Annotated in this window: 54 protein-coding genes, 1 tRNA gene and 2 pseudogenes (2 of these 57 cut by a window edge); 24 read left to right on the forward strand and 33 right to left on the reverse strand. The window is 70.7% G+C overall.

All coding sequences use genetic code 11. The features are described 5' to 3' along the window. From OHS71_RS19010 to OHS71_RS19020, 3 genes are all read left to right on the forward strand, one after another. On the forward strand, positions 1-342 hold the 3' portion of the coding sequence (locus OHS71_RS19010; RefSeq protein WP_328480564.1) for a phage holin family protein. 147 nt of this gene lie to the left of the window's left edge; 342 of the gene's 489 nt are visible here — the last part of the coding sequence; the start codon falls outside the window, past its left edge; the stop codon is at positions 340-342. Continuing rightward, positions 339-1,289, forward strand: coding sequence for an alpha/beta fold hydrolase (locus OHS71_RS19015; protein ID WP_328480565.1), 951 nt, complete (start codon positions 339-341; stop codon positions 1,287-1,289). The genes OHS71_RS19010 and OHS71_RS19015 overlap by 4 nt, the downstream gene beginning before the upstream one ends. Positions 1,290-1,416: 127 nt before the next feature. After that, positions 1,417-1,599 (forward strand): hypothetical protein, encoded by a 183-nt coding sequence (locus tag OHS71_RS19020; protein WP_328480566.1) that lies wholly within the window; start codon positions 1,417-1,419, stop codon positions 1,597-1,599. A gap of 82 nt (positions 1,600-1,681) precedes the next feature. Here OHS71_RS19020 and OHS71_RS19025 read toward each other — a convergent pair whose 3' ends face one another. The 3 genes from OHS71_RS19025 to nth all read right to left on the reverse strand — a co-directional run bounded on the left by OHS71_RS19025 (position 1,682) and on the right by nth (position 5,030). Beyond that, positions 1,682-2,881 carry a MarP family serine protease gene (locus OHS71_RS19025; protein WP_328480567.1) on the reverse strand — a complete coding sequence of 400 codons (1,200 nt, stop codon included), beginning with the start codon at positions 2,879-2,881 and terminating at the stop codon, positions 1,682-1,684. A gap of 120 nt (positions 2,882-3,001) precedes the next feature. Further along, the gene (locus tag OHS71_RS19030) at positions 3,002-3,697 is read right to left on the reverse strand and encodes an NUDIX hydrolase (protein WP_328480568.1); all 696 of its coding nucleotides are present in this window, start codon (positions 3,695-3,697) and stop codon (positions 3,002-3,004) included. Positions 3,698-4,091: 394 nt separating this feature from the next. Next, positions 4,092-5,030 (reverse strand): endonuclease III, encoded by a 939-nt coding sequence (nth, locus tag OHS71_RS19035; RefSeq protein WP_328480569.1) that lies wholly within the window; start codon positions 5,028-5,030, stop codon positions 4,092-4,094. Between the two features lie 328 nt (positions 5,031-5,358). On the opposite strand from nth, the gene OHS71_RS19040 reads away from it, so the two are divergent. Next, the gene (locus tag OHS71_RS19040) at positions 5,359-6,033 is read left to right on the forward strand and encodes a Crp/Fnr family transcriptional regulator (protein ID WP_020129286.1); all 675 of its coding nucleotides are present in this window, start codon (positions 5,359-5,361) and stop codon (positions 6,031-6,033) included. Between the two features lie 188 nt (positions 6,034-6,221). After that, positions 6,222-7,049, forward strand: a complete 828-nt coding sequence (locus OHS71_RS19045) for a nucleotidyltransferase domain-containing protein (RefSeq protein ID WP_328480570.1) — start codon at positions 6,222-6,224, stop codon at positions 7,047-7,049. A gap of 19 nt (positions 7,050-7,068) precedes the next feature. Here OHS71_RS19045 and OHS71_RS41350 read toward each other — a convergent pair. The 5 genes and pseudogenes from OHS71_RS41350 to OHS71_RS19065 all read right to left on the reverse strand — a co-directional run. After that, positions 7,069-7,206, reverse strand: a pseudogene (locus OHS71_RS41350) (MBL fold metallo-hydrolase); the annotation flags it as partial. Between the two features lie 93 nt (positions 7,207-7,299). Further along, positions 7,300-7,899, reverse strand: a pseudogene (locus OHS71_RS19050) (MBL fold metallo-hydrolase); the annotation flags it as partial. After that, positions 7,896-8,828 carry an NUDIX hydrolase gene (locus OHS71_RS19055; RefSeq protein ID WP_328480572.1) on the reverse strand — a complete coding sequence of 311 codons (933 nt, stop codon included), beginning with the start codon at positions 8,826-8,828 and terminating at the stop codon, positions 7,896-7,898. The pseudogene OHS71_RS19050 and the gene OHS71_RS19055, both read right to left, overlap by 4 nt. A 152-nt stretch (positions 8,829-8,980) precedes the next feature. Then, the gene (locus tag OHS71_RS19060) at positions 8,981-9,445 is read right to left on the reverse strand and encodes a RidA family protein (RefSeq protein WP_328480573.1); all 465 of its coding nucleotides are present in this window, start codon (positions 9,443-9,445) and stop codon (positions 8,981-8,983) included. After that, complete coding sequence (locus OHS71_RS19065; protein WP_020129281.1) at positions 9,442-9,600, reverse strand: DUF4177 domain-containing protein; 159 nt, start codon at positions 9,598-9,600, stop codon at positions 9,442-9,444. Before OHS71_RS19065 ends, OHS71_RS19060 begins: the two co-directional genes overlap by 4 nt. 120 nt (positions 9,601-9,720) lie before the next feature. On the opposite strand from OHS71_RS19065, the gene OHS71_RS19070 reads away from it, so the two are divergent. Then, positions 9,721-10,698 (forward strand): ArsA-related P-loop ATPase, encoded by a 978-nt coding sequence (locus tag OHS71_RS19070; RefSeq protein ID WP_328480574.1) that lies wholly within the window; start codon positions 9,721-9,723, stop codon positions 10,696-10,698. Then, positions 10,695-12,125, forward strand: coding sequence for an ArsA family ATPase (locus OHS71_RS19075; protein ID WP_328480575.1), 1,431 nt, complete (start codon positions 10,695-10,697; stop codon positions 12,123-12,125). Before OHS71_RS19070 ends, OHS71_RS19075 begins: the two co-directional genes overlap by 4 nt. A 14-nt stretch (positions 12,126-12,139) precedes the next feature. Here OHS71_RS19075 and wblA read toward each other — a convergent pair whose 3' ends face one another. Then, entirely contained in the window at positions 12,140-12,478 is a 339-nt protein-coding gene (gene wblA, locus OHS71_RS19080; RefSeq protein WP_069768403.1) for a transcriptional regulator WblA, read from the reverse strand. 407 nt (positions 12,479-12,885) lie between these two features. Between wblA and OHS71_RS19085 the strand changes: the two genes are divergently transcribed. Continuing rightward, complete coding sequence (locus OHS71_RS19085) at positions 12,886-15,168, forward strand: transglycosylase domain-containing protein (RefSeq protein WP_328480576.1); 2,283 nt, start codon at positions 12,886-12,888, stop codon at positions 15,166-15,168. Between the two features lie 511 nt (positions 15,169-15,679). Here the strand turns inward: OHS71_RS19085 and OHS71_RS19090 are convergent. Beyond that, on the reverse strand, positions 15,680-16,144 hold the full coding sequence (locus OHS71_RS19090) for a GatB/YqeY domain-containing protein (RefSeq protein WP_328480577.1): 465 nt from the start codon (positions 16,142-16,144) through the stop codon (positions 15,680-15,682). A 94-nt stretch (positions 16,145-16,238) separates the two neighbouring features. Between OHS71_RS19090 and OHS71_RS19095 the strand changes: the two genes are divergently transcribed. From OHS71_RS19095 to OHS71_RS19105, 3 genes are all read left to right on the forward strand, one after another. Then, positions 16,239-17,174, forward strand: coding sequence for a metallophosphoesterase (locus tag OHS71_RS19095; RefSeq protein WP_328480578.1), 936 nt, complete (start codon positions 16,239-16,241; stop codon positions 17,172-17,174). Between the two features lie 133 nt (positions 17,175-17,307). Next, positions 17,308-18,093 carry a Pr6Pr family membrane protein gene (locus tag OHS71_RS19100; RefSeq protein ID WP_328480579.1) on the forward strand — a complete coding sequence of 262 codons (786 nt, stop codon included), beginning with the start codon at positions 17,308-17,310 and terminating at the stop codon, positions 18,091-18,093. Positions 18,094-18,135: 42 nt separating this feature from the next. After that, positions 18,136-18,209 (forward strand) — tRNA-Pro (locus OHS71_RS19105). 74 nt (positions 18,210-18,283) lie between these two features. On the opposite strand, the gene OHS71_RS19110 is transcribed toward OHS71_RS19105, so the two are convergent. Then, positions 18,284-18,811 (reverse strand): tyrosine-type recombinase/integrase, encoded by a 528-nt coding sequence (locus tag OHS71_RS19110; protein WP_328480580.1) that lies wholly within the window; start codon positions 18,809-18,811, stop codon positions 18,284-18,286. On the opposite strand from OHS71_RS19110, the gene OHS71_RS19115 reads away from it, so the two are divergent. After that, complete coding sequence (locus OHS71_RS19115) at positions 18,795-19,055, forward strand: hypothetical protein (protein ID WP_328480581.1); 261 nt, start codon at positions 18,795-18,797, stop codon at positions 19,053-19,055. The two genes, OHS71_RS19110 and OHS71_RS19115, sit on opposite strands and share 17 nt — an antisense overlap. Positions 19,056-19,597: 542 nt before the next feature. Then, positions 19,598-20,212, forward strand: a complete 615-nt coding sequence (locus tag OHS71_RS19120) for a hypothetical protein (protein ID WP_328480582.1) — start codon at positions 19,598-19,600, stop codon at positions 20,210-20,212. A 251-nt stretch (positions 20,213-20,463) separates the two neighbouring features. On the opposite strand, the gene OHS71_RS19125 is transcribed toward OHS71_RS19120, so the two are convergent. The 6 genes from OHS71_RS19125 to OHS71_RS19150 form a co-directional block, all read right to left on the reverse strand. After that, on the reverse strand, positions 20,464-20,634 hold the full coding sequence (locus OHS71_RS19125; protein WP_328480583.1) for a hypothetical protein: 171 nt from the start codon (positions 20,632-20,634) through the stop codon (positions 20,464-20,466). Between the two features lie 36 nt (positions 20,635-20,670). Next, positions 20,671-21,264, reverse strand: a complete 594-nt coding sequence (gene amaP, locus OHS71_RS19130; protein ID WP_328480584.1) for an alkaline shock response membrane anchor protein AmaP — start codon at positions 21,262-21,264, stop codon at positions 20,671-20,673. A gap of 10 nt (positions 21,265-21,274) precedes the next feature. After that, positions 21,275-21,964 (reverse strand): DUF6286 domain-containing protein, encoded by a 690-nt coding sequence (locus tag OHS71_RS19135; RefSeq protein WP_328480585.1) that lies wholly within the window; start codon positions 21,962-21,964, stop codon positions 21,275-21,277. Further along, positions 21,961-22,161 carry a hypothetical protein gene (locus OHS71_RS19140; RefSeq protein WP_328480586.1) on the reverse strand — a complete coding sequence of 67 codons (201 nt, stop codon included), beginning with the start codon at positions 22,159-22,161 and terminating at the stop codon, positions 21,961-21,963. The genes OHS71_RS19135 and OHS71_RS19140 overlap by 4 nt, the downstream gene beginning before the upstream one ends. Positions 22,162-22,403: 242 nt before the next feature. Further along, a complete protein-coding gene (locus OHS71_RS19145) occupies positions 22,404-22,631 on the reverse strand; it encodes a hypothetical protein (protein WP_310433611.1) in 228 nt (75 codons plus the stop codon). A gap of 44 nt (positions 22,632-22,675) precedes the next feature. Then, complete coding sequence (locus OHS71_RS19150; protein ID WP_328480587.1) at positions 22,676-23,110, reverse strand: Asp23/Gls24 family envelope stress response protein; 435 nt, start codon at positions 23,108-23,110, stop codon at positions 22,676-22,678. Between the two features lie 206 nt (positions 23,111-23,316). Here OHS71_RS19150 and OHS71_RS19155 point away from each other — a divergent pair, with 206 nt between their 5' ends. The 5 genes from OHS71_RS19155 (at position 23,317) to OHS71_RS19175 (ending at position 28,008) form a co-directional block, all read left to right on the forward strand. Then, positions 23,317-24,096, forward strand: coding sequence for a hypothetical protein (locus OHS71_RS19155; protein WP_328480588.1), 780 nt, complete (start codon positions 23,317-23,319; stop codon positions 24,094-24,096). Between the two features lie 812 nt (positions 24,097-24,908). Continuing rightward, positions 24,909-25,433, forward strand: a complete 525-nt coding sequence (locus OHS71_RS19160; protein ID WP_328480589.1) for a hypothetical protein — start codon at positions 24,909-24,911, stop codon at positions 25,431-25,433. 319 nt (positions 25,434-25,752) lie between these two features. Beyond that, positions 25,753-26,043, forward strand: a complete 291-nt coding sequence (locus OHS71_RS19165; RefSeq protein WP_328484567.1) for a hypothetical protein — start codon at positions 25,753-25,755, stop codon at positions 26,041-26,043. Between the two features lie 85 nt (positions 26,044-26,128). Further along, positions 26,129-26,554: a PIN domain-containing protein gene (locus tag OHS71_RS19170; protein WP_328480590.1), complete on the forward strand. Its 426-nt coding sequence runs from the start codon at positions 26,129-26,131 to the stop codon at positions 26,552-26,554. 584 nt (positions 26,555-27,138) lie between these two features. Beyond that, positions 27,139-28,008, forward strand: a complete 870-nt coding sequence (locus OHS71_RS19175) for an endonuclease/exonuclease/phosphatase family protein (RefSeq protein ID WP_443047169.1) — start codon at positions 27,139-27,141, stop codon at positions 28,006-28,008. A 442-nt stretch (positions 28,009-28,450) separates the two neighbouring features. Here the strand turns inward: OHS71_RS19175 and OHS71_RS19180 are convergent, their stop codons facing one another. Next, a complete protein-coding gene (locus tag OHS71_RS19180; protein WP_328480592.1) occupies positions 28,451-29,221 on the reverse strand; it encodes a DUF2637 domain-containing protein in 771 nt (256 codons plus the stop codon). Between the two features lie 555 nt (positions 29,222-29,776). Between OHS71_RS19180 and OHS71_RS19185 the strand changes: the two genes are divergently transcribed. Continuing rightward, positions 29,777-30,184 (forward strand): NUDIX hydrolase, encoded by a 408-nt coding sequence (locus OHS71_RS19185; protein ID WP_328480593.1) that lies wholly within the window; start codon positions 29,777-29,779, stop codon positions 30,182-30,184. A gap of 48 nt (positions 30,185-30,232) precedes the next feature. On the opposite strand, the gene OHS71_RS19190 is transcribed toward OHS71_RS19185, so the two are convergent. The 3 genes from OHS71_RS19190 to OHS71_RS19200 form a co-directional block, all read right to left on the reverse strand. Next, positions 30,233-30,526 carry a hypothetical protein gene (locus OHS71_RS19190; protein WP_328480594.1) on the reverse strand — a complete coding sequence of 98 codons (294 nt, stop codon included), beginning with the start codon at positions 30,524-30,526 and terminating at the stop codon, positions 30,233-30,235. A gap of 169 nt (positions 30,527-30,695) precedes the next feature. Further along, positions 30,696-30,884 (reverse strand): acyl-CoA carboxylase subunit epsilon, encoded by a 189-nt coding sequence (locus tag OHS71_RS19195; protein WP_328480595.1) that lies wholly within the window; start codon positions 30,882-30,884, stop codon positions 30,696-30,698. 8 nt (positions 30,885-30,892) lie between these two features. Then, positions 30,893-32,500 carry an acyl-CoA carboxylase subunit beta gene (locus OHS71_RS19200; RefSeq protein WP_328480596.1) on the reverse strand — a complete coding sequence of 536 codons (1,608 nt, stop codon included), beginning with the start codon at positions 32,498-32,500 and terminating at the stop codon, positions 30,893-30,895. A gap of 323 nt (positions 32,501-32,823) precedes the next feature. On the opposite strand from OHS71_RS19200, the gene OHS71_RS19205 reads away from it, so the two are divergent. Then, positions 32,824-33,147: a hypothetical protein gene (locus tag OHS71_RS19205; protein ID WP_328480597.1), complete on the forward strand. Its 324-nt coding sequence runs from the start codon at positions 32,824-32,826 to the stop codon at positions 33,145-33,147. A 349-nt stretch (positions 33,148-33,496) separates the two neighbouring features. On the opposite strand, the gene OHS71_RS19210 is transcribed toward OHS71_RS19205, so the two are convergent. The 3 genes from OHS71_RS19210 to OHS71_RS19220 form a co-directional block, all read right to left on the reverse strand. After that, positions 33,497-33,952: a phospholipase gene (locus OHS71_RS19210; RefSeq protein ID WP_328480598.1), complete on the reverse strand. Its 456-nt coding sequence runs from the start codon at positions 33,950-33,952 to the stop codon at positions 33,497-33,499. A 95-nt stretch (positions 33,953-34,047) separates the two neighbouring features. Continuing rightward, positions 34,048-34,707 (reverse strand): response regulator transcription factor, encoded by a 660-nt coding sequence (locus tag OHS71_RS19215; RefSeq protein WP_328480599.1) that lies wholly within the window; start codon positions 34,705-34,707, stop codon positions 34,048-34,050. After that, entirely contained in the window at positions 34,680-35,969 is a 1,290-nt protein-coding gene (locus OHS71_RS19220; RefSeq protein WP_328480600.1) for a sensor histidine kinase, read from the reverse strand. Before OHS71_RS19220 ends, OHS71_RS19215 begins: the two co-directional genes overlap by 28 nt. A gap of 151 nt (positions 35,970-36,120) precedes the next feature. Here OHS71_RS19220 and OHS71_RS19225 point away from each other — a divergent pair, with 151 nt between their 5' ends. Both OHS71_RS19225 and OHS71_RS19230 read left to right on the forward strand, forming a co-directional pair. Next, positions 36,121-36,636, forward strand: a complete 516-nt coding sequence (locus tag OHS71_RS19225) for a DedA family protein (RefSeq protein ID WP_328480601.1) — start codon at positions 36,121-36,123, stop codon at positions 36,634-36,636. Between the two features lie 177 nt (positions 36,637-36,813). After that, positions 36,814-38,649 (forward strand): AfsR/SARP family transcriptional regulator, encoded by a 1,836-nt coding sequence (locus tag OHS71_RS19230; RefSeq protein ID WP_328480602.1) that lies wholly within the window; start codon positions 36,814-36,816, stop codon positions 38,647-38,649. Between the two features lie 142 nt (positions 38,650-38,791). On the opposite strand, the gene OHS71_RS19235 is transcribed toward OHS71_RS19230, so the two are convergent. After that, positions 38,792-39,430, reverse strand: coding sequence for a sensor domain-containing protein (locus tag OHS71_RS19235; RefSeq protein ID WP_328480603.1), 639 nt, complete (start codon positions 39,428-39,430; stop codon positions 38,792-38,794). Between the two features lie 181 nt (positions 39,431-39,611). On the opposite strand from OHS71_RS19235, the gene OHS71_RS19240 reads away from it, so the two are divergent. Beyond that, positions 39,612-39,866, forward strand: coding sequence for a hypothetical protein (locus tag OHS71_RS19240; RefSeq protein WP_328480604.1), 255 nt, complete (start codon positions 39,612-39,614; stop codon positions 39,864-39,866). 114 nt (positions 39,867-39,980) lie between these two features. Next, complete coding sequence (locus tag OHS71_RS19245; protein WP_328480605.1) at positions 39,981-40,694, forward strand: DUF4097 family beta strand repeat-containing protein; 714 nt, start codon at positions 39,981-39,983, stop codon at positions 40,692-40,694. Here OHS71_RS19245 and OHS71_RS19250 read toward each other — a convergent pair. From OHS71_RS19250 to OHS71_RS19285, 8 genes are all read right to left on the reverse strand, one after another. Then, a complete protein-coding gene (locus OHS71_RS19250) occupies positions 40,645-41,535 on the reverse strand; it encodes a hypothetical protein (RefSeq protein ID WP_328480606.1) in 891 nt (296 codons plus the stop codon). The genes OHS71_RS19245 and OHS71_RS19250 overlap by 50 nt on opposite strands. Positions 41,536-41,735: 200 nt before the next feature. Further along, positions 41,736-42,668, reverse strand: a complete 933-nt coding sequence (locus tag OHS71_RS19255) for a TauD/TfdA family dioxygenase (RefSeq protein WP_328480607.1) — start codon at positions 42,666-42,668, stop codon at positions 41,736-41,738. Further along, a complete protein-coding gene (locus tag OHS71_RS19260; protein WP_328480608.1) occupies positions 42,665-43,576 on the reverse strand; it encodes a 4'-phosphopantetheinyl transferase family protein in 912 nt (303 codons plus the stop codon). The genes OHS71_RS19255 and OHS71_RS19260 overlap by 4 nt, the downstream gene beginning before the upstream one ends. Before the next feature lie 7 nt (positions 43,577-43,583). Beyond that, positions 43,584-44,519 carry a TauD/TfdA family dioxygenase gene (locus tag OHS71_RS19265; RefSeq protein ID WP_328480609.1) on the reverse strand — a complete coding sequence of 312 codons (936 nt, stop codon included), beginning with the start codon at positions 44,517-44,519 and terminating at the stop codon, positions 43,584-43,586. A gap of 30 nt (positions 44,520-44,549) precedes the next feature. Further along, positions 44,550-45,341, reverse strand: a complete 792-nt coding sequence (locus OHS71_RS19270) for a thioesterase II family protein (RefSeq protein ID WP_328480610.1) — start codon at positions 45,339-45,341, stop codon at positions 44,550-44,552. Continuing rightward, positions 45,338-46,621 (reverse strand): MFS transporter, encoded by a 1,284-nt coding sequence (locus OHS71_RS19275; protein WP_328480611.1) that lies wholly within the window; start codon positions 46,619-46,621, stop codon positions 45,338-45,340. Before OHS71_RS19275 ends, OHS71_RS19270 begins: the two co-directional genes overlap by 4 nt. Next, a complete protein-coding gene (locus tag OHS71_RS19280) occupies positions 46,618-47,574 on the reverse strand; it encodes an ornithine carbamoyltransferase (protein WP_328480612.1) in 957 nt (318 codons plus the stop codon). The genes OHS71_RS19275 and OHS71_RS19280 overlap by 4 nt, the downstream gene beginning before the upstream one ends. A gap of 58 nt (positions 47,575-47,632) precedes the next feature. Next, positions 47,633-56,144 carry the 3' portion of a non-ribosomal peptide synthase/polyketide synthase gene (locus tag OHS71_RS19285; RefSeq protein WP_328480613.1) on the reverse strand. The gene runs 11,636 nt beyond the window's last position, so only the last 8,512 of its 20,148 coding nucleotides appear in the window; the start codon falls outside the window, past its right edge; it ends in the stop codon at positions 47,633-47,635.

The raw sequence follows: 56,144 nt of genomic DNA on the forward strand, positions 1-56,144 counted from the left end.
GTGAGCGGCGGGGCGTTCTCGGTGGCGGGTGCCGTCCTGGTCTTCTCCCTTCCGATGCTGAACTTCGCGCTGGCGTACGGCATCCGGACCTGGAGCGACTGGAACCTGGCGGTCTGCTTCCTGCTGTCCTTCGCGGCGAACGTGCTCGTCGCGCTCGTCCTCGCGCTGATCGGCGTGGTCTTCGCGAAGAAGGCGCAGAAGAGCAAGGGCCCGCAGAAGGTCGCCGCCTCCGTGAAGGAGTCGGCGGGCGTCCTGCAGAACGCCAAGCCGCATCCGCGGCCCGAGCTCCCGCAGGACCGGGTCCCGGAGGCCATCGAGGCTGTGACACGCTCGTCGTCATGACGGACCCCGCCATCCCACCGGCCCACCCCGCATCGGTCGTACGCCCGGACGCCGTCTGCGGTGTACGGGTCACCCATCGCGAGGTCGCCGCGAACGGCGCGCGCTTCCACATCGCCGAGCTGGGTGACGGCCCGCTGGTCATGCTCGTCCACGGCTTCCCGCAGTTCTGGTGGACGTGGCGGCACCAGCTGGTCGCCCTGGCCGACGCGGGCTTCCGGGCCGTCGCGATGGACCTGCGGGGCGTGGGCGGCAGCGACCGCACCCCGCGCGGCTACGACCCGGCCAACCTCGCCCTCGACATCACCGGCGTGATCCGCTCCCTGGGCGAGCCGGATGCCGCGCTGGTCGGCCACGACCTGGGCGGCTATCTGGCGTGGACGGCGGCCGTGATGCGGCCCAAGCTCGTCCGCAGGCTGGCCGTCGCGTCGATGCCGCACCCCCGGCGCTGGCGCTCGGCGATGCTCGCCGACGTCCGCCAGACGACCGCGAGTTCCCACATCTGGGGGTTCCAGCGGCCGTGGATCCCCGAGCGGCAGCTCACCGCCGACGACGGTGAACTGGTGGGCCGGCTGATGCGGGAGTGGTCCGGGCCCCGACCGCCGGAGGACGAGGCGGTGGAGACGTACCGGCGCGCCATGTGCATCCCTTCCACCGCGCACTGCGCCGTGGAGCCGTACCGGTGGCTCGTGCGGTCGCTGGGCCGTCCGGACGGCATCCAGTTCTACCGGCGCATGAAACGGCCGGTGCGCGTACCGACGCTGCATCTGCACGGGTCCCTCGATCCGGTGATGCGCACCCGCAGCGCGGCCGGCTCCGGCGAGTACGTCGAAGCGCCGTACCGCTGGCGGCTGTTCGACGGGCTCGGCCACTTCCCGCACGAGGAGGACCCGGTCGCCTTCTCCACGGAACTCGTCAACTGGCTGAAGGATCCCGAACCCGATCGGTGACCGGGTCGTCGCGCCCGGTACCCGGTGCTGAACGTCTGTACTACGAACAGCCAAATGCCCGGCGCATAGGCCAATTGGCCGCTCCGAGGGCGGTTATCGACCTTGGGGCAGGGGCAGACGTCGGGGTATGGGCTGGACGCACGACTACAGTGACGCAGCACGCAACCGCCGCTCGGCCAGTGGCCTGAGCCCCCACCGACGAGGTGGCGACCCGCAACTGCCGGGCTCCGACCTCCGGGTGGGCATTCCGCGCATCCTGCGCCGCCGGGCCCGATGGGTCTCGGTCCGCCTGCGTCATCCGCGAGGCTGACCAGCCGGCAAAAGGCGTCCACAGGAACGCCGGTGGGGCCGGATCGGGTCTTCGGCAGGGCCTCAGGACCTTCGTACGTCCCTCAGAGGGCGCAGCTGTCGCTGTCCACCTGCTGGCCCGCGGTACGCCCCTCGGTGATGTCCTGCCGGATCTCGTCCGCCGTGAGGGCGTAGCCCGTCTCGGCGTCGTCGAGGGACTTCGCGAAGACCACGCCGTACACCTTGCCGTCGGGGGTGAGCAGCGGTCCACCGGAGTTTCCCTGACGGACGGTCGTGAACAGCGAGTACACATCGCGGCGCACGGTGGTGCGGTGGTAGATGTCCGGGCCGTTGGCCGTGATGCGGCCCCGCACACGCGCGGCACGGACGTCGTACGAACCGTTCTCCGGGAACCCCGCGACGATCGCGTCGTCACCGGTCACCGCGTCCTTGGCGGTGAACTGAAGCACGGGCGCGTCGAGATCCGGCACGTCCAGGACGGCGATGTCGCGCTTCCAGTCGTACAGGACGACCGTGGCGTCGTACTTGCGGCCCACACCGCCTATCTGGACGGTGGGTTCGTCGACACCGCCCACGACGTGCGCGTTGGTCATCACACGGCGCTCGCCGAAGACGAACCCGGTGCCTTCCAGGACCTTGCCGCAACTCTCCGCGGTGCCCATCACCTTGACGATGGAGCGCTGCGCCCGCTTGGCCACCGGGCTGTCGGCGAGCGCCGGGTCGGGCGCCCGGACGTCGGTGATCGGCTCGTTGGAGAACGGACTGAAGACCTGCGGGAAGCCGTTCTGCGCGAGGACGGAGGAGAAGTCGGCGAACCAGGTGTCGGCCTGGGCGGGCAGCGCCTCGGACACCCCGTGCAGCACCTTGGAACTGCGGACCTCCTTGCCCAGGGTGGGCAGGGTGGTGCCGGCGAGTGCGGACCCGATCAGCCATGCCACGAGCAGCATCGCCACGACATTGACCAGCGCGCCGCCCGTCGCGTCCAGCGCACGGGCCGGGGACCAGGTGATGTACCGGCGCAGCTTGTTGCCGAGATGGGTGGTGAGGGCCTGGCCGATCGAGGCGCAGACGATCACGACGATGACCGCGACGACGGCGGCCGTGGTGCTCACCTCGGAGTTCTCGGTGAGCGCGTCCCAGATGACGGGCAGCAGGTAGACGGCGACGAGGCCGCCGCCCAGGAACCCGATCACCGACAGGATGCCCACGACGAAGCCCTGGCGGTAGCCGACGACCGCGAACCAGACGGCCGCTACCAACAACAGGATGTCCAGCACGTTCACCGCTTCGCGCCTCGCCTCGTCATCTCACACTCACCACAGGTCGGCCGGAGGTCTGGCCGACCGCGAAGCGGCGATGGGACAGGACGTCCCCGAGGCAGACACAGTACGGTGGACACCCTGTCATGACCGCCAGTCCAGCGGGACCTGCTTCTCACGGTCCCAGGGGCGCTCCCAGCCCGCGAAGTGCAGCAGACGGTCGATCACACCGGCCGTGAAACCCCACACAAGGGCCGATTCGACCAGGAATGCCGGGCCGCGGTGACCGCTGGGGTGCACGGCCACGGCCCGGTTGCCGGGGTCCGTGAGATCCGCCACGGGAACCGTGAAGACGCGGGCGGTCTCACCGGGATCGACGACGCCCACCGGGCTCGGCTCGCGCCACCAGCCCAGGACCGGGGTGACGACGAAGCCGCTGACCGGGATGTACAGCTTGGGCAGCACACCGAAGAGCTGGACCCCCGCCGGATCGAGCCCCGTCTCCTCCTCGGCCTCGCGCAGGGCGGCCCGCAGCGGCCCGTCACCGTGCGGGTCGCCGTCCTCCGGGTCGAGGGCACCGCCCGGGAAGGACGGCTGGCCGGGGTGCGAGCGCAGGGAACTGGCCCGCTCCATGATCAGCAGCTCGGGGCCGCGCTCGCCCTCGCCGAACAGGATCAGGACGGCCGACTGGCGCCCCGTGCCGTTCTCCGGGGGCAGAAAGCGGCTGAGCTGGAGCGGCTGGACCGTCTCCACGGCGTGCACCACCGGGTCCAGCCAGGCGGGCAGGCCCTCCTTGCTGAGCGTCACCGCACCGCCCTGCGTACGACTCGCGCGTGTCATCGCCACACCACCCCCCGTTCTGCCTCGTCCAACGCCCGGGCCCCGGCAGATCGTTCCGCGGGCCGTCCCTCGATCGTGTGTCTCGTACGGGCCGTACGTGCCACGTCCCCAGGCTGCGTCGTACGCGCCGGGTCCGTCGCACGCGCCTGGTCCCTTGGCCGGGTCGTACGCGCCGGATCCCTCGTACGTGCCGGGTCCCTCGTGCGTGCCGCACCTGTGCGCACGGCGATCCGCCCGGCGCCATCCACTCGCCCCGCGCCACCCACCCGCCCAGCACTGCTCATGCGCTCCGCGACCCCCGGACGCCCTGCGCCGGTCCATGCACCCCGTTCCGCCCGCGCACGCCGTTCAGCGCGTGCCCCCCGTCCGGTCCGGGGCGCCGTCGGCCCCTCCGTCATCCGGCCTCCAGCGGCGGGGCCGGCCTGCCGCCCGCGTCCAGGTAGGCCTGGGGCGGGTTCAGGCGCTGGCCGGGGAAGCCGCCCTTCTCGTACTTCAGGAGCTTCTTCGCCTTCTCCGGATCCGTCTCGCCCTCGCCGTACGCCGGGCACACCGGGGCGATGGGGCAGGCGCCGCAGGCCGGTTTACGGGCATGGCAGATACGGCGGCCGTGGAAGATCACGTGGTGCGAGAGCATCGTCCAGTCGCTCTTGGGGAAGAGCGCGCCGACGGCCGCCTCGATCTTGTCCGGCTCGGTCGCCTCGGTCCACCGCCAGCGCCGTACGAGCCGCTGGAAGTGCGTGTCCACGGTGATCCCGGGCCGCCCGAACGCGTTCCCCAGCACCACGAAGGCGGTCTTGCGGCCGACGCCGGGCAGTTTGACCAGGTCCTCGAGCCGGCCGGGGACCACCCCGCCGAACTCCTCCACGAGGGCTTTGGACAGGCCCATCACCGACTTGGTCTTGGCCCGGAAGAAGCCGGTGGGGCGCAGGATCTCCTCGACCTGCTCCGGGTTCGCGGCGGCCAGGTCCTCAGGAGTGGGGTACTTGGCGAAGAGGGCCGGGGTCGTCTGGTTCACCCGGAGGTCGGTCGTCTGGGCGGACAGGACCGTGGCGACCACCAGCTGGAAGGGGTTCTCGAAGTCCAGTTCGGGGTGGGCGTAGGGGTAGATCTCGGCGAGTTCGCGATTGATGCGGCGGGCGCGGCGGACCAGAGCGGTGCGGGACTCGGGCTTCCTGCCGGCGCCCTCGACCACGGCGCCCTTGCTCGCCGCTCTCGCGCCCGCGGCGCCCTTTGTTCCGGCGTCCCTGCTTCCGGCGTCCTTTGTTGCGGCCTTCTTGGCTGCGACCTTCTCGACGGCCGCTTTCTTACCGTCGGCCGCTTTCATCGCAGACATCTCGTTTGTCACCTTTGCCGTTTTCCTACCGCCGCCGGAGTCCTGTTCGCCGACAGCGGAAACGCGACGTACAACCACCCGCCCAGCCCCCTTGGCCTGTGCTCTCACCGGCGAATTGGACACTCGGCCAGCCTAAAGCCCGCCGCCGACATCCGCCCCGGGCCCTGAAGATCAGCCCCCAATTGGACCCCTGCCGCTTACCCCGGGACATGTGTGCGGCATCCTTGTGACAGATCACACTGTTTGGACCTTCCAGCAAAATGGGGAACACGGTCCCCTGGTAAGCGGGGAGCAAGATCCCCTGAGCAGGTCGACAAGGAGAGAACTCGTGGACGACGTTCTGCGGCGCAACCCGCTCTTCGCGGCTCTCGACGACGAGCAGGCCGCGGAACTGCGCGCCTCCATGAGCGAGGTGACCCTGGCCCGTGGCGACTCCCTCTTCCACGAGGGCGATCCGGGCGACCGGCTCTACGTCGTCACCGAAGGCAAGGTCAAGCTCCACCGCACCTCCCCGGACGGCCGGGAGAACATGCTGGCCGTGGTGGGCCCCAGCGAGCTCATCGGAGAGCTGTCGCTCTTCGACCCGGGTCCGCGCACGGCGACCGCCACCGCCCTCACCGAGGTCAAGCTCCTCGGTCTCGGCCACGGCGACCTCCAGCCCTGGCTGAACGCCCGCCCCGAGGTGGCCACCGCGCTGCTGCGCGCCGTCGCCCGGCGCCTGCGCAAGACCAACGACGCCATGTCGGACCTGGTCTTCTCGGACGTCCCCGGTCGCGTGGCCCGCGCCCTGCTGGACCTCTCGCGCCGCTTCGGCGTGCAGTCCGAGGAGGGCATCCACGTCGTGCACGACCTGACGCAGGAGGAGCTGGCCCAGCTCGTCGGCGCGTCGCGCGAGACCGTGAACAAGGCGCTGGCGGACTTCGCCCAGCGCGGGTGGCTGCGCCTGGAGGCGCGGGCGGTCATCCTGCTGGACGTGGAGCGACTGGCCAAGCGGTCGCGCTAGGCGCCGACGACGGTCGAGCGGTGAGGCCGGTCGGTGTGACCGTCCCTGGGGGCCACCGCCCCCAGGCCCCTGCCCTGAGCCCCGGCCTCGGGACTCGGGAGCCTCGCCCCCGGCCGCCGGGCGGCCCGTCGCCCCGTCAGCGGCCGAAAACGGTCCGCCGGACCGCTTACGGGCAGCAGAGTGGCCCCATGGCAGAAACGCTTCTCTCTCGCGGTCTCGATGCTCAGGGCCACATCGCCCGTGAAGGCTCCCTCGCGCGCGTGGGGCACGATTTCCGGCCGGTCGTCGCAGCGGCCCGCAACCGGATCCCGGACCTCTTCGGGTCGCGGATGCACAGCGCGTACCTCTACGGGTCGATCCCGCGCGGCACCGCGCGCGTGGGACGCAGTGATCTGGACCTCCTGGTGGTGCTGCGCGAGGAACCGACCGACGCGGACCGGGCCGCCTGCCGCACGCTCGACGAGGCCCTCGACGAGGACTTCCCGCAGATCGACGGCGGCGGGACTCTGCTGGTCGGCCACGCGCGCGTGCTGAGCGACCTGGAGAGGCACGACCTGGGGTGGTTCCTGGCCTGCCTGTGCACGCCCCTGCTCGGCGAGGATCTCGCCGGGCAGCTCCCCCGCTACCGTCCGGACTCCCTGCTCGCCCGCGAGACCAACGGGGACCTCGCACTGCTCCTGCCGCGCTGGCGCGAGCGCGTCACCTCGGCCGGCGACTCGCAGGAGGCCCTGCGGCCCCTCGTCCGGTTCATGTCCCGCCGCCTCGTGCGCACCGCCTTCACGCTCGTCATGCCCCGCTGGAACGGCTGGACGAGCGACCTGCACGGGATGGCGGAGGCCTTCGGCGCCTACTACCCGCGGCGCGCGGAGCAGCTGCGGGCCGCGGCCGTCCTCGGGTACGAGCCGCGGGGCGACCGCGCCGTCCTCTCGTCCTACGTCGACGACCTCGGCCCCTGGCTCGCCGAGGAGTACGCGCGCGTGCACGGCGTGAAGGCCCCCAGGCCGGAGGGCACCTAGACGCGCCCGGACGGGACTCCTAGATGAGCCCGTGCTCCTTGAGGTACTCCAGCTGCGCCCGCACGGACAGCTCCGCCGCCGGCCACAGGGAGCGGTCGACGTCTGCGTACACACGGGCGACGACCTCGGCCGGGGTGCGGTAGCCGTCCTCGACGGCCGTCTCGACCTGGGCGAGGCGGTGGGCGCGGTGGGCGAGGTAGAACTCCACGGCGCCCTGGGCGTCCTCCAGAACCGGTCCGTGGCCCGGCAGGACGGTGTGGACCCCGTCGTCGACCGTCAGGGACCTGAGCCGCCGCAGGGTGTCCAGGTAGTCGCCCAGGCGGCCGTCCGGGTGGGCGACGACGGTCGTGCCGCGGCCCAGGATCGTGTCGCCGGTCAGCACGGCCCGGTCCGCCGGGAGGTGGAAGCAGAGGGAGTCGGCGGTGTGGCCGGGCGTCGGGACGACCCGCAGCTCCAGGCCCCCCACCGTGATCACGTTCCCGGCGGCCAGGCCCTCCTCGCCCAGCCGCAGTGCCGGATCCAGCGCCCGCACCTTCGTGCCGGTCAGCTCGGCGAAGCGGGCCGCGCCCTCGGCGTGGTCGGGGTGGCCGTGCGTCAGCAGGGTGAGGGCGACGCGCCGGCCGGCCCGCTCCGCGGTGTCGACGACCGCGCGCAGATGCCCGCCGTCCAGCGGGCCCGGGTCGATCACGACGGCCAGGTCGGAGTCGGGCTCCGAGACGATCCAGGTGTTCGTGCCGTCCAGGGTCATCGCGGACGCGTTCGGCGCGAGGACGTTGACCGCGCGCGGGGTGGCCGGGCCGGAGAGGACTCCGCCGCGCGGCTGACCCGGGAGAGCGGCTGCGTCGGTCATGCGAGGGGGCCTTCCGTCGGGCCGACGGCCTCGGCCCCACCGGTCGCGTCGGTCGCCCCGGACGCCCCCGTTCTCCCGATCGGGATGTGTTTGGTGAACTCGTCGTGCCCCGGCCACGACAGCACGACCGCGCCGTCCTCGAGCCGGGCCTCGGCCAGGACGGGGGTCAGGTCGCGGCCGGGGGCCGCCGCGAGCGCCTCGGCGGCCGTGGCGTAGGGAGCGAGCCGGCGCAGCGTCGCGATGGTGGGCGGCATCATCAGCAGCTCGCCCTTGTCGTACGAGGCCGCCGCGTCGGCCGGGCGGATCCACACCGTGCGGTCGGCCTCCGTGGAGGCGTTGCGGGTGCGCTGTCCCTCGGGGAGGGCCGCCACGAAGAACCATGTGTCGTAACGGCGGGACTCGAACTCGGGGGTGATCCAACGCGTCCAGGCGCCGAGGAGGTCGGAGCGCAGGACCAGGCCGCGACGGTCGAGGAACTCGGCGAAGGACAGTTCACGGGCGGCCACCGCGGCCCGGTCTGCCTCCCAGTCGGCGCCCGTGGTGTCACTGACGACCGAGTCGGGCGTCGTCCCCGCGAGCAGGACGCCGGCCTCCTCGTACGTCTCGCGCACGGCCGCGCAGACGATCGCCTGGGCCGCCGTCTCGTCGACGCCTAGCCGATCGGCCCACCACGCGCGCGTGGGGCCCGCCCAGCGGACGTGACGGTCGTCGTCGCGCGGGTCGACGCCGCCACCGGGATAGGCGTACGCGCCTCCGGCAAAGGCCATGGAGGCGCGTCTGCGCAGCATGTGGACGACCGGGCCGCCCTCGGTGTCCTTCAGGAGCATGACGGTGGCCGCCCGCCTGGGGAAGACCGGGACCAGGGTGCCGTCCGCGAGCGCGCGGATGCGTTCCGGCCAGTCCTGGGGGAACCACTGCCCATTCGCCATGGGCGCGAGGCTATCCCGTGGCGCGCGAATGTTCGAGAGGTCGCCGAGGTCAGAGCGCATTCACGGGACACCCGCGGGGCCGCCTCGAAGGGTCCGGGACGGCCGCGGGGTTCGTCTGCGCGGCCTTCCGAAGGCGCGTCCGGGAGGGGCTCCTACGGGACGAGCTCCACCTGGATCTCGACCTCCACGGGCGCGTCCAGCGGCAGCACCGCGACACCCACCGCGCTCCGCGCGTGCACGCCCTTGTCGCCGAGGACCTCGCCCAGCAGTTCGCTCGCGCCGTTGAGGACGGCGGGCTGGCCCGTGAAGTCCGCGGCCGAGGCCACGAAGCCGACTACCTTCACCACGCGCGCGATGCGGTCCAGGTCACCGGCGACCGACTTGACGGCGGCCAGGGCGTTCAGCGCGCAGGTGCGGGCCAGCTCCTTGGCCTCCTCGGGCGTGACCTCGGCGCCGACCTTGCCGGTGATCGGCAGCTTGCCGTCCACCATCGGCAGCTGGCCGGCCGTGTACACGTACGGGCCGGACTGCACGGCCGGCTGGTAGGCCGCGAGGGGCGGCACGACCGCAGGCAGGGTCAGACCCAGCTCCGCGAGCCTCTCCTCGACCGCGCTCACGCCTTCGCCCGCTTCAGGTAGGCGACGAGCTGCTCCGGGTTGTTCGGCCCGGGCACGACCTGGACGAGCTCCCAGCCGTCCTCGCCCCAGGTGTCCAGAATCTGCTTCGTGGCATGGACGAGCAGCGGCACGGTTGCGTATTCCCACTTGGTCATGGGGGCGACTGTATCCGCTGTTGCCGCAGGGCCTCTTCCACAGGCCATGTGGCCGATACCGCCCCCCGTTGTCCACAGTCTCCCGATTGCCTCGGGCGCCGAATGGTTACGCTCGAAGACGTGAGCAGGCTCCAGGTCGTCAGCGGCAAGGGCGGGACCGGTAAGACGACGGTCGCCGCGGCACTAGCGCTCGCCCTCGCCACGGCGGGGAAGCGGACGCTTCTCGTCGAGGTGGAGGGCCGGCAGGGCATCGCCCAGCTCTTCGAGAGGGAGGTGTTGCCCTATGAGGAACGCAAGATCGCCGTCGCCTCGGGGGGCGGTGAGGTGTACGCACTGGCCATCGATCCCGAACTGGCCCTTCTGGACTACCTCCAGATGTTCTACAAGCTGGGAAGCGCCGGACGGGCCCTGAAGAAGCTCGGCGCCATCGACTTCGCCACCACCGTCGCGCCCGGCCTGAGGGACGTACTCCTCACCGGCAAGGCGTGTGAGGCGGTACGACGCAAGGACAAGAACGGGCGGTTCGTCTACGACTACGTCGTGATGGACGCCCCGCCCACCGGACGTATCACCCGCTTCCTGAACGTCAACGACGAGGTCGCCGGGCTGGCCAGGATCGGCCCGATACACAACCAGGCGCAGGCCGTCATGAGGGTGCTGAAGTCCCCGGAGACGGCCGTGCACCTGGTGACGCTGCTCGAGGAGATGCCCGTCCAGGAGACCGCCGACGGTATCGCCGAGTTGCGGGCCGCGAAGCTGCCGGTGGGGCGGGTCATCGTCAACATGGTGCGCCCCGAGGTGTTGGACGAGGACCGGCTGGAACTCGTACGGACCGTGACCCGTTCCTCAGTTGCCCGGTCGTTGTCCGCCGCCGGGCTCGGCGGGGCGCGGCGCGGCGGGCACGCCGAGCGGCTGGTGGAACCGCTCCTCCAGCAGGCCGAGGAGTACGCCGAGCGGCATGCGCTGGAGCACGAGCAGCGCGCGGTCCTCGGACAGCTCGATCTGCCGCTGCACGAACTGCCGTTGCTCGCCGAGGGCATGGACCTCGCGGGTTTGTACCAGCTCGCCACCGAACTGCGGAAGCAAGGGATCGCATGAGTCCGGACCAGGCTCACGACAAGGGAAGCACCCGGCGCCGTCTCTCCCCCGCGCCCGTGCTGGACCTCGATCCGCTGATCGACGACCCGGCGACCCGCATCGTGGTGTGCTGCGGCTCGGGCGGCGTCGGCAAGACGACCACGGCGGCGGCGCTGGGGCTCAGGGCGGCCGAGCGGGGCCGCAAGGTGGTGGTCCTCACCATCGACCCGGCGCGTCGGCTCGCCCAGTCCATGGGCATCGACTCGCTGGACAACACCCCACGCCGCGTCAAGGGCGTCGAGGGGGACGGCGAACTGCACGCCATGATGCTCGACATGAAGCGCACCTTCGACGAGATCGTCGAGGCGCACGCGGACGCCGAGCGGGCTACCGCGATCCTGGGCAACCCGTTCTACCAGTCGCTCTCGGCGGGCTTCGCGGGCACGCAGGAGTACATGGCGATGGAGAAGCTGGGGCAGCTGCGCGCGCGTGACGAGTGGGACCTGATCGTCGTCGACACGCCGCCGTCCCGCTCGGCGCTGGACTTCCTGGACGCGCCGAAGCGGCTCGGGTCGTTCCTGGACGGCAAGCTGATCCGCCTCCTGCTCGCGCCCGCCAAGGTCGGCGGACGCGCGGGGATGAAGTTCCTGAACGTCGGAATGTCGATGATGACCGGCGTGCTGGGCAAGCTGCTCGGCGGGCAGCTGCTGAAGGACGTGCAGACGTTCGTCGCGGCGATGGACTCGATGTTCGGCGGCTTCCGCACCCGCGCGGACGCCACGTACAAGCTGCTCCAGGCGCCCGGCACGGCGTTCCTGGTGGTGGCGGCTCCCGAGCGGGACGCGCTGCGGGAGGCCGCGTACTTCGTGGAGCGGCTGGCCGCCGAGGACATGCCGCTGGCCGGCCTGGTGCTCAACCGCGTGCACGGCAGCGGCGCCGCCCAGCTGTCCGCCGAGCGGGCGCTCGCCGCCGCGGAGAACCTCGACCTCGTCGATGCCGACACCGCAGAAAATCTTGAAGAGACCCGCATTGTGGATCAGGACGGCGGGAAAGCTGGACTTCGTAACTCTCCCGACACGTACGGCAGTTCAGAATCTCCCGCAACCGATCCGGAGCGCGGCGCCCCCACCGACGCGGGCCGGATCACGGCCACCGGCACGGACCGGACAGCGCACGCCGACACGCACACAGGCGCGGACTCCGGCGTGGACGCGGACCGGACCGTGGACGATCTCACCGCAGGCCTGCTGAGGCTGCATGCGGAACGCATGCACCTGCTCTCCCGCGAGCAGCGCACGCGTGACCGCTTCACGGCGCTCCACCCCGAGGTGGCGGTGTCCGAAGTGGCCGCGCTGCCCGGTGACGTGCATGACCTCACTGGACTGCGGGACATCGGGAACCGGCTCGCGGCCAACCGGCCGGAGCTGCCCGAGGCTGCCGACGCCTGAGCCGAGGGTTCCCCTCAGCCCACCGCCGCGTAGTTCTCGTACATCTGGTCGTCGTCGAGCGGCAGGATGCCCGCCCCACGCTCGTACTCCGAACGCGCCGTCTCCAGCAGCCGGCGCCAGGAGGTCACGGTCGGCCGCCTGCGCAGCAGTGCGCGGCGCTCGCGCTCGGTCATGCCTCCCCACACGCCGAACTCGACGCGGTTGTCGAGCGCGTCGGCCAGGCATTCGGTGCGTACCGGGCATCCGGTGCACACCGCCTTGGCCCTGTTCTGCGCTGCTCCCTGAACGAACAGTTCATCCGGATCGGTAGTGCGGCAGGCAGCCTGCGCACTCCAGTCGGTTACCCAGCCCATACCGGCGCCGTCCTCTCCCGAATCGAGGCTCCCCCACGGCGGCAGCGGCATATTCACCGCCGCCAGTTGAGGACGTTACGGAAGGTGGGCACAGCGCAACACCCCCTTCGGGCCCAATCTTGAATGGCCCGAACGGACTATGCGTAAGCGGCAGATCACCCGGGGGAGTGAGCCCGCGACATATGCGACTTTCCCGGTGAACGGGACAGTTCAGTTGAGTCACAACGGACGCCGGGTGACACACGCGGCGGATTCGGACACGTCCCCACCAAAAAAGTCGGGGAACCTCCGGAACGATTCGGGGTCGCCGGACGTATTGATACGTAGTCCTGCTGCTGTGACAGTTGAGAGCAGCTTAGGCCAAGGCATTGACGCGTGTCCGGCGAATGAGAACGTAGGCTGCCCTCATGCCAAAGAAGCGCTCGGGCGGTGGTCTGTCGCCAACGCAGCAGGCCGCAAAGTTCCTCGGTGTCAGTGTGCTCGCGGGAGCCGTGCTGGCAGGTATCGCCCTGCCCGCGGTCGGTGCGCTGGGCCTCGCCGCCAAGGGGTCGGTGGAGTCGTTCGATGAACTCCCGGCCAACCTGAAGACACCGCCGCTGAGCCAGCGCACCACGATCCTCGACGCCGAAGGCGGCCAGATCGCCACGGTCTACTCACGGGACCGCACCGTGGTCGACCTCAAGAACGTCTCGCCGTACATGCAGAAGGCGATCGTCGCGATCGAGGACTCGCGCTTCTACGAGCACGGCGCGGTCGACCTCAAGGGGGTCCTGCGCGCGCTCAACAAGAACGTGCAGAGCAGCGGGGTCTCCCAGGGCGCCTCGACGCTCACCCAGCAGTACGTGAAGAACGTCTTCGTCGAGGAGGCCGGTGACGACCCGACGAAGGTCGCGCAGGCCACCCAGCAGACCATCGGCCGCAAGATCAAGGAGCTGAAGTACGCGATCCAGGTGGAGGAGGAGCTCGGCAAGAAGAAGATCCTCGAGAACTACCTGAACATCACGTTCTTCGGTGAGCAGGCCTACGGCGTCGAGGCCGCCGCCCAGCGCTACTTCTCCACCCACGCCAAGGACCTCACCCTCCCGCAGGCGGCGCTGCTGGCCGGCATCGTCCAGTCACCCAGTCGCTACGACCCGGTCAACGACGAGGCCGAGGCCACCAAGCGCCGCAACACGGTACTGAAGCGCATGGCCGAGGTCGGGGACATCTCCGAGGCCGAGGCCGCGAAGGCACAGCAGGCCCCGCTGGGTCTGAAGGTCAAGCAGCCGAAGAACGGCTGCATCACCGCCGCCAAGGGCGCCAGCTTCTTCTGCAAATACGTGGAGCGCGTCTTCCTCAGCGACCCGGTCTTCGGCAAGACCAAGGAGGAGCGGGCGAAGGTCTGGAACCAGGGCGGCCTGACCATCCGGACGACCCTCCAGCCGCAGGCCCAGAAGTCCGTCCAGGACTCGCTCAAGGATCACGTCTACAAGTCGGACAAGGTCGCCGCGGCCGCCACGCTCGTCGAGCCCGGCACCGGCAAGATCCTCGGCATGGGACAGTCGAAGCCGTACGGCTACGGCAAGAACGAGACCGAGTACAACTACTCCGTCAACTCCTCCATGGGCGGCTCGAACTACGGCTTCCCGACCGGCTCGACCTTCAAGCCCTTCGTGGCCGCGGCCGCGCTGGAGGAGGGGCGCCCGCCGAACCAGAGCTACCCGGCGCCGTACGAGATGCCGTACCCGGCCACCGTCCAGACGTGCAGCAGCAAGCCGTGGACCAATCAGGGCAACGACAAGCTGGAGAACGAGAGCGAGTCCGAGAAGGGGCCGTACCAGCTGAGGAAGGCCATGGAGCTGTCCGTCAACACCTACTTCGTGCAGATGCTCGCCGACATCGGCATGTGCCCCGTGGTGAAGATGACGGACAAGCTCGGCGTGGTCCAGGGCAACGGCGACAAGGTCCCCGAGGTGCCCTCGTCGATGACCCTCGGCTCCACCGGCCTCTCCCCCCTGACGATGGCGAGCGCGTACGCGGCCTTCGCCAGCCGGGGCATGTACTGCACCCCGGTCGCGATCGAGTCGATCACCCAGACCGTGGGCGGCGCGAAGAAGTCGCTGGAGGTCCCGAAGTCGACCTGCTCGCGCGCGATGAGCGAGAAGACCGCGGACACCGTCAACACGCTGCTGAGCGGCGTGGTCGACTCCGGCACCGGCCAGCAGGCCGGTCTGTCCGGCCGCGCCAACGCCGGTAAGACGGGTACGACGGACTCCCGCAAGAACGCCTGGTTCGTCGGCTACACCCCGAACCTCGCCGGCGCCGTGTGGGTCGGCAGTGCCACCCAGAAGGTGGAGATGACCAACATCACCATCGGTGGCGTCTACCACTCCCAGGTCTACGGCGGCGACACCCCCGGCCCGATCTGGCGCGACGCGATGACCGGCGCGCTGGAGGGCAAGGAAGCCCCGCCCTTCAACCTCGTCGACATCCCGAACCCGCCGCCGCCCGCCAAGGACCCCGGCGACAAGAACGACGACGACAACGGAGACGGCAACGGGAACAACGGCGGCAACGACGGCGGCTTCCTCAGCGGCCTGCTGACCAACGGCGGGACGAACGGCGGCAACGCGACCAACGGCGACGGAGGCACCTTCTTCCAGGGCCAGACCAACGGGAACGGCAACGGAAACGGCGGGGGCCGAGGCTGAGGCCGCCAGGCCGGCGAGCGCGCCGGTCCGGCGAGCCCTGGGGGTCCGCGAGCCTGTGGGTCCGCGAACTGTCGGCCGGCGCGCGAAGTGGCTCGGCCAGCCTGCCGGTCCAGCGAGCCCGTCGGCCGGTGCGTCAGTCAGCCCGTGCCCATGACCGGTTCGGCACGGCGGCTGAGCGTCCGGGCCGAGGCTGAGCCGAGAACGAGGACACGACGAACGGCCCCTGCTTCTCCGTACGGGAGTTCATCTCGTACGGAGAAGCAGGGGCCGTTCGTCACAGTGGGGGCCGTTCGTCATACGCGTGCCGCTTGCCTTGCGGGGCGGGCTCGTGCCCGGCCTCGCAAGGCAAGCTCGGGCCTGCGTCGTACGGGGCTGGGCTCGTACCTGGCCTGCGGGGCTGCCGTGCTTGTCCGATACGGGGCCGGAGCTCGTGGGAGCAGTGGCCGAGGGTCGGCGGGCCGGGAGAAAGAGGGTGGCCGGGGTCGCCGCAGCGACACGCGTGCGACCGGTGTCAGCCCGCGAGCAGCTTCTTCACGACAGCGGCAACGCGGCCGCCCTCGGCCAGGCCGGCCACCTTCGGGTTCACGATCTTCATGACGGCACCCATCGCCCGCGGCCCTTCGGCACCGGCGGCCTTCGCCTCCGCGACGGCCTGGGCGACGATCTCGGTCAGCTCCTCTTCGCCGAGCTGCTTGGGCAGGTAGGTGGCGAGCAGCTCGCCCTCCGCCTTCTCCCGCTCGGCCGACTCGGCCCGACCACCCTGCGCGAAGGCGTCCGCGGCCTCGCGGCGCTTCTTCGCCTCCTTGGTGATCACCTTGAGGACCTCGTCGTCGGAGAGCTGGCGCTTCTCCTTGCCCGCGACCTCCTCCTTGGTGATCGCGGTCAGTGTGAGCCGGAGCGTCGAGGAGCGGAGCTCGTCGCGCTCCTTGATGGCGGCGTTGAGGTCTTCCTGCAGCTTCGACTTGAGCGTGGTCATGGGTTTGATTGTCGCAGGTGTCGGCGGCCGTACGCCCGCTGATTTAAGGGGCGGCGAAGCAAAGGGGGTTGGCGGCGTCTGAGACGATGGACGTATGCGCGCGCGATACGGAGTACCTCTTTCCATTGCGGCGGCCGGCACCGCCGGCCTGGTGTACGCGGCGGGTTTCGAAGCCCGCTCCTTCCGCCTGCGACGGGTGACCGTCCCCGTCCTCCCCGCCGGTATGGGCCCCCTGCGCGTGTTGCAGGTCTCCGACATCCACATGGTCGGCGGCCAGCGCAAGAAGCAGCGCTGGCTGCGCTCGCTGGCCGGGCTGCGTCCCGACTTCGTGATCAACACGGGCGACAACCTGTCCGACCCGGAGGGCGTGCCCGAGGTCCTGGACGCCCTCGGCCCGCTGATGGAGTTCCCCGGCGCGTACGTCTTCGGCTCGAACGACTACTACGGCCCGAAGCCGCGCAACCCCGCTCGCTACCTCCTCGAGAAGGTCCAGGGACGCCACGGCCTGAACGGCAACCCGCCCGTGGTCGGCGTGATCCACAACCCGTGGGAGGACCTCCGCGAGGGTTTCGACGCGGCGGGCTGGCTGAACCTGACGAACACCCGGGGCATGCTCAAGATCGAGGGCGTGTCGGTCGAGCTGACCGGCCTGGACGACCCGCACATCAAGCGCGACCGCTACGCCCGGGTGGCGGGCGGCCCCTCGGCGTCGTCCGACTTCTCGATGGGCGTCGTGCACGCGCCCTACCTGCGGGTCCTGGACGCGTACACGGCGGACGGCTACCCCCTCGTCCTGGCCGGCCACACCCACGGAGGTCAGCTCTGCATCCCCTTCTACGGCGCCCTGGTCACCAACTGCGACCTGGACGCGGACCGCGTGAAGGGCCTGTCGACGCACACGGCGGAGGGCCACACGTCCTACCTGCACGTCTCCGCGGGATGCGGAACGAATCGCTACACCCCGGTGAGGTTCGCGTGCCCGCCCGAGGTGACGTTGCTGACGCTGGTGGAGAAGGAGCAAGGGAGGTAGGGGAAGTAGGAGAAGCAGGAGGCCGGGTCGGCCCCCGCGCATGACCCCGGCCGCCCTTGGGGTCACTGCCAGGCCGTCACCCGAACGGCTCACCCATATCGCCCGCTTCATCCCCTTTGCCTAGCGTGAGGGCATGACCGCGCCGATACCCAGGGACATCCCGGACCTGCCCGCGATACCGCGGACCCACGCGCTCCTGCTCTCCTCCGTCCCCGCCTCGGCGGTGGTGGCCCCCGTACGCCGTCCCCTGGCCGCCGTCCTGCGTCTGCTTCTGGCCGGAACCGCCGCCGCGGGCGTGACGCTCGCCCTACTGCTCGGCAGCCCCGTGAGGGTGCTGAGCCACTTCGCGATCCAGAGCAACATCCTGCTGGCCCTGGTCACACTGCTCTCCGCCCGCCGCGCGTGGACGGCCCGCCGCCCGCTCCCCGCGGCCCTGACGGGCGCCGCGCTCCTCTACGTCACGATCACCGGGCTGGTCTACCACCTGCTCCTCGCGGACGCGGCCGTCCCCTTCTCGGTCACCGGCACGACGACCGCCCCCACGGGGTGGCTCCTCGTCGCCGGGTACCTCATCCACACGGTGACACCGGCAGCCGCAGCCCTGGACTGGCTGCTGCTGACACCCCCGGGCCGACTGCGCCTACGCCGGGCCGCCACCTGGATGCTCTACCCCGTGGCCTACCTGGCGTTTTCGCTCGCCCGCGCCCAGCTGATCACTCCGGGAACCCGGGGCCGCTACCTCTACCCCTTCCTCGACGCCGAGGCCCACGGCTACAAGCACGCCCTCGCCAACGCCCTGCTCCTCGGCCTCTCCATCTACGCCCTCGCGGTCCTCCTCGTGGCCCTCGACCACGCCCGCCCCAACCCGATCAGACACCGTGCCAAAACCGGATTTCGTCTCGGGCCACCGGTGGGCTAAAGTAAACGACGTCGCCGCGACAAGCAGGACAAGCAGCGACATCGGGGTGTAGCGCAGCTTGGCAGCGCGCTTCGTTCGGGACGAAGAGGTCGTGGGTTCAAATCCCGCCACCCCGACACAGGTCAGAGGCCCATTCACGTGATCGTGAATGGGCCTCTGCCGTGCGTACAGCAGCGGAGTACAGCAACCGCTATGACTCTTGCTGGCCGTCCCTGGCCGCCTGCTCCTCTGCCCGCTTTTGCTGCTTGCGCTTGCCCTTCTTTTCCTTCCTCTCCTTCTTCTGCTTGCTGCCGCCGCCTAGTGCCTTTCCGAGCTTGCGGAGCGCCCGGCGCGTGTCGGCGGAAGGCACGTGGGTGTAGACCTCCATCGTCACTGCGATCTCGGAGTGGCGAAGGATCTGCATCGCGATCCGCGGGTGGACGTCGAGCGCGGCCAGGAGCGAGGCGCAGGTGTGTCGGGTGTCGTGCACGCGGATGCAGCGGACGCCGGCGCGCTCGCAGCGGCGGTCGAACTCACGGGTGAAGTTCCTCGGCTCGACCGGGGTGCCGTACCGGGTGGTGAAGACCATGTCCGATTCGGTCCAGAGATCATCCGCCCGCTCCCTCGCCGCCTGCTGTTCCTTCTGGCGAAGCCGGAGGGCGGTCAGGCAGATGTCCGGCAGGGGGAGCACCGCCTCCGACGCCTCCGTCTTGGCCGTGTCGGTGTGCAGGAGACGCATCGGCACCGGTGCACCCTGCTACAGCACCCCGACCGGCTGCCCCTACGACAGCCTGAACGTCGGAGCGCAGACCTTCCCCGGCGCGCCGTACCAGGGCATCGACGTCGACCCGGACGCCGTGTTCCTCAACTCCACGGACCCGGCGGCCTACTGCGACGGCGGTGCCGGCGGCACCGGCGTCCTCAGGTTCGACTCCCCCTGCTGGACCGCCAACAAGCCGCTCGCCAAGATCACAGCGGTCTGAGAACGAACCGACTCTGCTGACCCGGTGCAGGGCAATACCTGCGCCGCAGCCCCGCCGGATGACTCGCACTGGCTGGTGACCACCACACGGTGGTCACCGGCCGACTGTTTTCTGTAGTGCGTATGTCAGTCGTGAGCCGTGCTGTACGCCATGGGGCAGATGCGGCGACACTCATCAAGGTGATGGAGTCCACTCTTCGCGGTCTACCGTTCAGACCGGCCTACGTCGTGCTGCGGTAGGGGAGCCGCATCACGGAGCCCCGAGTGGATCCGTGATGCGGTACAGCAACGAAGTACAGCAACCCCAGCAACCGGCAGCGACCACCACCGGCCGCCCAGACCTTCCCCGCAGCCTGCATGACCTCCAATGACCGATCTCTACAGAGCTACGGATCAGAACGTGCCGCCCACTGTGCCTGAGTGGCGAGATCACGCCCTCTACAGGGAACGGAGTGCGGCTGTACCGTGCGCTTCGCACACATAGGAGCACCTCAGGGCACTGGAGCCAGACCTGTGATAGCTATGCGACTTGCCTCTGAGGCCATGAACACAGCCTTCATCGCCGCCATTGCCGGCGTGGCTGGCGCCCTGGTGGGAGGGGTGGCCACCGTTACCGCCGCTCGTTCCGCCAGCCGGGGATCCGTGGGTGCTGCCGCCAAATCAGGAGCTGATGCCTACGGCATGTCCGTTCGCCAGACGCGGATGGACTCGTACCAGGAGTTCGCCAAGGCTGCTCGCCTGTCGGTAAGTCAGATACAAGACGCCGCCAACTCAGTCGGGGCGTACAGCCAAAGCATCGGAGAAGACGAGCGTCGCGGCGCCGTCCCCTCCCTACAGGACCTTTTGGCTCAACTCGATCCGATGGGCGACGCCGCGATCCGCGTACGGCTCGCCGGCCCAAAGGTCGTCGCTGAAGAGGCGTATGCAGTGCTTGAGAAGTGTGGGAACGCGCTGGGTGACCTGGACAGCTATGTCGGACTGGTCCAAAGCAGCCCCTTCATGTCAGTAGACAGCGACGATCTCGTGATCATGACGGAAGGCCCCCTGATCCGGTACCGCGAGGTAGCAGCCTCCGTCGGAGCTGCTTCGAATGCGATCGCGAGATTCCTTGACGTAGCGCGTGACCACCTGGACGACTGGAATGGAAGACCCGCCTAGCGGCGTACCGAGAGCCAGGCTTGGTCGAACACGAACCCGCGTCCGGTGAGTGTCTGGATGCGTGACAACGCCGACGAACACCGGCGGACGAGCGCGGACGTCTGCGGACCATCAGTGCGGGTGAGGAGTGCACCAAATCCCGCCACCCCAACACAGGTCGGAGGCCCATTCGCTTGATCGCGAATGGGCCTCTGACGTGCGTACAGCAGCGGAGCACAGCAACCGCTACAGCGGAAAAATACGTGCAGGTATCAGCGGGCCGGGCGCCGGGTGGAGCGCCAGATGGAGCGAGCCGCCAGGTAGAGCAGATCGGCGACGAGGAGTAGTACGCCGACGGACATCAGGTAGAGCATGCCGTCGACGGCTGCGCCGATGGCGATCAGAGCGGTTCCGGCGATGAGCAGGGTCAGGAAGAGGACCACGACGGGATGCCTCCCGGGAAGGAACTGCGCGGGACCTCATGCGGTGCGTCGGGCGCGGTGGCGGGCCTCCCTGAGTCGAACCTTCGACGGGAGGCGGTCCAGGCCGGCCGAGTCTCGTGCGTGTACAAGTGTTTCGCAGCTCAGCTGTCCCAGAGTTCGCGCCGGCTCCGCGTAAGGCTCCAGCAACAGCCGCACGCGTGCGGTGGGGGCAGTACGTCGGCCCGACAGCCGGACCTGAGCCTGCGAAACCCCGTTCAGGGCTCGCGCCTCTTCCTCGATGGCGTCCTCCAGCGTGCGGCCGTCGAGCCGGGCAGCCGCGCCGTCCTCGCTCTGGACGAGGACCCGGTCCAGGCGATGTCCGCGCTGCGCGAGGAGCCACCACAACAGCAGGACCAGCAGGACGGCGAGCACCGCGATCACGGTCGGCCACCACCAACCCTCGTCCCGCCACCGGGTACGTCCCTCGGCACCCAACAGCACATCGTCCGGCCCGACGAAGGGCCACCAGCCCGGCATGCCGAAACCCCAGCGGCGCTGGAGATCCAGCCCTCCCACCAGCGCGCCGCCACCCAGGGCGAACAGTCCGAGGCCGAGAAGCCCCAGCAGCACCCGGTTCGCTGTCCTGAGCATCAGGATCACCTCAGCCCTTCTTCGGGCGCCGGACGCGCACGGCCAGTGTGGGTTGCCGGGCGAGACCCAAGGCCTTCACGGCTTCCCCGAGCGTGGCGGCCAGATCCTCGTGGACCTCCTCGAGCCCGCGAAAATGGGCCTGTGCCAGGACTTTGACCTTCCGGCGGCCGACAGCGATCTGGGCCGACCGGACACCGGGCACCCGCACCGCCCAGTCACGCAGCACCAGAGCGGCCGCGCGGCGGTCGAGCCCGGCTCGGACATCCTCGGTACCGGGGACGACGGTGGGCTGCCGCATGGGCAGCAGCCTGCGCAGACCCGGCGTCACCGCCAGCAGGAAGAGCCACAGGCCGAGGGCCATCGCCACCGCGGCCCCGACGATCACCCAGATGTCGTCCAGTGGCCGTGTGGCCAGTTCCTCGGCGAGCTGCCGCCGCCAGCTCATCGCGGACCGGCCTGCCCGCACCGAGACCACGTCGTACAGGAGCAGTCCGACGGCCGCGGCGGACAGCAGGGCCACCACGGTCGCGGGAATCCGCCGCGCCGACCAGAAGCGGCGCGCCGACCGGCCTGATGCGTCGGTCGTCGCCGTCTCGCCCGTGCCCGGGGTGTCATCGGCGGACGAAGCCGCCTGTCCGGGATCGGCGGGAAGGTTACTGTCGCTGTCACCGGTCGACTGCCGCCAGGTGTGCGCGCTCATCTCACCCTCTCCTGGTCCGTGTGACGTCCATGCACCGAGTGCAACCTCTCGACCGACACCACGAGGTCGGACACGTCCATGCCGACCCATGTCCTGAGCCGTTCGGTGACTTCCCGGCGCACCGCGGCGCACTGCGCCCCGATGTCGGACGGATAGCCGAGCTCGACGACGATGCGCAGCCGCGCCTCCCCGAGCACTGCCTGCCGTTGCGCGGCGGACTCGGCGTCTCGTCCTGCGGTATTCCGTCCCGGGGCTCGCCGCACAGATGTGTTCACACGTGGCGGGCGGCGGCCCCGCGGTACGCGGCCGGCTGACTCGGTGAACCCGCTCAGTGCCTCGCGCGTCACATGGGCGGCGATCTTCGCAACGACCCGGTCGGCGACGGTGATCGCACCGCGCTCCTCGCGGTGAACGGCCGGACGCCGATCTGCTTCGCCGGTCACTGCCGCCAGTCCCCCCGGGTCCGTCGCCGGTCGTCGCGGATCCGCTCCTGCCGGTCCCGGCGGCGGACGAAGTCGCCCGGTTCGAGATCGCCTTCCGTGAACCGCCCGACCACAAGACCGACGACACCCAGCCCCAGCACCAGCAGGAAAGCCCAGAAGTTACCGAAATACGCCGCGAAACCCAGCGCCATTCCGGCCATCAAGCCCACCACGGCCCTGCTCATCACGCGCCCCTTCACTCAAGCCGGCTGCTCCGCGCGCGCCCCGGCTACTGAATCCGCTGCCGCTCTTCCCCTTCGTCCTCCTCGTCGGCCGGCAGCTTCACGTCGCTGACCGTGATGTTGACTTCCACCACTTCCCGACCCGCCATCCGCTCCACCGCGGAGATCACGTTCTCCCGCACCTCGGCGGCCACTTCCGTGATCGAGACGCCGTAGTCGACGACGATCTCCAGGTCGATGGCCGCCTGTAGCTCTCCGACCTCGACACTGACCCCGCGCGTGACGGATTTGCCACTGCCGGCGCCGGGCACTCGCTCCCGCATGGCTCCCATCGAGCGGGCGCGTCCACTGCCCAGGGCATAGACGCCGAGCACGTCCCGTGCCGCCATTCCGGCGATCTTCTCCACCACCACATCGGCGACGGTCGTCCGGCCGCGAGAGCCGGGCGCAGTAGCGACTTTTACGCCGGTGTTCTCAGTCATCGGGACATTCCTCCCTTGAGGGGCTCATATGCCACTCATTGTTGATAGTGTAGTCGTTTTAATATGTTTTGGCCTAATATGTGACGTGGGGTGGAGCGGTCCCATGAGTGGCCCGAACGTCCTGCCTGAGGCCCTCGCGCCACACTCCGAGCGCAGTGTGGGCAGGAAGAGAACCGCAGCCATGGGAGCAAGAGGGTGCGAGGGTGGTGAAAACCGAGGCGTGGACGCAGGCAGTACGGCACCAGCTCGAACTCGGTCGGCTGCTCCCGCTCGGCGGGCCGGGCGACGGGACATGGATCACCGAGCAAGCGGCCGCCCGGGTCCTCGGGCGTGCGGCCGCCGCGATTCCCGGTGTTCGGCTTGAGTCCCTGCGCATCGGGTCTGCACCGCTCGAGCCCGTGTCCGAACCGGCCGTGCGTCCGCCAGCCAGCGCGCTACCACCCGGCCCGCTCACGATCGAAGCCGCCTTCGCGGCATCCCTCGGCCGACCACTGCCCGAAACCGCCGCCCAGTTGAGGAGTGCGCTGCTCAACACGGCCACTGAACGGCTCGGCCTGGCCACCGTTACAGCCGACCTGCGCGTCACGGATCTCCAGGTGGGCCCGGAGACGGTCGTCAGGTCAGGAACCTCAACGAGGGCCATGGAGCCCGCGCCGGAAGCGGCATCCGCAGCCCCAGCCGCGCGAAGCTCGCTCCCTGAGACCGGAACAGGACCCATGCGGGGGCCCGTCAGTGAGCTGGCGGGCGTCGCGTCGGCTGTTCCGGGCGTCGCCCGCCTCACCGCCGTGTTGGGAAGCCGCCCGGTCAAGGTGCAGGACCATGACGATCCACCCGGCCGCCACATCGAGGTCCACCTCGCGGTCGCCCCAGGACACCATCCACTGGGAGTCGCGCGCGCCGTCCGGGCCGCCGTAGCCGACGCAGCCACCACTGACGCCCCAGGCCCTATCACCGTCGCCGTCCTCATCGCAGAAACCGCGGCCTAGCCCGGGCCTAGCCCGTCAATCGCACCTCAGCGCATCCGGCCTGATCCGGTCCCATGTCTTCGGCCTCACCCTCGGCGCAGGCCACACCGCGGCGAGCACCGCCGAGGCTATCGCTGTGACCTGGGCAGACAGCGAACGAGCCAAGGGTAGGTTGCGGCCAGTCAGCCAACGGTCGGCCCCGTGGACTATCTGCGGACTGGCAGGGCCTGCCCGAGCTTTACAGGGCTGCGACCAGCGGCGTTGCCTGCAAACCAACGAGTTTCCGGAGCCGTTGCTGTACAGCAACGGAGTACAGCAACCACCGCAACCTCCGCTGACCGTCAACGTCCTTCAGTGGCCGACTGACCAGCCCACCAGGCTCAACGACCTCCCAGCCGAGAGTTCGGGACGAAGAGGTCCTCAGCCAAGGTCCCACCGCCACGCTTCTACCGACGCAGCTTGCTCTGGTCGACGGCATGGCAGCGTGGCTGAGGCCGGCGGGGGCGCGGGGAGGCACACGCGTGCGTGGCCGGTCAGCGCACCCGCCGTCGTGGTTGACTGTCGTCGGCTGAGGCTCAGACACTCCAGGGCTCCCAGCTCTGCCAAGGGACCTTCGAGGTGAAGGGACCGAGCCATGGCGTGCCAGATCCTGCGGGGAACTACGGGGCACAGCGGGAAGCGCCCCGGGTGCGACCAGGGCTCCAACACGACTCCACCGCAAATCAGCACATCAACCGCTGCCAAAGGACCCAAGCTTCCCAAGCTGAGATCATCAGCGCTTGGGACCGCTTCCTTCTTCACAGCGCGCAACAACGTGTGCTCAATACAGTCGTATGGACTGGACTGCACCTCTGAGTGCCATAGCCGGCGCACTCGCTGGCATCGTCGCGACGTTCGTTGTGGACCGAGACCGCTGGAAGCGTGCCCAACGAGCAGACGCGCAGACCGTTCTGCGAGAAGCCTTCGTGACCTACCTCTCTCACCTGGCCCGCGCGACAGAGAGCATGCGCTTCGCCTCAGAAGCTGCCTACGACACACCTGAAGATCGCAGGCGTGCAGTCCGTGCCGCCTTCTCAGAGTCCGGCCTGTTCGAGCAACGGTTCAGTCTGACGATGCTTGCCCCGCCTCGCGTGGTCGAGCTGGGCGTCGAAGGGTTCCGCACCGTCCGAACTCTGCGCGATCTACTCGCGGACGGCGCACACGTCACGGATGGCACCTTCCAGACCGCACAGCACACCTACTACAAGGCCGCCGTTCAGGCCACCGCATCCGCCATGCGCCAAGAACTCGGCATCCCCGAATTGCCCTTCGATCCTTCGGCGCCCAGCCACGACACCCGCACTCAGCGGCACCCCTGAGCACCACTCCAGGGCGCGCCCCTGTGAGTGGAACCCGGCCTTCGGGGCAGCTCGGCGCGGCCGGGCCCCCGTCTCAGTTTCCGTCTCATTCAGCGCCGTTCACGGCCGTTCATCAAGGACCGCGCGCAGAGTTCGCCTCACAGGCCAGCCGCCCGTGAACGCAGGTGAACGCCCTCGAACCGAGCCCAGCACCCCACCAACACAGTTGGAAAGCGTGTGGGGAGCAACGTACGAGCGCCCCACCCGCTTGACATGGTTGAACCGTCGTGAGGTGATCCACCCACCGTGATCCTCTGGGGGGAGAAGCCTTGTGTCGTACATGGCCGTGACGCTTGCTGGCGCCGATTCACCGAGTGAACACCTCCAGCTGGCCGCCTTCACGGCGATGGCAGCGGTCGTCTTCATATGGCTGGGGCGGAGGCAACGCCGCACCGGGCGCAGCCTGGTCGCTCCGAACGAGACGATGAGAGCAGGCGATCGGCTGATCCAACCGCCGCCGCCAAGCCGCGGCCACCGAACCGCCGGGTGCGTATGGATCGGCGTCGGGGGCATCTTCGTCTTGCCGGCGGTGTTCAACGTCGTGGCGGCGATCCACGAACTCATCGGCTAAGCATCCGGGCGGACGAGTTGGAGGATCTCGACGCCGAACACGAACGGCGACGCGCCTCCGGACAGCACAACGCCGGAGAGGCTGCGTGAAGAAGCGAGCCGGTGAGCACGGGCAGAGCCCGCTCCGTGTCTTCGTCCTGGACTGTGAAGCCCTCTCCCTGGCAGTGCGCGGTGATCGGAAGATGATCGCCTGGCTCGACCTTGCGGCGCGAGGGGAGGCCGAAGTGCTGACGTCGCCGATGACCCTGGTCGAGGCGTACGACGGCAGAACGACCGAACAGCGCTGGGACTGGGTGCTGTCCCGGCTCCAGGTCGCCGACATCGGGAACGACGAGGCCCGCCAGGCACGCCGGCTCCTGGCCGACGCCAAGTTGCACGGCCACAAGTACGCGATCGACGCCGTGCTCGCCGTAATCGCACGACAGCAGAAGGGACAGGTCACCGTCTTCACCTCGGACGTCGACGACCTGGAGAAGCTGGTCCCGGACACGATCGTCGTCAAGAAGGTGTGACCCGACCCGCGCCCCTCAAGGGCCCGCAGCTGGGATGGCACCAACCCGGGAGCGGGACATCCCGCACGGCTGCAAGCCTCGGACCCTGGCCAGGACAGACGCGCCAATCGCCCTACCTGACCGGGCTCTCATCACGCCGGGCCGCGACAGCCTTCGCAACCTCGGACTCGCTCCCGTGCGTCCTGCGCACAGTCTGCTGCCCTTCTGCTCACGGCCAGGAAACCCACGCCTCCCCGTCGTTCTGCTCACTGTGGAAAAAGAGTTGGGCTCTGCCGAACTGCGCGCTCAACTCCCGGCACAGGTAATCCGCGCCCGGTCGCATCGGCCGGCGCTCGCCGCCGAAGTGGTGTCGGTGCAGCGGGAGCGGGGCTGTCGGAACTGATTTCCCTGGTGATCCGTCTTGGGCAGCAAGGTCAAGCAGATGGGAAGCCATGGTGCAGGGGAAGGCAGCAGTGGCCCGGTGGACGCGGCGCCGATCCGGGCCTTGCGCTGCGGAAGGGAGCCTGCAACGGGGCCCACGGTGCCGGCCGACCTGGCGAAGGGGGCGGGTGCCCGCCGTGCTCGCGGTGCTGACGGCCGGGCTGATGGCCTTCCACCGGGCGGTGCCCAACTCCGTGGGCCGCCTGGGCAGTCTGCTGGAATCGTTCCTTGCGTGGCTCGGCCTGGCGGTCGCGGTGCTGCTCGTCCTGGCCTTGCTGCGCCGTTCGGCAACCGCGCTGATGGCGCTGCTGCTGCCGGTGGCGGCCTGGACGCATCTCTTCGGCGGGCTGCTCCTGCCCGGGGCGGAGCCTGGACCACACGACCTGGTCGTCGTGCAGCACAACGTCAGCGACGAGAACACCGACCCGGCGGGCACGGCCCGCGCCCTGGCTGACGCCGAGCCCGACCTCATCGCGTTGGAGGAACTGGTGCCCCCGGCGCTGGCGGTGTACGAGAAGACCTTCGCCCCGAACTACCCGTACCACGCCGTCCGGGGCACTGTCGGACTCTGGTCGAGGCATCCGCTGACCGGTGACCGGCTGGTGGACATCAAACCCCGAGGAATTGCAGAGACCTGGAGTCGCGGGCTGCGCACCGTGGTCCACACGCCGCACGGCGATATCGCGGCGTACGTCGCGCACCTGCCCTCGGTCCGCATCCGGGCGAGCGGCCTTGCCTCCTCCCGGCGCGACGAGAGCGCCGGCCTGCTGGGCAGGGCCATCGCCGCCGAGAAGCTGAAAACGGCCCTCCTGCTCGGCGATCTCAACGGCACCGTCGACGACCGTGGGCTGGCCCCGCTGACCTCACGGATGAACACAGCGGAGCAGGGCTTCGCGTTCAGCTTCCCCGCCGCCTTCCCCATGGCCCGCATCGACCAGGTCATGGCCCGCTCGGCGACCGTCGGCCACATCCGCACCCTGCCCGCGACCCGCAGCGACCACCTGCCGGTCATCGCCCGGATCACCCTGGGCTGAAACGCGCGCGGGCAGGTATCGGTGGGCATGAACAGCACCAGTACCGGCGCCACCGCCAGATGACGCCGCGCCGTAGCTCGTGCGCCGCGGCAGCCTGACCGGGACCCAGCCGAACCGTTCGGCGCTGAGCTGCACCGAGCGGTGCTCACGCTCCCCCTGTCCGTCGCGCTTCCGCCGGTACCGCTCGTAGCCCCGGGTCGACGCTCTTTCGACCGCACCGCCAGGGGCATTTCCGTAGGCGTTCACGCCGAGTACCGGCAGTGACCGCAGAGTTGTTCGGCCGTGGTCGTGTTCCGGACGGCCGGTCCAGTTATGACTCTTGTGCGATCGGGTCGACGACGGTGCCCTTTTCCTCGTCCCGCGCCATGGCTTGCCCACCTGGTTACGGGGTCTGTGTCAAGTCGTTCCGGCTGGAGAAAACCCGCGGGCATGAGGGTGTGCGTCACTGGCGGTGTCGGGGTGCCTGGCGTGGCGGCAGCGTCAAAGTGATTTGTCGGACCAGTTGCTGGAAGCAGGCCAGGGACGCGAGGGCGGGTAGGGCCGCTCCGGCCATACCGGTCAAGGTCCGGTCGGCCTGGGCTACGCACAGCATGATGGCGACGAAGGAAAACAGGAGAACGATGAACCAGGAATGCAAGGCTCGGCGGCGATGCAGAGCAGTTCGCAAAATGGAGAGCGACGCCACCATCCAGGGGCCATACACGAGAAGAGGCCATTGAGGGATCATCCCGGTCTTCGTGCCGGACGAGATGTTCTGGAGAGGCCCGTAGGCCACCATGCCGCCGAAGACGCTGACCATTGCCACGATGACGGCGACGAAGGCGACGATGACGAAGCTGCCGGTCTGTAGCCAGGCCAGTCGGAGTTTGCCGGCCCGCATTTTCCGATGTCCGGCGGAAGTTCGCCGGAGGGGAGGAAGCTGAGCGGTGATCTGCGCCAGGTTCTCCATGGGGTCGGTGAAGTTGCCGGACGACGGCTCGCTGCGAGGCGGCGGCACCACGGGCGCCTGTTCTGCCGGGACAGCCTCCTGCAAGAGGTAGGCCAGTTCCTCGACCGGGTCCCAGCCCGAGTCGGGAGGAACGAGTGGCACCCCTGAGTGAGGGGAATCGACAGGACCGCTGTGCCAGTCGGCACCCGGCCCGTATGCGTATGCGTATGCGTCGGATTGCCATTCACGGCGCGTGAAGGAAGGATCCGCATAGTCGCGATTCATGGAAACCCGCCCCGTCACACGCGGCCTGCGTGACAACCTGACTCTTGCTGATCGTTCCACCGTTGATCAAGCTCCTCCTTGGCCGCCTCCAGCAGCACGAGGAACTCGCGGAGCATGGACTGTACGCTTGGGAGTTCGACCAGCACATCCCCTCCGTGCAGGGGGCTGCGCGACCCAAGGGCAGAGTGCGCAAGTCCGGGCACGTAGGTGTATTTCCTCACTGTCGCATCACGGAGCGCAGGCATTTTATCCTTCCCCGTGCTGCGGTGAGGCAAGCCATGAGACCTTGCTTTCGTCATATCCCGCTAACGTCGCTCCGCCTCCTCCAGATGCGCGGCAAATGAGTGACGCAGACCCAGGGGAATCGTTAGGGAGAGCGTTTCTTAATTTATGGCACCCATACCTCCGCGGGTTATGAGTCGAGCTGGTTGTCTTCTCAAATCTCCTTGAGCAGGAAATAGGATTCGCTGCCGGCAAGGTCGTGGGGAGAGGTTCCCGAGCTCTGGGTGCGGACGGTGCTGACGCAGACCGTGTCCTGCGGTACGGTCGCGGGCCATGGCTGAGGGCGACGGTGTGCCGGAGAAGGTGGCGTGGGTCCTGGTTCGGGACGAGCGGGTGTTGGTGACACGTAGTCACGGCAGGGAGCGCTTCTACTTCCCTGGCGGTCATCGTGAGCCGGGCGAGTCCGACCGCGAGACCCTGGTGCGGGAGATCGACGAGGAACTGCGGGCGGCGATCGACCCCGGTTCCATGGTGCACTTCGGCACGTTCGAGATCGGCGAGGGGCATCCGGAACACGGCCCCTTCCGGATGATCTGTTACACCGCCGATCACCGTGGTGAGCTCATCCCGTCGCGGGAGATCGCCGAGAAGGCCTGGTTCCGCTACGCCGATCGGTACCGTGTCTCGGCCGTCGACGAGAGGGTCTTCGACGCCCTTCACGAGGCCGGGCGGCTCCCCTGATACCGTCACCGCGGCCGCGGCGCGGTGACGTCCTTTCGTGCTCGGGAGTCATTCCCCGGGGCCGTCCGGGTACATCTGGCCCGCGTCGGGCTCTGTCCGCATCTCCTGCATCAGGTGAGGGTCGGCCGCTCTGAACGCCTTGTCACCGAAGAGGGCGACGGCCAGACCCACCTCGTCCGGTGCGTACGGAGGGCGTTGGATGACGCCGCCGGGATGCAGCCGTTCCCATGTCGGCTCCAGACGCTCATGCCGCTCCCGTGCCTGACGGATCACCACTTCGCCCTTGCCGGTGGTGGCCGGCAAGGTGACCGCGGTCCCGAACCCGGAGGCGAACCACGTCATAAGGCGTCGGCGTCCCTCTGCCGTCGGCTGACCGGGCCTCCTGACCTCGATGATCTCCCGGTCGAGAGGCCGGCGTGAGGTGGTCGTGGGTGCGGATCGGGGCAGTCAGGTACAGGTCGAAGGGCCGGTCGCTCGGTTGCGATCGGCCCTTCGCCGTGTTCGCGGGCGGTCAGCGGCGCCAGGCGGCGGGGCCTCGGTAGGACGGGTGGGGCCAGTTCGGGCGGGGTGAGGGCCGGGTGGTGGTGGGTGGGTGGGGCAGGCGGGCCCGGGTGAGCAGGACCGCGGTGAGTGCGGCCAGTTCGGTGGCGTCGGGGGTGCCGCGTTCCACGGTGAACAGGGGGTTCGGGTCGGTGGTCAAGTCGTCTCCTATACAGGTGGGTTGCCGTGCTTCCGTTCCGGTATCGGGGCGTGTTTCGTGCGCAGCATGGCGAGGGAGCGGATGAGCAGCGCACGGGTCTGCGCGGGGTCGATGACGTCGTCGACGAGGCCGCGTTCCGCCGCGTAGTAGGGGTGCATCAGCTCGGTGCGGTACTCCTCGATCAGCCGGGCGCGGGTGGCCTCCGGGTCGGGGGAGGCGGCGATCTCGCGGCGGAAGACGACGCCCGCCGCGCCTTCCGCGCCCATCACGGCGATCTCGTTCGACGGCCAGGCGAAGGAGAGGTCGGAGCCGATCGAGCGGGAGTCCATGACGATGTAGGCGCCGCCGTACGCCTTGCGCAGGATCAGCTGGATCCGGGGCACGGTCGCGTTGCAGTACGCGTACAGGAGCTTCGCGCCGTGCCGGATGATGCCGCCGTGCTCCTGTTCGCGGCCGGGGAGGAAGCCGGGCACGTCGAGCAGGGTGAGCAGCGGGATGGAGAAGGCGTCGCAGGTCTGCACGAAGCGGGCGGCCTTCTCGCTCGCGGCGATGTCCAGGACCCCGGCGAACGACGACGGCTGGTTGGCGACGATGCCGACGACGTGTCCGTCGAGCCGGGTCAGGGCGCACACCACGTTGGCCGCCCAGCGGGCGTGCACCTCCGTGTAGTCGCCGTCGTCGACTATCTCCGCGATGACGTCGCGGATGTCGTAGGCGCGCGACGGGTCGGCCGGGACCAGGTCGAGGAGGGCGTCGTTACGGCGGTCGGCCGGATCGTCGGACGGTTCGTGGGGCGGGAGTTCGCGGTTGTTGGAGGGCAGCAGCGACAGCAGGTGCCGTACCTCTTCCAGGCAGGACTCCTCGTCGTCATGGACGAAAGCTGCCACGCCCGTCGTGGTGGCGTGGACGTCGGAGCCGCCGAGGCCGTTGTGGTCGATCCGTTCGCCGGTCACGGCCTGGACCACGTCGGGGCCGGTGATGAACATCTGTGAGGTGCCGCGCACCATGAAGACGAAGTCCGTCAGCGCGGGAGAATAGGCGGCGCCTCCCGCGCACGGGCCCAGCATCACGCTGATCTGGGGGATCACTCCGGAGCAGCGGGCGTTGCGGCGGAAGATGCCGCCGTAGCCGGCGAGTGCGGTGACCCCTTCCTGAATGCGGGCGCCCGCCCCGTCGCACAGGGCGACCAGCGGGGCGCCGGCCGTCTCCGCCAGGTCCATCACCTTGTGGATCTTCTCGGCGTGGGCCTCGCCGAGCGCGCCGCCGAAGATGCGGAAGTCATGGGCGTACACGAAGACGGTGCGGCCGTGGACCGTGCCCCAGCCGGTGACGACCCCGTCGGTGTAGGGGCGTTTGTGCTCCAGGCCGAAGCCGACCGCCCGGTGCCGGCGCAGGGGCTCGACCTCGGTGAACGTTCCCGCGTCGAAGAGCAGGGCGATCCGCTCGTGGGCGGTGAGCTTGCCGCGTGCGTGCTGACGGGCCGTCGCCTGCTCGTCCGGGCCGCGCCGGGCCTCCTCGTGGCAGCTGCGCGACTCGGCGGTGCGCGTGGCAAGATCCGGCCTTCCGGCGAGCTGGGGCAGCGGTGGGCCGGTGGCCGGTTCGGCGGCGAGGGTCATCTGAGTACTCCTCGGAAGAGTTCAGGGGTGCACGTCGGAACCAGCTGTAGGCCCTTCACCTTTACTTCTTCTACATGGGGAAAAACCGGAATGCTTCCGGCCGCCGAATCGGAGGAGAGTGATCCGCTGTCAAGCTACTGCCAACGCAGCACCCTGACATGCGATTGCCCTGGTGACAGAGGTGGGCGAGGGACAAGAATCTTATTCATCGGGGGGCGCTCACCGGGAAGAACGGAGAGCGTTCACGGCAATTCCGATGGGATATGCCACCCGTTCAAAGTCTTCTTTTCCGGGGTTCCGGAAAATCTATCCAGGGGGAAATCATGAAGGTTGGCGTTCTGCGCACAGGTCTTGTCGCCATAGCCGCCGTCACCGTGGTGCTCGGCGCGCCGGCCGCGGGGGCGGCCGCCCGGACGGCGGGGGGCCCGGCGGCGCAGGCGGCGGTGACGCTGGAAGACCCCAGCTGGGACAGCGTCCAGGAGGACCCCAGCTGGGACAGCGCGCCCGAGGACCCGAGCTGGGACAGCGTCCAGGGGGACCCCAGCTGGGACAGCGCGCCGAAGGACCCGAGCTGGGACAGCGTCCAGGGGGACCCGAGCTGGGACGGCACGTTGCCGCTGCCGTCGGAGGACCCCAGCTGGGACTGACCCGGCCGCGTGGGTAACCATTGTGTCGACGAGGCCCGCCCCGAATTTCCGGGTGGCGGGCCTTTCGTCTTGACCGGTGAACGTTGAACTTCTTTTCGCCGCGCGGGAGTGGCCGCTCGGTCGCCGGCCGGCGTTGCGCAAGGAATTTTCCATTCCGGCCCTTCGAATGCGGACAGCGCCCTCCATGGCGTTGTCCCATCGCGTCGTCTCCCATGGTGATTTCGGCACACCGCGATTCCGGCGCGAAGCGATCTCGAAAAGTTTCCGAGATCGCCGGACGCGTCGTCCCGCGGGCGGACACTTCGGCCGGAGGGGTCGGTGAGACGCCCTCCGGCCGGGTGGGCGGGTCCTAGCCGAGCTTGTCGACGGCCTGGTAGTAGGTCCAGGCAGAGGCGTCGCAGGAGGTGCGCTTGATGCCCGAGTAGGCGGTGCACACTCGCTTGAGGTCCGCGTAGAGGGCGTCGTCCAGGCGGGCCTTGTTGGCGTCGAAGGATCCCGCGGCCTTGTAGTTGCGGTAGCCGAAGTCGTGGCGCGCGCACGACGTCTGGAAGGGGAAGCCGAAGGGGTTGTCGGGCGACGTGGTGCAGTAGTCGGTCGACCAGTCGAAGCCGTAGGCGCTGTAGGCAGCCTGGTTGTTTCGCGCCGCCACCCAGGAGTTGTAGCTGCTCGCGCTGGTCTGGGTCCAGCCGCTCAGCACCTGCGGCTTGTCGGCGGGGGCTGCCTGGGCGGGGGCCGCCGCCAGACCGAGGGCGAGCGGCACGGCGAGAACGGCGGCGGCGAGGGGCGTGGCGAGACGGCTTCGCATCGGAAGTCCTCCGGCGGGCTGTGGGTGGCCCCGGCGCTGATGCGCGGGGCGGTGCACAGCCTGGCCACGGGGACTATGGCGCAGCCATATACGGATCAGGCGCGCAGGAAGGCGAGGACCGCGAGGACCCTGCGGTGGGTCTCGTCGGCCTGCGGGAGGTCCAGCTTCGCGAGGATGTTGCCGATGTGCTTGCCCACCGCCGCCTCGGAGACGACGAGTTCGCGGGCGATCGCCGTGTTCGACCTGCCCTCCGCCACCAGGGCCAGGACCTCGCGCTCGCGGGCCGTGAGACGCTCCAGCGGGTCACGCCGGCGGCGCAGCAGCTGACGGACGACCTCCGGGTCGACGACCGTCCCGCCCCCGGCGACCTCCAGCAGAGCCGACTGGAACTCCTCGACCTGGCCGACCCGGTCCTTGAGCAGATAGCCGACGCCGGAGCCGTCCCCGGAGTCGAGGAGCTCGGAGGCGTAACTGCGCTGTACGTACTGGCTCAGCACCAGGACCGGGAGCGAGGGCCGGGCCTCCCGCAGCCGCACGGCCGCGTGCAGCCCTTCGTCCTTGAAGTCCGGCGGCATCCGCACATCGGTGACCACGATGTCGGGGGTGTGCTCGGCGACGGCCGTCAGCAGCGCCTGCGCGTCGCCCACCGCCGCGACCACCTCGTGGCCGAAGCGGCCGAGCAGGCCGATCAGTCCTTCACGAAGCAGCACGCTGTCCTCCGCCAGGACTACACGGAGCGCTCTGTCGGCTCGCAAGGAATCTCCACACGCAGTAGGGTCGGGCCGCCGGCCGGGCTGGACAGGGTCAGTCTGCCATCCAGCACGGACACCCGGTCCGCAAGTCCCGTGAGTCCGCTGCCCCGTTCGACGTCCGCTCCGCCGCGGCCGTCGTCCCGTACCTCGAAGACGAGACACCCGTCCGCGTGCCGGCCGGCCACCTCGGCACGTCGCGCCCCGCTGTGCTTGGCGACGTTCGCGAGCGCCTCGCAGACCACGAAGTAGGCGGCGGCCTCGACCGCCTCGGGCAGCCGCCGCGGCAGATCCACCGAGACGTCCACCGGGACCACCGACCGGTCGGCGGCGTCGGCGACGGCCGCGCCCACCCCGAAGTCCGCGAGGACCTTGGGATGGATGCCCTGGATCAGCTCCCGCAGCTCCGCCAGCGCCTTGCCGGCCTCGTCGTGGGCCTTGGCGAGCTGGTCGGCCAGCGGGCCGGGCGGCGCGTCGAGACGGGCCAGGCCGAGCGTCATCGTCAGGGCGACGATGCGCTGCTGGGCGCCGTCGTGCAGATCGCGCTCGATCCGGCGGCGCTCGGCCTCGAACGCGTCGACCAACCGGACGCGGGAGCGCACGAGTTCGGTGACCTTCTCTCCCAGGTCGCTCTCCAGGGGCGCGACGAGGAACCGGGTGAGTTCGGCGCGGGCCACCGCCACGGCGCCGATCACATATCCGCTGAGCCCGAAGAACAGCAGGCCCGCGACGGCGACGGCGAACGCCTCGGGCCAGCTGGTCGCCGTCCACATCTTCAGCACGGGCGCCTGCTCGCCGTCCCCGACCGTCGCCATCAGGACCGGGGTCGCCACCAGCCCCAGGGGCACGACGAGCGCCATGCAGAACACCAGCAGATCGAGCGGCCACAGCACGGTCGCGAAGGCCAGCGTGTAGCCGAGCTCCCGCCAGGTCGCCTGCTCCCGGAACCGGGTGCGCCCCCAGGCCAGCAGCCCCGGCTCGTCCGGCACCCGGTGCGGCGTGGGGGCCGGCCGGCGGTCGACGAGCCGCAGCCGCCGCCGCTCCACGGCCGCCACCGGCAGCCCGGCCAGGGCGAGCAGCGCGAGCAGGGGTAAGCCGATCAGCACGACGGCCAGCGCACTGCCGATCGCCGCCCCCAGCACGATCGCCAGCAGCACCACGATGCCTACGGGCGCACTGCTGAGGAGATAGCCGGCGGCCCGCCAGGGCCAGCCGGAGAGCAGGTAACCGGAGCGGGTCAGGGCCTGCCACACGTTGAGTGAGCGCATGGCTTCACGGTAGAAGGCCCTTCTCTGCCGGAGCCATCCCTCCAGACCGAGGGTCGGGGGTAGGGCCTGCCCTACCCCAGGACTCAGCCCAGTGGTCGTGATCCGCGCGGGCCCGCGCGGTTGTCTGGGAAGCGACGAAAGGGGACCGGAGATGATGGCCTGGCTGACCGACCACACCCTGGTGTTCGGGACCTGGGGGGTCCTGGCCGCGGTACTGCTGCTGCCCGCCCTGGAGGCGGCGCTGCCACTGATCGGCGTGCTGCTCCCGGGGCAGACCGCGGTGGTGATGGGCGGCGTGCTCGCCCACCACGGCCGGGTCCCGCTCTGCTGGATCCTGGTCGCCGCGCTGCTCGGCGCGGTGCTCGGCAACGGCCTCGGCTACGCGGCCGGAAGGCGCTGGAACACCGGGCTCCTGGACCGCGTCCCGCGCAGGCTGCTGCGGCCCCGCTCCACCGCCCGCGCCCTGTCCGCGATCCAGCGGCACGGCGGCCGTGCGGTGTTCGTGGGGCGGTTCACCGCGGGGCTGCGCACCCTCGTACCGACGTTGTGCGGGGTCTCCGGGATGTCTGTCCGGTCCTATCTGACCTGGTCCGTCGTGAGCAGCGCGGTGTGGGCGCCGACCTTCGTCCTCGTCGGTTACGGCATGGGCTTCAGCCCGGGGCTGTGACCGCGGGGTGAGCGTGCAGTGTCCTGCCACCGCAGCCTCTTGCCATCGGGAGCTGATGACTTCCCAGGTCACGGCCTCGAAGAATGGTTCGGCAGGAGGCTACGGCAATCCAGCCGGCCCTTCCGACAGCAAACGTCAGTGAGTGGGGGACTCATGGATTTCCAACTTCTAGGTCCGGTGGAAGCCAGACAGGGCGAACGGCGCGTGTCCATGTCGGGGGCGAAGGTGCACACGGTGCTCGCCGCCCTGCTGCTCGCCCGCGGCAAGATCGTCACCGACGACCGGCTGAGTGCGCTGCTGTGGGGCTGGGACCCGCCCGCCACCATGGGCGCCCAGATCTACACGTACATCTCCCGGCTGCGCAAACTCCTGGGCCCGGACGTGGAGTTGGTGCGGCGCCCGCCCGGTTACCTCATCCTCACCAACGACGCGCGGCTCGACACCTCGGAGTTCGAGCGGCTGGGCAGGCTCGGCCGGGCGGCGCTCGCCGAGCGGCGCCACGAGGACGCCCACGAACTGCTGAGCGCCGCCCTGGACCTGTGGCGCGGTCCCGCTCTCGCCAACGTCACGACGTTCCTCGCGGAGGCGGAACTGCCGCAGCTGGAGGAAGCCCGCACGGCGATGCTGGAACACCGCATCGAAGCGGATCTCGCGCTTTCCCGGCACCAGCAGCTGGTCCCCGAACTGACGGGTCTCGTCACGGAGTTCCCGTTGCGGGAGCGGCTGCGGGCCCAGCTGATGACCGCGCTGTACCGGTGCGGCCGGCAGGCCGACGCACTGTCCGTCTACCAGCAGGGCCGGCGGACGCTCGCCGACGAACTGGGCGTCGACCCCGGCGCCGACCTCAACGCCACCCACCAGGCGGTGCTCGACAGCAGCCTCGACCTGCCCCGGCCGCCGGCCTCGGTGCCGGCGTCCGCGCCGCACGCGAACACCCCGCAGATCCCCGGCGGGCGGCCGTTCACGTTCGCGCCGCAGGCCGCGCCGCCCGCGATGCTGCCCGCCGACATAGCCGACTTCACCGGCCGTGAATCCGAACTCGCCGTGCTGCTGCGACAGTTGGCGCCACCGAGGGCCGGCCGGCAGCCCGTCTTCCGGCCGCAGCGCATGCTGATCACCGGCATGGCCGGGGTGGGCAAGACGGCGCTCGCCGTGCACGCCGCGCACGCCAGCGTCCAGCACTTCCCCGACGGACAGCTGTACGCGAACCTGTGCCACGCGGACGGCACCCCCAAGGACCCGGCCGAGATCCTGGTGCGGCTGCTGCGCGCCCTCGGTGAGCCCGTCGCGGCGCTCGACGGGCCGCCCGCCGACCTGGACGAGCTGGTGCGGCTCTACCGCACCCGCACGGCCGGCAAGCGGCTGCTGATCCTCCTCGACAACGCGGCCGGCGACCTCCAGCTCGACCCCCTGCTGCCGGGCAGCGCCTCCGCGGCGGTGCTCGTCACCGGACGGGCGCGGCTCTGCGCCGTCTCCGGCTCGCACACCACGGCGTGCGCGCCGATGGACCGGGGCGAGTCCCTCGCCCTGCTCGCGGCGGTCGCCGGCGTACGGCGGATCGCTGTCGAACCCGAGGCGTCCGCCGCCATCGCGGCCTCCTGCGGCGGGCTGCCGCTCGCCCTGCGGGTCGCGGGCGCCCGGCTCGCGTCCCGGCCGCACTGGTCGGCGACGCGGCTCGCGGACCGGCTCGCGAACGAGGACACGCGCCTTCACGAGCTGCGCTTCGGGGACCTCGACGTACGGCAGTCGGTGCTGTCCTCGATGCGCGGCTTCAGCGCGCGGGAGCACGGGCTCCTCGCCGAGCTGACGGCCCTCGGCCGCGGCCTGTTCCCCGCGGTCACGGCGGGGCTGCTCTTCGGGATCCCCGAGCACGCGGCGGAGGACTTCCTGGAGCGGCTGACCGACGTGTCCCTGCTGGAGATGGCGGGCGTGGACGCGTCGGGACTGCCGCAGTACCGCTTCCACGAGGTGGTCCTGATGTTCGCCCGCTCGCTGGCGGCGGCGCACTGCTGAAGCCCGGCCGCGGGCCTCGCAGCGTCCTGCCGGGGCAGGGTGCTGCCAGGGGACACGCCGGGCACGCCGCCGCGCCGCCCCGTTGTATGGATCAACGTGAGCGGCGCGGAAGGAGGTTGGCGGGATGAGGCCCCGTGCCCGGTCAGGTCAGCAGCATCCGCGCCCAGCCGGCCCGGGCGCCGGCCACCACGGTCAGCGCGTAGGCCGCCACCGGCAGCAGCAGCACCCCGAGTGCGGCGAGCGCCCAGGCCTGCGGGTAGGAGGTGACCGCCCACTGCTTCAGCGCCATGGTGGACTCGCCGCCGCCGTACGCGGCCAGCATGTACGGGGTGGCCATCAGACCCACGGGAACAGTGAGCGCGAAGACCACGGCCAGCAGGTCCAGCGGCCACAGCACCGTCACGAACAGCAGCGTGTACGCCAGTTCGCGCCAGCTGGCCCCCTCGGAGAACCGCTTCCTGCACCAGGGGCCGAGCCCCGGCTCCTCCGGGTCCTCGTGCGGGTCGCGCAGGGCGCGGTGGCCGACCATCCGCAGCCGGCGCCGCTCGACCACGCCCATCGGGACGCCGGACAACAGGGCCGCCAGCAGGACGGGAACCCCCACGAGCACGACGGTGAGCGCGCCGCCCACCGCGAAGGCGGTGAGTATCGCGATCAGCCCGGTCAGGCCCACCGGAGTGCTGCTCAGCAGATAGGCGGTCGCCCGCCACGGCCAGGACGAGAACAGGAACCCGGGGCGGCGGACCGCCACCCACACCGATTTCGTTTCCACGATTGCCATGACTCCACCGTAGAAATCGGGCACCCCCCGCGCCCAGCAGCCCAGTTCTACTTCCGGGGTATGCCTGGCCCTACCCCGAAGACTCTGTTCCGCCGCAATGTGCCGGACCCCCGACTCACGGTTTTGTTGAGTCAGCAGTCGGAGCGCCGCAGCAGCGGGGCCAAGTCACTTGGGAGTCCACATGTCGACGGTCGCGAACACCCAGAGCTATGTCGAGACGTGCCCGCAGCGTTCGCTGGTGGCCGGGCGTCTGCCCGCCGGCGGCGCCGCGCCGACCGTGGTGTTCACAGGCCCGCTCCCCGGCACCGGGACCACGCGTTCCGTCGTCCGGGCCCAGGTCGTCGGCGACGTGTGGGTCGCCCAGACCCCGGGCTCCTTCTCCCACGCCTCCTACCGCGACGGCGGCCGGTGCGTGAACCGCCGCCCGGTCTCCTAGGACCCGCCGGCCCCACCACTGCGCAGACCTGAAGACCTCACGACCCGCAAGACCCGCAGAACCGCAGAACCAAGACCTGAAGTCATCCGCAGCACCGTAGAAGAAGAGGCCATCATGAAGCTCCGCGCCCGCCACCTGTCCGTCGCCGTCCTCGCGCTCGCCGCCGGCGTCCTCGCCACCGGCTGCGAGGCCGGCCAGGAGGGATCCAAGAGCAAGAGCACCTCGTACGACGTCACCGGGAAGGTGTCGGCGCTGGACGTGCGGACCCCGGGCGGCGACATCAAGGTCGTCGCCGGTGACGGCAGCACGGTCCGGGTCACCGAGAAGGTGACGTACAGCGGTGACAAGCCGCAGACGGAGCACACCACGCGGGGCGGCACCCTGCTGCTGACGCCCGGGGACGGCTGCACCGAGGACGGCGGAGCCTCCAAGTGCACCGTGGACTACACCGTGGAGGTGCCGAAGTCCCTCGCGGCGGTCCTGGACAGCAAGGGCGGGAGCATCTCGGTGTCCGGGCTGGCCGGCGCACTCGAGGTGAAGTCCGGCGGGGGCAAGGTGACCGCGGACCGGATCACCGCCAAGCGGTTCACCGTGGACGGCAACGGTGGCGCGATCGACGCCCGGTTCACCACGGCGCCGGACACCGTGGACATCGACACCCGGGCCGGCGACGTGTCGGTGCAGGTGCCGGGGGCCGAGGCGTACGCGGTGAAGGCCACCAGCAACGGCGGCTCGTCGAAGGTCGACGTGAAGACCGACCCCGCGTCCACCCGCAAAATCACGCTGCACACGGACGGCGGCGACGTGAAGCTGAGCGCCGCGGGCTGAGCCCGCGCGGCACCGCACCACGGCGACGGGCCGGACGCTCCCCGCGAAGGAGCGCCCGGCCCGCCGCCGTCACGGGCCAGAACGCCGCCGCGAGGACCGACTGCACCGCGGGCGGCACCCGCAGCGTCCCCCGGGTGTGCGGGGCCATCATGGAGACGACGCGGTGACCGAGGTCGCGGGCGGCGCCGATCCCGGCCAGGTAGCCGTGGACCGCGCCCGCCATGCCCCACACGGTGACGCCGCCCGTGGACAGCGTCATGCTGTCCAGCCCGGCCCCGCAGAAGGCCGGCCCGCCCTTGGCGTACGGGACGTCCGGCACCCGGAACATCTGCGCGAGGGCCTGTGGCCGAGGAGTTCGCCGCCGAGCAGCGCGGTCGGGAAGCGGACGGGGTCGGGCACGGTGGAGACCATCTCGCCCGCGGCGCCGTGGATGGTGGGCTGTGCTCGGTGATGTCCAGGCCGTTCTCGTACCCGCGCAGGTGCGGGGCCGGCAGGACGGGGCCGGCGCCGGGCAGCGTGGTGGCGTCCAGCCCGACAGGGGGACGCCGCCGGGCCGGCCGGGCAGGACCGACGCCCGCCCGCGTGCCTCGTTCTGTGCCAGGGCGGCGGGCAGTTGCGCGGCCGCCACGACGTTGCGCACGGCGCCGCGCTCGGCGAGCCGGTGGACGATGGCGAGGCTCGTCCCGGTGCACGCCACGGCGGCCGGCTGGACCGCCGAGAAGTGCCCGGCGGCCGGCGTGAGCGCCACGCTCCCCAGCGCCAGGAACCGGCCGGCCTCGCACGTCGCCATCAGCCGACGCCGGTCCCGGCGGTCCACGAGCACGCCGGCGGGCAGCTGCACCAGCAGCAGGGGCAGCAGGGGCGCGAAACGACACCGCCGACATCACCAGGGGCGAGTCGGTGTGCCGGAGGACGATCAGCGGATACGGGACTCCGGTGACCCTGGTGCCGAGGACAGGGCGGCCCCGCACCACAGGAGCAGGAAGGCCCGGTTCCTGCGCAGCGGTGGCGCGCCGGCTGCCTTCTCGTGTGCCTCTGCGGTCAGCCCTCCCACGGTTCTGCCATGGCGACGGCTATCTTGCGCGGGCCGGTGAAGGGCTCCCGGCCGTGGGCGGCGAGCATGTTGTCGACGATGAGGACGTCGTCGCGCTCCCAGTCGAAGCGGGTGGACGCCGCGCGGTAGGCCGCGCGCAGGTGGTCCATCACCTCGTCGGGGATGCGGCCGCCGTCCCCGTAGTACGTGTTGGTGGGCAGGTCCTCCTCGGCGAAGATCTCCCGCAGCCCTTCCCGGACCTCGGGGGCCAGGGAGGTGACGTGGAAGAACGTCGCGTGGTTGAACCAGACGGGGGCGCCGCTCTCCGGGTGGGTGTGCACGGCGCGGCGCACGGCGGTGGTGCGCAGGCCGCCGTCCGGTCGCCAGTGCGGGTCCAGGCCCTTGCCGCGGCAGTACTCCTCGACCGCGTCCCGGTCCGTGGTGCCGAAGGCCTCCTGCCACTGCACGCCGAACTCGGCGTGGAAGTTGCGTACGACGCGCCAGCCTCGGCGCGCGAACTCCTCGCGGACGTCGGGGTCGATGTGCCGGTAGACCTCACGGATGTCGGCGAGCGGGGTGGCGCCCCGGGTGAGGGCCGGCTCGATGCAGAAGAAGTACAGGGTGCGCGGCCAGGCTGCCTGGTAGGAGTTCTCGTTGTGCAGGAAGATCTCCTCGCCCTGGGGGTAGTCGGTCGAGGTGTAGACCTGCCCCTTGATGGTGGAGCGGGGAGAGGAGCGCTCGGCGTAGGTGAGCGGTGCCGAACGGGAGAACTCACGGACCACGCCGTCGAATCCGTCCACTCCGCCCACCTCGAAGCCGCGCAGCAGGATCGCTCCGTGCTCGGCGAGGACGCGGCGCAGCTTGTCGTGGTTCTCGTGGAGGTATCCGTGTACTGAGGTGCCGGGGGCGTCCGGCGGCGCGAGGAACTCGACGGCGGTCATGCGGCGTGGGCTCCGTTCTTCTCGGTGTCGTGGGGCGCGGAGGCGTGGGGTGCGGTGTTCTGGGGCGCGGAGGCGTGCGGGCCGGTGGCGTGCGCGTCGCTGTGGTGCCGAGCGAGGGCGGCGGCACCGCGGTCGTGCCGGTCGTCGGCGTGCGGCGGGTTCTGGATCTCCCGCAGGTAGTCCCGCAGCACTACGGGGCCTGTGCTGCCGGCCTCCCTGGCGAGCGCGGCGAACAGTCCGGGGCCCGTCGGCAGGTTCTGCACCGTCCAGGTGTCCGGGCCGTTCGGCTCGACGTGGGTGACGCGGACCGGGCCGTCGTCGGCGGGGCGTACCTCGATGGTGCGCAGGTCGGCGACGATGCCCACGCCGGAGGCCTTCACCACGGCCTCCTTGCGCGTCCAGCAGCGGAAGAAGGCCGCCAGGCGGAGTTCCCCGGTGGGCTGGGCCCGCATGTGGGCGAGTTCGTCGTCCGTGAGCACGATCGTGGACGAGCCCTCCACGTCGACGGTCCTGCCGTCCTCGACGTCGGCGCCCACCTGGCGGTCGGCGACGACGGCGAGCAGCCAGTGCCCGCCGGAGCGCGACAGGTTGAAGTCGAGGCCGCTGGGGGGCCAGTCGATGCGCGGGCGCCCGTGTTCGGGGTGCTCGCAGCGGGGGCAGGGCTGCCGCCCGAGCCTGATCTGCTCGGCCGGCACGCCCAGGTAGCGGGCCAGTATCCGGCGCAGGGCCGCGTGTGTTCCCGCGTACCGGACGGCGGCCTGCTGCGACCTGCGTCGTACGACCTCGAGTTCGGCGGCGGAGAGCAGGGCGGCGTCCTCGGGGAGCAGCGCGTCCGGTGCGCGGCCCCGCCAGATGTGGACGGCGTCCTGCGCGCGCAGCCGCTCGAGTTCGGCGGTCTCGGCAGTCATGGCGTCATCAGTCCGACATCGCCACCAGCACACGGCGGGCGCCGGTGAAGGGCCGGCGGCCGTGGGCGAGCAGCACGTTGTCGATGAGGAGCACGTCCCCGGTGCGCCAGTTGACGTCGATGGCGTTGGCCAGGCCCCGGTCGCGGATCTGCGCCACGTACTCGGCGGGGATCGGGCTGCCGTCGGCGAAGGTGACGTTCTGGGGGAGCTCGTCCTCCGGGAGGATCTGGGCGAGGGCCGCGGCGGTGTCGTCGCCGAGGCCGGCCGGGTGCCACTGGTCGGCTTGGTTGAACCAGCCCTCGACGCCGGTCACCGGGTGCCTGGTGGTGGCCGGGCGGACCGACTCGACGTGGATGCCGCCGTCGGCCTTCCACTCCCAGCCGGCTCCGGTGCCGTCGAGGAACGCCTCGACGTCCTCGCGGCTGTCGGTCTCGAAGGTGTCCTGCCAGCTCTTGCCGAGGCCGTAGCCGTCGTGCAGGTTCTGGATGTAGCGGACGCCGCCGGCGAAGGCCTGCCTGACCTCGTCGTCGAGGGAATCGAGCCACACCTCGGAGTCGAGCACCGGGGTCGCGCCGCCGCTGCCGGGCTGGATCTGGCAGTAGAAGGCGAGCCGGGCCGGCCAGGCGTGGGCGTAACTCATCTCGTTGTGCATCGAGATGGTGAATTCCTGCGGGTACTCGGTCGAGGTGTAGACGTTGCTGCCGACCTTGGTGCGCGGCGAGTTGCCGTGCACATAGGCGAGGCGGTTCGGCAGCAGCAGGTCCAGGACGTCGTCCAGGGCGCCGGGGGTCACCCCGAAGCCACGGAAGACCAGGGCCTTCTCCTGCACGAGGAGTTCTCCCAGTTCGTCGCCCATCGCCTTGAGGCGGTCGACGAGTTCCTCCGTGCCGCCGGCGAGCTCGGTCTCGATCTCGAGTGGCGACCAGATCTGCTGTTCAGTCATGGGCCGATCCCTTCACTATTTTCCAATTATCTAGGGAAAAGCTATAATTTTTCTATTTCGCCCCACTTCATCCAGATGCTGTGCGATGTCGGCCGTCAACTCCGCCTCGCACGGGTCGAGATAGAAGTGGTCGCCGGGGAAGGACCGCAGGGTGAAGCCGTCCGCGGTGGTCAGTTCCGCCCAGGCCTCCACCGACGCGCGCTCCTGGCCGGAGCCGGGGTCGCTGTCGCCGATGTACGCGCTGACAGGGGCACGTACCGGAGCGGGGCTCGCGGGGTGGTACGTCTCGATGAGCCGGTAGTCGGCGCGCAGCGCGGGCAGCAGCAGCTCCCGCAGCTCGGGGATGTCGAAGACCTCGGAGCCCAGGCTGCCGAGGCTGCGGACGCCCGCGATCAGCGCGTCGTCGTCGTCCTCGTGCAGCCCGCTGGGCCGGGCCCGGTGCGGGGCGGCCCGGCCGGACACCATCAGGCGGGCGGCCGTGGTGCCGTGCCGGGCCTCCAGGCGCAGCGCCACCTCGTAGGCGACGGCGGAGCCCATGCTGTGGCCGAACAGGGCCACCGGCCGGTCCAGGTACGGGACGAGCGCCCCGGTGATCCGGTCGGCGAGGGTCGCCATGTCCTCGACGCACGGTTCGGACAGCCGGTCCTGCCGGCCGGGATAGCGCACGGCCAGCACCTCGATGTCCCTGGGCAGCCTCGACGGCCAGCCGTGGTACAGCTGGGCGGTGCCGCCGGCGTGCGGGAAGCACACCAGGCGCAGCCGTGGCTCCACGGACCGCCGGTGCACCCGGAACCAGGCGGCGGCGCTGTCGGGTCCGGTCATGTTCGTCTCCCTTTCTCCCCTGGGCCTTCGGTGCCGGCCGGCGCGTCCTCGGTGCGCAGGGCGGGGCTGAGCAGGGCGCCCAGGGACAGCAGCGCCATCACGGCGCCGGTCAGCAGGATCGAGTCGGCGGCGCCCCACAGTTCGAGGGCGAGGCCGGCGAGGAGCGCGCCCAGCGAGTTCGTGCCGGAGGAGACGAGGTTCGCCGTGGCGGCGACGCGGCCCTGGAACTCGTCCGGTGTGGTGCGCACCTGGTAGACGGCGGCGGCGACGTTGAAGACGGCGCCGACCAGACTCGTGCCGGCGAACAGCGCCCCGAGCAGCAGCGGTTCGGCGTGGGTGAAGGAGATCGCCGTCATCAGACAGGCCCACACGGCGAGCCCGCCGACGAGGATGGTGCGTTGACCGCACCGGCGCATCCACCAGCCGCCGGTGAGCGCGCCGAGCATGCCGCCGATGCCGCCGCCCGTGACGACGACGGCGAGGACGGCCTCCGAACGGCCCTCGTCCTTGATCATCAGGATCACGGCGAGGCTGAGCACCTGGAACAGTGCGTTGGTGCCGGCGACGAAGCCGAGCGCCGTGCGCAGGAAACGCCGGCGCCACAACCACGCCATGCCCTCGGCGACTTCGCGGTGCAGCGCCTTGCGGGCGGCGGTCCGCTCCCCCTGGAACTCCTTCCTGATGAACAGCAGGGTCACCAGCGAGACGAGGTAGGCGACCGCGCCGAACAGGAACGGAACCCAGCGCACCGCGGTGTAGAAGAGGATGCCGGCGGGCTGGCCGAGCAGGCCCGCCGCCCGGCCGCGCGCCTCGTTCTGCGCCAGCGCCTGCGGCAGTTGCTCCTCGTGCACCACGTTGCGCACGGCCCCGCGTTCGGCCAGCCGGTAGAAGACGGTGAGGCAGGACTCGGCGAACGCCACGGCGGCGATGTGCGCCACCGAGACCCGGCCGGTGAGCACCGCGGCCGCGACCGTGGCGAGCGCCACCGTCCGGCCCGCCTCGCACAGCACCATCACGCGCCGCCGGTCCCACCGGTCCACGAGCGCCCCGGCCGGCAGCTGCACCAGCAGGGCGGGCAGCAGGGCCGCGAAGGTCACCAGGGACATGGAGACCGGCGAGCGGGTGTGCCAGAGCACGAGCAGCGGATAGGCGACCGCGGTGACCCGGGTGCCGAGGAACGACATGCCCGCTCCGGACCAGAGCAGGACGAAGTCGCGGTTCCTGCGCAGCGGCGGCGGCTCGGGGCGGGCCTCGGCCGGCGCCTGGGGGGCGATGGTCACCGGGACCGCCCCGCGCCGTCCGCCGGGCCGGTGGGCCCGCGGCGGCACCATTCCAGGACGGCCATGGCGCTGTGCATCTTGTTCTCGGCCTGCTGGAAGGCGAGGCTCGCGGGGCCGTCGAGGACGTCGGCGGTGACCTCCTCGCCCCGGTGCGCGGGCAGGTCGTGCAGGAAGACGGCCTTGGGGCTGTCCTCCCACAGCGCCTCGCCGACCTGGAACGGTGCGAAGAGGTCCCGCCAGTGGGGGTCCGGCTTGTTCGTGCCGGTGGTCTGCCAGCGCGTCGTGTAGACGGCGTCCTGGTCGGGGGGCAGCGCGGCCATGTCGTGGCGCTCGGCGAACCGGCCGCCGTGCCGGGCCGCCTGCTCCGCCGCCCGGGCCAGGAACCGGTCGGCGAGGCCGTAGCCGGGCGGGGTGCGCAGCTCCAGCTCGACGCCGGGGAAGCGGGTGAGGGCCAGTGCGAGGGCGGAGGCGGTGTTGTTGCCCTCCCCCACGTACAGGACGCGCAGCCCCTCCAGCCGGCCGAACCGGCCGAGGAGCGTGGTCAGATCGGTGAGCGCCTGGGTGGGGTGCTCGTCGGCGCTCATCGCGTTGATGACGGACATCCGGCGCTGGGCGGCCCAGGCGCGCATCTCGGCGGGGTCGTCCGCGGTGCGGGCGACGAGCACGTCGAGCATCCGGGACATGACCCGGCCGGTGTCCTCGCTGGTCTCACCGGTGTTGAGCTGGAGGTCGCCGTCACCGTACGAGACGATCTGCGCGCCGAGCCGCAGGGCGCCGGCCGAGAAGGCCGTGCGGGTGCGGGTGGAGGTCCGCCGGAAGTAGATGCCGGCGATGTCGCCCTCCAGGGGGCGGGCCCCCGCGGGGCCCCCCTCGGCGCTGAACAGGGCGCCGCGGGCGACGACGGCCCGCAGGTCCTCGTCGGTGAGGTCGTCGATGGATATCAGATGCCGCACGGCGGGCGTCCTTCCGTAAGGGGGGTGGAGGCGGGTCCGGGAGCCGGACGTGCGGGGGTCACCGGGCCCACTGCCCGGCGCGTTCGCCGCCGCCGATCCCGGACTGCTCGCGCAGGCCCGCCGAGACGGCCTTGACGGCGGCGCGGCCCGATACGGCGTTGGTGAGGACCACGAAGCCGGTGCCGTCGGAGATCCGGACGATCATCATGTTGCGGTAGCCGTACGGCTCACCGCCGTGCCCGGCCTCCAGGGCGGGGGCCTCCCCGTCGACCACCGTGCCCAGGCCGTAGAAGGTGCCCTCGCCGACGGGCGTGAGCAGTTCCTCGGCGAGCGGCTTCGACAGGAACGCGAAGGGTTCGCCCAGGTAGGCCCTGCGCAGTTCGACGGCGGCCTTGGCGAGGTCGGCGGCGGTGGACCAGAGACCGGAGGAGGCGAGGTGCGGGCCGACGCGCCAGCCGCCCTCGACCGGGTCGCCGAGCGGCCCGTGCCCGACGGCCGTCGCCCTACCCGAGGTCTTCGGGTGGTCCTGGTCGAAGCTGCTGTGCGCCATGCGCAGCGGCTCGAGGACCGTACGGCGCATCAGCTCGGCGAACGGCAGTCCGGTGACGTCCTCCAGCAGCTGCTGGATCACCCAGTAGTTGGTGTTGGACACCAGGAACCTGGTGCCGGGCGCCACCTCGCTGTGCACCTGGGCGAGCAGCTCGGACAGCGGCGGCACGGCGGCGCCGGGGGCGACCCCGGCGTACGGGACGGAGACCAGGCCCGACCAGTGCGAGAGCAGCTGACGCAGGGTGACGGCCACCGGTGCGCCGGCCGGGTCGGTGATCTGCCGGCCGCCGGTGAGCCGGAGGTTGACGTCCGTGTCGAGGTCGAGGGTGCCCTCGTCGACCAGGCGGAGCACGGCGAGTGCGGTGATGTGCTTGCTGATCGAACCGGCCTGGAACAGGGTGGTCGGGGTGACGGGCCGGGTGGAGCCCGCCTCCAGGACGCCGTAGCCGTGCAGCGAGGCGACCTCGCCGTCGCGCAGGACCGCGACCGCGACCCCCGGTATGTGGTGCTCGTCCATGACGGGCAGCCGGTCGGCGACGGGCGCCGCCGGGGTGTTGCCGGTGGTCGTCGGGGCAGCGGTGCCGGGGCCGGCCGCCGCGTCCAGGGCGGCGGCCAGTTCGGCCAGGGTGTGCGTCTGGTAGAGCATCTGGAGCGTGATGGGCAGCTTCAGCTTCCGGGCGGCCGCCATCACCTTGATGATGAGCATCGAGTGGCCGCCGAGCTCGAAGAAGTTGTCACCGCTGCCGACCCGGTCGAGGCCGAGGGTCTGCTCCCACAGGCCCGCCATGATCTTCTCGGTTCCGGTGACGGGGGCCGTGTACGGGCGCTGTGCGGCGTCCTCGCCGGTGTGGCCGGGGGCGGGCAGGGCGCGGCGGTCGACCTTGCCGTTGGCGTTGAGCGGCAGGGCGGTCAGGACGGTGAAGGTGGCCGGGATCATGTAGTCGGGCAGGTGGAGGGCGCAGTACGCGGCCAGGTCGTCGACGGGCTGGCCGTCGTCGGTCACGTAGTAGGCGGCGAGCTGCCTGTCGCCGGTGCCGCTCTCGTGGACGGTGACGAAGGCCTCGCGGACGGCGGGGTGTTCGGCCAGGACGGCCTGGACCTCGCCGAGTTCGATGCGGTATCCGCGGATCTTGACCTGGTCGTCGAGCCGTCCCAGGAACTCCACGTTCCCGTCGGCACGCCGGCGCACCAGGTCACCGGTGCGGTAGAACCGCCCGCCCGCGGGCCCGAACGGGTCCGGCAGGAACCGCTCGGCCGTCAGATCCGCACGACCCGCGTAACCCCGCGCCACACCGGTGCCGCCGACGTACAACTCCCCTGCCACACCCACCGGGACCGGCTGGAGCAGCGCGTCCAGCACGTACATCGTCATGTTGGGGGTGGGCCGGCCGATCGGCACGACCTCCGAGGGCTGTTGCTCCGTCACCGGGTAGACGCAGGTGCCGACGGACGCCTCGGTCGGACCGTACTCGTTGATCATCCCGCCGGGGCCGAGCAGGTCGAGCCACCGGTTGGCGACTTCGCCGGGGAAGGCCTCCCCGCCGGCCACGACCGTCCCGGTCAGCGTCGCGAGGGTCTCCTTGTCCAGCTGGTGGGCGAGCACCTCCAGGTGCCCCGGGGTCAGCTTGAGGAAGCTGTACGGAGCGCCCGCGGCCAGGTGTTCGCCCAGCCGGTCCAGGCCGATCCGCTGGGAGAGGGTGTGCACGGCCTGGCCGGCGACGAGCGGCGCCCAGATGTTCGGCACGACGAGGTCGAAGGCGACGGACGAGAAGAGGGCGGTGCCCGCGGTCCCCCGGGACAGCCACTCCCGTGCGACCCACGCGACGTGGTTGACGAGGCCCCGGTGCGGGAGCTCGACGCCCTTCGGCGTGCCCGTCGAACCCGACGTGAAGATGACGTACGCCAGCCGGTCGAGATCGTCGACCCGCTCCGGGGCCGTCACCGGCAGCTCCGCCACCGACGGCCGCGAGGCGTCCAGGACCACCTCGGCGCCCGAGGTCCGCACGATCGCCGCGATCCGCTCGGCGGGGGAGGCCGGGTCGACCGGCACATAGGCCGCGCCCGCCTTCCACACGCCCAGCAGCGACGCGATCAGCTCCGGACCACGGTCCAGGACCACCGCCACCCGCGACTCATGGCCGACCCCCCGCTCCCGCAGGAAGTGCGCGATCTGATTCGCCCGCGCGTCCAACTCCTCGTAGGACAGAAGGAGTTCGTCCGAGCGGACGGCGGTCGCCTCCGGAGTCCGCAGCGCCTGCGCCTCGAACAGCTCCAGCACCGAAGCCGTCTCCGCCTCGTGACCCGTCTCGTTCCACTCCACCACCTGCCGCCGGTACTCCCGCGCCGGCAGATGCGCCTCCCGCGCCGAACCCTCCGGGTCCGCCGCCATCGCCTCCAGAACCGAGCGGAACATGGCCGCGACACCGTCGAGGTGCCGTTGGCCGACGACGTGGTTGTTGGCGTGCAGGTTGATCGATCCGCCGAGTGCCGAGACCCGCAGTCCGAACTCGAGGGCTCCCTCGCCGACCGTCGCCTCGGTGTCGATCAGGTCGTGGTCGATCTGCCGGAAGTCCTGGTAGGTGAAGGGCGCTTCGATGATCCGGTCACCGGCGGCCAGTTCGTGCTGGATCACCGGCATCGGGAAGGCGCGGTGCGCCCAGAGTTCCGTCTCCCTGCCGTAGACCTGCGCGACCAGTTCGCGCCAGGTGCGGGCCGAGCGGTCGTGGGCGAAGGGCAGGGTGTTGAGGTGCATGCCGTACACGGCGTCGGCGCCGAGGATCTCCGGCCTTGCGTTGCAGACGAGTCCGGTGAAGAACCTCTCCTGGTCGGTGAGCATGCTCATCGTCTTCAGGTGCGCCGCGTGCAGCACGCTCTTGAGTGACGCGCCCGCCTTCGTCGCCAGTGCCCGCAGCGGCTCCTCCAGGTCCGCGTACGGGATCCTGCTGCGGCAGGCGACCGGTGCCGTGTCCGCGCGCTCGGCCCAGCCGGCCGGCAGGGCGAAGCGGTCGTGGCCCTCGACGATTCCCCGCCAGTAGGCGCGGTCCTCGGCGGAGGCGAGCGCCTCGCGTTCGGCGGCGATGAAGTCGGCGAACCTGACATCGGCCGTGGGGTCCTCGCCGGGTGCCTCGCCGTTCCTGGCGCGCCGGTACTCGCCGAGCACCTCCATCAGGAGGTTGCTGTGGCTCCAGCCGTCCAGGATGACGTGGCACTGGGTCACCGACAGCCACCAGGCGCCGTCGCTCTCGACGTGTGCGCCGAGCCGCAGCAGCGGGGCGGCCGCCAGGTCGAAGAGTTCGGCGCGCTCGTCGGTGGTGAACCGCCGCATGGAGTCGGCGAGTTGGGACCGGCTCAGGCCACGCACGTCCCGGAGGGCGACGACGGGTTCGGCGTCCGTGTGCACCAGCTGCATCGGTACGGAGTACGAGGTGAGGTCGAGGGACGTGCGCAGCACCTCGTGCCGGCCGGTGAGCACCGCCGCCGCCGTGCGCAGCGCCTGAGCGGAGAAGGACTGCTCGTCACGGATCCGGACGGAGACCACGTTGTGGTACTTGTGCCGGCTGTCGCCGCTCTGCATCTCGACGACCATGCCGAGCTGGACCTGCGACAGCGGGTAGGCGTCCGCGAGTCCTTCCGGGAGCCGGTCCCGGTCCTCGTCCGCCACCAGGGCGAAGGGCGCCGTCAGCGCGGTGGCGTCGGCGGCCGGGGCGGGCCGGCCGGTGGCCAGTTCGGCGAGCGCGGCCACCGTGCGGGCGGCGAGCACATCGCGTACCGCCAGGTCATGGCCCGCGGCGCGCAGCGCGCCGACCACGACGAGGGCCCGGATGGAGTCACCGCCGAGGTCGAAGAAGCCGTCCTCGACACCGACCCGCTCCACCCCGAGGGCGTCACGCCAGATACCGGCGATCTGCTCCTCGACGGCGGTGCGCGGGGCGACATAGGCACGGTCACTGCCCAGCGCGGCACCCTCCGGGGCAGGCAGCGCCCGCTTGTCCAGCTTGCCGTTCGTCGTCAGCGGCAGCCCGTCCAGCGGCACGAAGGCGGCCGGCACCATGTACTCCGGCAGCGACGCCGACAGATGCGCCCGCAGCTCGCCCAGGCCCGGCACCTCCCCCGCCCGCGCCGCCACCACATAGCCCACCAGCCGCTTGTCACCCGGCGCGTCCTCACGCACCACCACGACCGCCTCCCGCAGCCCCGGATGGGCCCCCAGCACAGCCTCGATCTCGCCGAGTTCGATCCTGAATCCGCGGATCTTCACCTGGTCGTCGGCGCGCCCGACGAACTCCAGACTCCCGTCCGCCAGCCGCCGCGCCAGATCCCCGCTCCGGTACAACCGCGAACCCGCCGGACCGAACGGATCGGGCACGAACCGCTCCGCTGTCAGCTCCGGCCGGTTCAGATAGCCGCGCGCCACACCCGGACCCGCGACATGGATCTCACCCGGCACCCCGATCGGCACCAGATCCCCGTTGCCGTCCAGGAGGTGGACGCGCAGGTCGCTGAGCGGGCGGCCGATCGGGTTGCCGGCCTGCGGGTCGAGGTCACGCCTGGTGAGCCGGTGGTAGGTGGTGTGCACGGTGGTCTCGGTGATCCCGTACATGTTCACCAGGGCGGTACGGGCGAGGCCGAGCCGGTCGGTCCACGGCTTGAGGTCGGCGACCTCCAGCTTCTCCCCGGCGAAGACGACGGCGCGTACCGACAGCTGCTTGACCCGGCGGTCCCCGTCACCGGCCGCGGCGACCAGGCCGCGGAAGGCGGACGGCGTCTGGCTGAGGACGGTCACCTCTTCCTCGACGAGGAGGTCGAGGAACTCGTCCGGGGAGCGGGTGACCGTGAAGGGGACGACGACGAGGCGGCCGCCGTGCAGCAGCGCACCCCACATCTCGAACACGGACACGTCGAAGGCGTAACTGTGGAACAGCGACCACACGTCCGTCTCGTCGAACGCGTAGTGCTCCTGCGCCGTCGACATCAACCGCACCACATTGGCGTGCGTGAGCGCGACGCCCTTGGGACGCCCCGTCGAGCCCGAGGTGTAGATCGTGTAGATCAGGTTCTCCGGACTGCCCGCGACCCCCGGATCCGCCGCCTCCTGCCCGGCGATCAGCTCCGCGTCACCGTCCAGCAGCAGCAGTTCACCCCCGAACCGGCCCTCCAGCACCCCGGCCAGCGCCGACGTCGTCACCACCACCGGCGCCGCCGTGTCCCCCACGATGTACGCCAGCCGCTCCACCGGGTTCGCCGGATCCAACGGCACGTACGCCGCACCCGACTTCAACACCCCCAACAGCGCCGGCAACAGCTCCACGCCACGCTCCAGGCAGATCCCCACCAGCGTCTCCGGACCCACCCCCCGACCCCGCAGCACCCGCGCGATCCGGTTCGCCCGCGCATTCAGCTCCGCGTACGACAGCGTCACGTCCCCACAGGTGACCGCATCCGCGTCCGGCGTCCGCGCCACCTGCTCCTCGAACAGTTCGTGCACCCGACGGGTGACGGGCTCCGCGGACTCGGTGCTCCGCTCTCCGAGCAGTCGCTCGCGCTCGCCCGCGGGCAGGTACGTCGCGCGGGCGTCACCGTCGGCGCCGGCGGCCATCGATTCCAGGACCGCCCGGTACATGCCGGCCAGCCGTTCGGCGTGGGCCCGGCCGAGCACCTGGGTGGAGGTGGACAGGACGATGTTGTCGGCGGTGGCATGGGCGGAGAGCCCGAACTCGGTGGGCGTCTCGCTGATGCGGACGTCGGAGTCGACCAGTTCGTCGTCCACCTGGTGGAAGTCGACGAAGTTGAACAGGACGTCGATCAGCCGGCCCGCGCGCGCCTCGCGCTGGATGGCGGGCATCGGGTAGCGGCGGTGGTCCCAGACCTCCAGCTCCCGGTGGAAGACCTGCTCCACCAGTTCCCGCCAGGTGCGGGCGCGCCGGTCGTGGGCGAACGGCAGCGAGTTGAGGTGCATGCCGTAGACCCGCTCGGCGCCCGCGACCTCGGGCCGGCCGTGGCAGACCAGACCGGTGAAGAAGGCGGCGTCGCCGGTGAGCTGGCTCATCACCTTCAGGTGGGCGGCGTGCAGCACGCTCTTGAAGGAGGCGCCGGTGGTGGTGGCCAGGGCGCGCAGGTCGTCGGCCAGGTCCCCGAAGGTGATCTTGACCCGGTGGGAGCCCGCGGGCTTGTCCCCGGCCTCGGCCCAGCCGGCCGGGAGTTCGAATCTGGCGTGCTCGGTGACGATGCCGGACCAGTAGGCGCGGTCGTCCTCGTCGGCCAGCGCCGCGAGTTCGCCGGCGATGAAGTCCGCGTACCGGACCGGGAGTTCCACGTGCTCCACGGGGCGGCCGTCGCGCACCGCCCGGTAGGTCTCGAGGATCTCCATGACCAGCGAGGCGTGACTCCAGCCCTCCAGGATCACGTGCGACTCGGTGAGGGTGAGCCACCAGGCGCCGTCGCCCTCGATGTGGGCGGCGGCCCGCAGCAGGGGCGCCTCGGACAGGTCGAACAGGTCCTCGCGCTGCGCGCTGACGTAGCCGCGCAGGGTGCTCTCCAGCTCCGCCCGGCCGAGCCCGCTCACGTCGTGCGCCGGGACGGTGACGGGGACGTCCGCGTGGACGACCTGCATCGGCACGGAGTAGCCGGTGGCGTGCACCGAGGTGCGCAGCACGTCGTGGCGGGCGATCACCAGCCGGACGGCCTCGGTCAGGGCGTCCGGCGAGAACGGCGTCTCGTCCTTGATCCGGAACGACGTCACGTTGTGGTAGTTGCTGCGCCCGTCGTCGGCGAGCAGTTCGACGACCATGCCGGCCTGGATCTGGGAGAGCGGGTAGGCGTCGAAGACGCCCGCGGGCAGCTTCGCCCGGTCCTCGTCCGTGATGAGTGCGAACGGCAGCACCGCTGCCTCCTCCTGAGTCGTGTCCTGCCAGGTGGCGAGTTCGGCGAGGCGAGCGACCGTGCGGTGCTCGAAGACCTCGCGCACGCCGATGTCGAAGCCGGCCGCGCGCAGCGCGCCGACCAGCGGCACGGCCCGGATGGAGTCGCCACCCAGGTCGAAGAAGCTGTCGTGGACGCCGATCCGGTCGACGCCCAGCACCTCCTGCCAGACGGCGGCGATGTGCCGTTCGGCGTCGGTGCGCGGGGCCAGGTAGGAGGTGTCCGAGGCGAGCGCGGTCTGCGCCGGGGCGGGCAGCGCACGTCGGTCGAGCTTGCCGTTGGCGTTCAGCGGGATGCCGTCGAGGGGCACGTAGGCCGCGGGGACCATGTAGTCGGGCAGGGTCCGCGCGAGGTGGCCGCGCAGTCCGGCCGGGCCGGGGTCCTGGCCGTCGGCCGGGACGAAGTAGCCGACCAGACGCTTCTCGCCGGGGGTGTCCTCGCGGACGACGACGACCGCGTCGCGGACCTGCGGGTGCGTGCCGAGCGCGGCGGAGATCTCGCCGAGTTCGATGCGGAAACCGCGGATCTTCACCTGGTCGTCGATCCGGCCGAGGAAGTCCAGGCTGCCGTCGGGGAGCCTGCGGGCCAGGTCGCCGGCCCGGTAGAGGCGGGCGCCGGGCTCGTCCCCGTACGGGTCGGGCACGAAGCGTTCGGCGGTGAGTCCGGGCCGGTTCAGATAGCCGCGGGCGACGCCCGGGCCGCCTACGTGGATCTCGCCGGGCACGCCGAGCGGGACCAGGTGGCCCGCGCGGTCGAGGAGGACGGTACGCAGGTCGCCGAGGGGGCCGCCGACCGGGCTGGTGAGCGGCGCCGCCAGGTCCTCCGGGGTCAGCCGGTGGTGGGTGACGTGGACGGTGGTCTCGGTGATCCCGTACATGTTGACGAGCTGCGGGGTGTCGAGGCCCAGCCGCTCGGCCCACGGGACGAGCTCGCCGACCTCCAGCTTCTCGCCGCCGAAGACCACGAAGCGCAGGGCGAGCCGGCCGACGCGCGGGTCGCCGTCGCGGGCGGCGCCGACCAGGGAGCGGAACGCGGACGGCGTCTGGTTGAGCACGGTGACCCGCTCGTCGGCGAGCAGGCCGAGGAAGTCCTCCGGTGAGCGG

The organism is Streptomyces sp. NBC_00377, from assembly GCF_036075115.1.
Lineage (GTDB): Bacteria > Actinomycetota > Actinomycetes > Streptomycetales > Streptomycetaceae > Streptomyces.

Bases quoted from the DNA above. Each gene is read 5' to 3' on its own strand.
- OHS71_RS19015 (WP_328480565.1), top strand. From the start codon at position 339: ATGACGGACCCCGCCATCCCACCGGCCCACCCCGCATCGGTCGTACGC.
- OHS71_RS19020 (WP_328480566.1), top strand. From the start codon at position 1,417: ATGGGCTGGACGCACGACTACAGTGACGCAGCACGCAACCGCCGCTCG.
- OHS71_RS19030 (WP_328480568.1), bottom strand. From the start codon at position 3,697: ATGACACGCGCGAGTCGTACGCAGGGCGGTGCGGTGACGCTCAGCAAG.
- nth (WP_328480569.1), bottom strand. From the start codon at position 5,030: ATGTCTGCGATGAAAGCGGCCGACGGTAAGAAAGCGGCCGTCGAGAAG.
- OHS71_RS19045 (WP_328480570.1), top strand. From the start codon at position 6,222: ATGGCAGAAACGCTTCTCTCTCGCGGTCTCGATGCTCAGGGCCACATC.
- OHS71_RS19055 (WP_328480572.1), bottom strand. From the start codon at position 8,828: ATGGCGAATGGGCAGTGGTTCCCCCAGGACTGGCCGGAACGCATCCGC.
- OHS71_RS19065 (WP_020129281.1), bottom strand. From the start codon at position 9,600: ATGACCAAGTGGGAATACGCAACCGTGCCGCTGCTCGTCCATGCCACG.
- OHS71_RS19075 (WP_328480575.1), top strand. From the start codon at position 10,695: ATGAGTCCGGACCAGGCTCACGACAAGGGAAGCACCCGGCGCCGTCTC.
- wblA (WP_069768403.1), bottom strand. From the start codon at position 12,478: ATGGGCTGGGTAACCGACTGGAGTGCGCAGGCTGCCTGCCGCACTACC.
- OHS71_RS19085 (WP_328480576.1), top strand. From the start codon at position 12,886: ATGCCAAAGAAGCGCTCGGGCGGTGGTCTGTCGCCAACGCAGCAGGCC.
- OHS71_RS19090 (WP_328480577.1), bottom strand. From the start codon at position 16,144: ATGACCACGCTCAAGTCGAAGCTGCAGGAAGACCTCAACGCCGCCATC.
- OHS71_RS19095 (WP_328480578.1), top strand. From the start codon at position 16,239: ATGCGCGCGCGATACGGAGTACCTCTTTCCATTGCGGCGGCCGGCACC.
- OHS71_RS19100 (WP_328480579.1), top strand. From the start codon at position 17,308: ATGACCGCGCCGATACCCAGGGACATCCCGGACCTGCCCGCGATACCG.
- OHS71_RS19110 (WP_328480580.1), bottom strand. From the start codon at position 18,811: ATGCGTCTCCTGCACACCGACACGGCCAAGACGGAGGCGTCGGAGGCG.
- OHS71_RS19120 (WP_328480582.1), top strand. From the start codon at position 19,598: ATGAACACAGCCTTCATCGCCGCCATTGCCGGCGTGGCTGGCGCCCTG.
- amaP (WP_328480584.1), bottom strand. From the start codon at position 21,264: ATGCTCAGGACAGCGAACCGGGTGCTGCTGGGGCTTCTCGGCCTCGGA.
- OHS71_RS19135 (WP_328480585.1), bottom strand. From the start codon at position 21,964: ATGAGCGCGCACACCTGGCGGCAGTCGACCGGTGACAGCGACAGTAAC.
- OHS71_RS19145 (WP_310433611.1), bottom strand. From the start codon at position 22,631: ATGAGCAGGGCCGTGGTGGGCTTGATGGCCGGAATGGCGCTGGGTTTC.
- OHS71_RS19150 (WP_328480587.1), bottom strand. From the start codon at position 23,110: ATGACTGAGAACACCGGCGTAAAAGTCGCTACTGCGCCCGGCTCTCGC.
- OHS71_RS19160 (WP_328480589.1), top strand. From the start codon at position 24,909: ATGGACTGGACTGCACCTCTGAGTGCCATAGCCGGCGCACTCGCTGGC.
- OHS71_RS19165 (WP_328484567.1), top strand. From the start codon at position 25,753: ATGGCCGTGACGCTTGCTGGCGCCGATTCACCGAGTGAACACCTCCAG.
- OHS71_RS19175 (WP_443047169.1), top strand. From the start codon at position 27,139: ATGGCCTTCCACCGGGCGGTGCCCAACTCCGTGGGCCGCCTGGGCAGT.
- OHS71_RS19180 (WP_328480592.1), bottom strand. From the start codon at position 29,221: ATGAATCGCGACTATGCGGATCCTTCCTTCACGCGCCGTGAATGGCAA.
- OHS71_RS19185 (WP_328480593.1), top strand. From the start codon at position 29,777: ATGGCTGAGGGCGACGGTGTGCCGGAGAAGGTGGCGTGGGTCCTGGTT.
- OHS71_RS19190 (WP_328480594.1), bottom strand. From the start codon at position 30,526: ATGACGTGGTTCGCCTCCGGGTTCGGGACCGCGGTCACCTTGCCGGCC.
- OHS71_RS19200 (WP_328480596.1), bottom strand. From the start codon at position 32,500: ATGACCCTCGCCGCCGAACCGGCCACCGGCCCACCGCTGCCCCAGCTC.
- OHS71_RS19205 (WP_328480597.1), top strand. From the start codon at position 32,824: ATGAAGGTTGGCGTTCTGCGCACAGGTCTTGTCGCCATAGCCGCCGTC.
- OHS71_RS19210 (WP_328480598.1), bottom strand. From the start codon at position 33,952: ATGCGAAGCCGTCTCGCCACGCCCCTCGCCGCCGCCGTTCTCGCCGTG.
- OHS71_RS19220 (WP_328480600.1), bottom strand. From the start codon at position 35,969: ATGCGCTCACTCAACGTGTGGCAGGCCCTGACCCGCTCCGGTTACCTG.
- OHS71_RS19225 (WP_328480601.1), top strand. From the start codon at position 36,121: ATGATGGCCTGGCTGACCGACCACACCCTGGTGTTCGGGACCTGGGGG.
- OHS71_RS19235 (WP_328480603.1), bottom strand. From the start codon at position 39,430: ATGGCAATCGTGGAAACGAAATCGGTGTGGGTGGCGGTCCGCCGCCCC.
- OHS71_RS19240 (WP_328480604.1), top strand. From the start codon at position 39,612: ATGTCGACGGTCGCGAACACCCAGAGCTATGTCGAGACGTGCCCGCAG.
- OHS71_RS19245 (WP_328480605.1), top strand. From the start codon at position 39,981: ATGAAGCTCCGCGCCCGCCACCTGTCCGTCGCCGTCCTCGCGCTCGCC.
- OHS71_RS19255 (WP_328480607.1), bottom strand. From the start codon at position 42,668: ATGACCGCCGTCGAGTTCCTCGCGCCGCCGGACGCCCCCGGCACCTCA.
- OHS71_RS19260 (WP_328480608.1), bottom strand. From the start codon at position 43,576: ATGACTGCCGAGACCGCCGAACTCGAGCGGCTGCGCGCGCAGGACGCC.
- OHS71_RS19265 (WP_328480609.1), bottom strand. From the start codon at position 44,519: ATGACTGAACAGCAGATCTGGTCGCCACTCGAGATCGAGACCGAGCTC.
- OHS71_RS19270 (WP_328480610.1), bottom strand. From the start codon at position 45,341: ATGACCGGACCCGACAGCGCCGCCGCCTGGTTCCGGGTGCACCGGCGG.